This window comes from Acidobacteriota bacterium (assembly GCA_040756905.1).
In the GTDB taxonomy this organism is placed as follows: domain Bacteria; phylum Acidobacteriota; class Aminicenantia; order JBFLYD01; family JBFLYD01; genus JBFLYD01.
The window spans coordinates 1-57,671 of record JBFLYD010000048.1 but is presented as its reverse complement, the minus strand read 5'-3'; the positions used below and the strand labels follow the sequence as shown (position 1 = coordinate 57,671).

Sequence of the window (57,671 nt, the reverse complement as noted above, 5' to 3'; positions counted from 1 at the left end):
CTCTCATTCCTTATCTCTATGAAAAAAATGGTGTTACGGTCGTGGGATGGGAATTTGGCGCCTCAGATTTCCAAAGCGAGGTGGATTCCTTAGTTAATGCAGCGGAGTTCGATGAAAAAAAAGCGATTAGCTTGATGCGGCGTTATTCGTACTTTTGGAATTTTCAAGAATACCTCGACATTTATCGGGTCATCTGGGAACTGAACAAGAAGATTCCTGCGGGCAAAGAAAAGATACGTTTCCTTCAACTTGGCTCAGATTATAATGAGCGGAAATTAAGATCGCCTGACCCTCGTGTGAGAATGCAAGAGAACAAACGCTACTTCTATGACAAAAAAATGGCTGACATCATCGAACGGGAAGCCCTCCTCAAGGGGAAAAAGGCATTGTGGTATTCTGGCCTCCATCATGCTTTTAGTAAGTATCGGCAGCCAACCTTTTTCTTCCGGTTTCTGAGCGGCGAAGACCGACGCGGGGGAAATTTCTTGTATGATAAATACCCGGATCGCCTGTATTTAATTGTCTTGCATATGCCTGTGATGGGACGTTGGGCTCTGTTAGCAGAAGTAATCCCTTCAGGCCAGAAATTCTTCTTGAGGTTCTATTATCCGTTCAGCAGTGTAATAGATAAGGTGTATGAGAGACATAAACGACCATTCGCATTTGATACCCGCATTTCCCCGTTTGGAGTACTTGAGGACAATTATAGCTATTACTCCTTTGACTACTGGGGACCTATTAAACTGAAAGATTTTTGTGACGGTTACATCGTGCCTTGTTCCTTTAAAGAGGCCGAACCGGTAAGCCCGATCAAAGATTGGGTAACCACCGAAGCGGAACTAGAAGAAGTGAAGGAAAGGATGACCCCTGATCGAGCTGCACAGCTCAAGAATATCGCTGACTTCTTGAAGATCTTGGAAGAAGATATTTCCCGAACTGTTCATTCCATTCATGATGTCGACAGGAAAGGATACTAAACATTGCACAGGAAAATACTGTTCTAAAAGATATAGAGTTTATAAAGTAAAAGATAAGAGAAAGAATTTTTTTAATAAATCTATACAAAATCGTAAAATTACCAAGATATATTATAATTTTAATGCGTTAATTTGACAAGTTATAGAAAGGGATTTAATATACTCTTCTATTAAAACTTACCAAAATAAAAAAATATATTTCATTGATTCTTAGATATCTGAATTTGCAAGATTGTTTATATCTATTGCATTTATGTCCCTGAGAAAGAGCACTGGAAAAAAGGGTTCCGACAGGCAGAGGGTAGCTCTCGAAACAAACTGGCCTTTTTGGCAAATAAGTGAGTTTGAAGGTGATATGTTCTCAAGAATCACCAAGATTTTAAGAGTAAAATAGGAGTGATGATAATAAAAAGATGAATCAAGTTCTGAAATTGAAAAATGAGAATGTTTTGGATTAAAATTGAAAGATTAAAAGGAGGAAATGAATGATCACAAACAAAGTTGCTGCCTGGTTTTCTCTTTCAAGGCCACCATTCCATAGCGTGGGAATTCTCCCTTTCATCTTGGGTGGACTTCTTGCATGGTATGAAACCGGTCATTTGAACTGGCTTATTTTAGGTTTGGGAACGCTGGCTGTTGTTCTTATTATGCTTGCTACTTATTATTCAGGAGAATATTTTGATTATGAGACCGATATCCTCTCAGCAAAACTGGAAAGAAATCAATTCTCTGGAGGAACCCAGGTTCTCCAAACAGGCATCATTCCTAAAAAGCATGCTTTTTTCGCCTCTATCCTTTCTCTTCTTTTAGCCGCTGGAGTTGGTCTTCTATTACAGTTTTACTGCAGGACTGGAATTTATACCATACCTTTGGGAGCCCTGGGAATGTTTGCCGGGTTCTTTTATTCCATTTCACCAATCCAGTGGGCTTACCGAGGGGTTGGTGAAATCTGGATTGGCTTCTCCTATGGCTGGCTTGTTGTAGCTGCATCTTATTACATTCAGACCGGGAAATTATCACCCTTAGTTCATTGGACATCCCTTCCAATTGCTTTTACCATTTTCAATGTGATTTTGATAAATGAATTTCCAGATTATCCAGCAGACCAGAGGGTTGGAAAGAGAAACCTTGTAGTTCGTTTTGGCAGGGAGAGGATGAGCAAGCTTTATACTTCGATAAGTATAACGGACTGGATCTCCTATCTTCTTTCGATTAGGGCTGGAATCCCTATTAAGGCATTATTTTTCTTTTCTCCAATATTTCTTTTGTCCCTCCTAACGACTCTCCAGGTTCTCAGAGGCGCCTACAATGACCCAAAGAAACTGGAAGGGATATGTGCTAAGACCTTAATTGTTAACCTGGGAACTACAATAAGCCTTATTTTAGCCATCTCTTTGTAGAAATGAATAGAGCGTCTCAAAAAAAGGTTTTGCCCTTTTTCTGGCCCCCTTCTTTAGTTTTAAGGCAATTGGGGAGCCTTTTTTATTATGGAACACTTATTAAATGGCGGAAACTACCTCATTGGCTTTTAAAAAGCGGGATAAAGACATTACCTGTAGCTTCAGGTGCTTATGGAATGGGATGCATAGGCTTTCCTGCACATCCAGTCTGGGAGATAACTTTAGCCTGTAATTTAAAATGCATTCACTGTCATGCTTCATCGGGAAAACCTCTTCCTGATGAGTTGACTACAGAGGAAGGATTACAATTGTTGGAAGAAATAGTTTCTATCAGAGAATTCCGAATGTTAGTTCTTACAGGAGGTGAACCTCTGATTAGAAGGGATATCTTCGAAATTCTTGAATATGGAAAGAATTTAGGATTGAAATTTGTTATTGCCACTAATGGGACTCTAATCACTGAAGAAATTGCCTTTATGTTAAAAGAAAAGGGTGCCACAGGACTTGCTATCAGTATCGATGCATCCAATTCAAAGGTTCATAATTTTATCAGAAATAGTTTAGATGCATTTGATTTAGCAATAAATGGTATTAAAAATGCCAAAAAAGCCAGGCTTGCTATACAAATTAATTTTACAGTAATGGAATATAACGCCAATCAATTGGAAGACACAGTAGAATTTGTTAACGATTTAGGAGCGGACATAATACTCATCTATCAATTGGTCCCTGTGGGAAGAGGAAAAAGTGTTGGTGAAGCCCGTTTGAGAATGAAAGAGAATGAGAGTCTTGTAAATCTAATCAAAGAAAAACAGATTACAAGCACCACAATTATTGAACCGGTGGCAGCTCCTCAGTATTGGCCTTATATTTTGAAAAAGAATGGGAAAAACAACTTAGGGTTGAACCTTGCTCAGATATTTTTCCATGGTTGCACCGCAGGTAGAGGTCTGGTTTATGTTAAAGCAAATGGTGAGGTTTGGCCCTGTCCATTTGTAGAGGTTTCAGCCGGAAATGTCAGAAAGAATTCATTTTCAGAGATTTGGCAGAATTCTGAAGTTTTTCAAAATCTGAGATATAGGAAAGAGGCTCTCAAAGGCAAGTGTAGTATTTGTCAGTTTATTGATATATGCGGAGGATGTCGTGGTCGGGCATGGGCCTTGAAGGGTGACTATTTATCTGAGGATTCTTCCTGTTTCATCCATGGAAACGGTGAGAAAATATAAATTTAAGAATGTCATGAGGGAATATTTTCTATCGCAATTTCACATAAATAAAATACATTCAAATGTTATTATCCTCTGCATATTACTCCTTTCCTTCTGTGCACTCAAAGAAAAGATAGAAGTCATTCCCAAAGATACAGAGCAGGAGAAGAAAACTCAGTATGAAAGAGAAGGCTCTTGATTTAGCATTGAGAGCTTCGAGTCATCCCTCTTTTAAAGAAAAGGCAGAACAGTTAATAGTAAAAATAATGAAATCAAAACTATTATTTTGATGAATAATGAAATTCATGTTGTCACTGGAGCATATGGCTATTCAGGGAAATACATAGCCAAACGATTGTTAGATGAGGGTTATGAAGTAAGGACTTTGACAAATTCTTACAATCGGTCGAATCCTTTTGGAGATAGAGTAAAAGCATTTCCTTTCAATTTTGGAAATTTTGAAAAGCTCGTTGAATCATTACGAGAGGCATCTGTTTTATACAACACATATTGGGTTAGGTTTAATTTTTCAGATAATAAAGTTAGTTTTAAACATTCCATTGCTGTTGAGAATACTATAAGGTTATTTGCTGCTGCAAAGAAAGCTGGCATTAGGCGTGTAGTTCATGTCAGTATTACAAACCCCTCAGAGACATCCCATCTTGAATATTTTAGAGAAAAGGCAAGATTAGAAAAAGCTCTAATTGAATCTGGTCTTTTGTATGCTATACTTAGACCAGCTGTATTGTTTGGGAAAGAAGATATTCTGATAAATAATATTGCATGGATTCTCAGGAGATTTCCTGTATTTGGCGTGTTTGGCGATGGAAAATATCGGTTACAGCCAATATATGTGGATGATCTGGCAAAACTGGCTGTGGAGGAGGGAAAGAGAAGAGAAAATAAAATTATCAATGCTATTGGACCTGAGACCTTTACATATCGTGAATTAGTTAAAGAGATAGGTAGAATTATCGGTAAAGAAAGGCCTATCATTTCTATCCCCAACACGATTGGTTATCTTTTTGGATGGGTTATTGGAAAAATAGTCGGAGACGTAATTATAACACATGAGGAAATAGAAGGGTTGAAGGCTGATTTACTGTATACAAATTCTCCACCAGTTGGAGAAACTAAGTTGACTGAGTGGGCAAGAGAGAATTCGTCAATTTTAGGAATAAAGTATCAGAGTGAGCTGGCTCGGAGAAGAAACAGAATAGAGCCATATGAGAGATTGTAGGGATAATAATGTCCCGTCTTTGCATAACTTTACATTTGCTCTGGGATGAAAGTAGGAAAGTGAAATTACCACCCATGGAGAATAACTCAATCAAGCATCATAAGCCGGCAATCAACCCTTCCGACGCCTATTTCTGATTGCTATATCGAGCTGGTTGTCTATGCTCGGCTTTGGCTTTTTGGGAAAAGCCTTATTCGTCTATTTGCGAAAGTGATGGTATTCATCTTACTGTTCTATTCTGCTTTGACAATGGATCTCTCCCAGGGAATTTGACTAAATGCCAATTTTTTGATATTGTTTCAACTTTACCTTACAAGATGTTTTAAATAGGAGGAGAGTTAGATGGGAATTGAAGTTCTGTTCTGGTTAGCCCCTGTAGGTTCTGCGTTAGCTTTAACTTTTGCGTATCTTTTCTTCAGAGCGATGAAACGAGCTCCTGAAGGAGACGAAAGAATGAAAAGTATTGCTTCCTATGTAAAAAGGGGAGCAGTAGCTTACATAAAACAACAGTACAAAGTAGTAGGTATGTTTTTTATTTTTGCTTTTTTATTTTTATTTCTACTTGCTTTTGTATTTAATGTCCAGAGTAAATGGACTCCTTTTTCATTTTTAACAGGAGGGTTCTTCAGCGGATTGTCTGGATTTTTAGGTTTGATGACTGCAACAAGTGCATCAAACAGGACTACTGAAGCTGCCAAGTCTTCTCTGAACAGAGCATTAAAAATTGCCTTCCGTTCAGGAGCTGTTATGGGATTGGTTGTGGTTGGATTGGGTCTTTTGGATATTTCTTTATGGTTTATTATTTTAAGGAAATTCATGGGCGAAATGCGTCTCACAGAAATTACCACTATAATGCTTACATTCGGAATGGGTGCGTCTTCCCAGGCGCTTTTTGCAAGGGTAGGAGGAGGAATATTCACAAAAGCAGCTGATGTGGGAGCTGATTTAGTTGGCAAAGTTGAGGCAGGAATTCCTGAGGATGACCCAAGAAATCCTGCAGTGATTGCTGATAATGTTGGAGATAATGTTGGAGATGTAGCTGGAATGGGAGCTGATTTGTATGAGTCATACTGTGGGTCAATTCTTGCTACTGCAGCTCTTGGAGCAGCTGCTTTCAACGGAACTCCTTTTCAGAAAAACGCAGTAATTCTTCCAATGATAACAGCAGGAATTGGAATTGTACTTTCAATACTTGGAATTTTTGCAGTCAGAACAAAAGAGGAAGCCTCTCAAAAGGAGCTTTTAAAAGCTCTGGCAAGAGGGATTAACTTAAGTTCAGTACTGATATTTATATTGACATTTGTGATGGTGAAATTTTTACTTCCAGATTATGTAGGAATCTGGGGAGCAATTGCATCTGGACTAATAGCTGGCATAATCATTGGTAAATCAACGGAATATTACACATCTCATCAATACAAACCAACAAAAGGTATTGCCTATCAGGCTCAGACAGGACCTGCAACAGTTATAATTGCAGGGATGTCTGTTGGCATGATGTCAACCGGAATTCCTGTTTTTTTCACAGGAATTGGAGTGTTATTGAGTTTTGCATTCAGTGGAGGTTTTAAGGATGTAGGTATAGGATTGTATGGGGTAGGAATAGCTGCGGTTGGGATGCTATCCACTTTAGGTATTACACTTGCCACTGATGCATATGGTCCAATTGCAGACAATGCAGGTGGAAATGCCCAGATGAGTAACCTCAACCCAGAGGTTAGGAAAAAAACTGATGCGTTAGATGCCCTTGGAAATACAACAGCAGCAACAGGAAAAGGCTTTGCTATAGGCTCAGCAGCCCTTACCGCTTTAGCCCTTTTGGCTGCCTATGTTGAAGAGGTTAAAGTAGGAATAATCCGTGCTGTTAGGGGAGCTCAACAGATAATAGTTGGGCCCATTAACGATACTCTTGAAAATGTAAGACATGCAGATATTAATTATTTCATCGAAAAGTACAATGTATCTCTTTTGAACCCGAAAGTTTTAGTTGGGTTGTTTATCGGAGCAATGATGACATTTTTCTTCTGTGCATTAACGATGAGAGCAGTTGGAAGAGCTGCAAATAAAATAGTGGAAGAGGTAAGAAGACAATTCAGAGAAATTGTAGGATTGATGGAAGGAAAGGCTACGGCAGATTATGAATCATGTGTAACAATTTCAACAAGAGGAGCTCAAAGAGAAATGATTTTGCCTTCCCTTATGGCCATTTTTGTTCCTATTTTAATGGGTTTGTTCCTTGGCGTCCCCGGAGTTATGGGACTGCTTGCAGGTGCTCTCACAACTGGTTTTGTTGTTGCAATAATGATGGCTAATGCTGGAGGAGCATGGGATAATGCAAAAAAATACATTGAAGAAGGAAATTTAGGTGGAAAAGGCTCTTATGCTCATAAAGCAGGAGTAATTGGAGATACTGTTGGAGACCCATTCAAGGATACATCAGGGCCTTCTTTGAATATATTGATAAAGTTAATGAGCATGGTGAGCGTTGTTGTAGCAGGTCTTACAGTAAAATATGAGCCAATTATCGGAAAATTTTTAGGGTTGAAATAAGTTTTTTAATTTAATTGAGTAATAGCAGCTATTGAATATATTATAATATCGTCAGTTATTTCATTACCAAATTTTATAAAAGGGGGATGGAATGGATGATTTTATTGCAAGTATATATTATTTTAAAGACCCCGGGCCTCAAAATACAGAAAGGACACTGGAGCTATCAAAGAGAAGGGCAGCAGAGCTAAAATTAAAAAATATTCTTGTTGCATCAACAACTGGAAAAACAGGAGTTTTAGCTTCTAAAATTTTTAAAGGATATAATCTTATAGTTGTTTCCCATTCAACAGGCTTTGCAAAACCTGATTACCAGGAAATGACTGAAGAGAATAGAAAGAAAATTTTAAAAGAAGGAGCAAAAATCTTAACTTGCCAGCATGCATTCGGTGGAGTGGGAAGAGCAGTTAGAAAAAAATTTGGAACATATGAAACAGAGGAAATAATTGCAAATGCATTAAGAATTTTAGGAGAGGGTTTTAAAGTAGCATGTGAGATAACATTGATGACAGCTGATGCAGGACTGATAAGAACAGATGAAAAGGCAATAGCTATTGGAGGAACTGACAGGGGAGCTGATACAGCTATTGTAGTTCTTCCTTCAAATTCTCAAACTTTTTTTGATATGAAAGTATTTGAAATAATATGTAAGCCTTTAGCGCCCAGATTTTGACAGAACTTTTAACTCAATTGCTTCTACCTTTCGATAAACCTTATTGAATGTTAAAACTTTATCATCCACGGTTAATAAACGTTTTATGGAAATATTAAATAGTCTTTCATTCTCCTTTAAGTAGGGAAGAATAAGCTCCCAATCCTTTTCAGTCGTCTCGGTAAATTTTCCTCCGTTTAGCTGTCCTTCATCAACTTTAAATAGAGGATCTCTAATGTAAATGGCTCCCCCTGATGCAAGGGAGAATAGATTTCCTCCAGGGTAAGGAGTTTCCAATTCATTTATTTCTCCTTTTTCATTGAATTTTAGCCCATTTAGAATAACAAACCCTCCTCCTTCAAAGGGATTGCCAGCCATAAATGATTCTGCCAGATAATCAAGGCATGTTCCATTTATGACAACTCTTGGGCTGCCTACAGCATTTATTAAGGGTCTTCCTGCAGCATTTCCAAGAACATATACTTCACCACCCTTAGCTCCATACATAAAAGTCTGGCCAACATCTCCATAAATTACGACTTTTCCACTTTTTAAGATCTGTGCAACCTGATCCTGGGCATTTTCATGCACAAAAATTTCCGCCCCATCAAGACCTGAAGCTAAATAATCACCTGAACTGCCAAAAACATCAATTCGAACATCATTTGATCTTGGACCCAATCCGCAACCACAAAATCTCTGACCCCTCCAGTTAAAAGTTATCAAATTTTTCCAGCCCATCTGATGAGCTCTTACAATAAATCTGGAGATTGATTGGGTTCCCTCAGATGGGAAATTCTCACAATTAATAACAAGAATTTCTTGCTTGTTTTTTGACGGTGTCAACGAATCTTTTCTATTCCAATCTACATAGTGATAAAAACCTGCAATTTTCTCTTCGAAGGGTAATGATAAGAATATCTCGTTTAGATATTTTTCAGTTTGGGATAAGACATATACTCTTTCTCTTATTGGTATTCTCCATCTGTAGTCAATGGTTTGAGTTAACTCCATTATTTTTTCCGAGACATCTCTATCTTCTTTAGATCTTTCACTTATTAATTCAATTGATGGACAATCGTTTTCTTTCCTTGTTGAGATTATCTTTCCAAATTTATCTGTTACAATTAAGTTATTTTCTTTTACAGTAAAGATAAATGCTCCGCCATCCGTATAACTTCCGCCTCTTGCATTCCAGTATAGATCAGCGTATGGCAAAAACCTTCCATCTTCGGAATGCAAGCTTCGTAATGTTGCATCTATTGCTTGCTTTTCGCTTGCTATAAGACCGATATTTACGCCATTCTCCTGAAGGGCGAAGACCTGGGGTCTGAGCATTGATGTATCTGTAATCCCGAGGAGTTGAAAACTCTTTTGGTTGATATTTGCTCTACCGATTATAAAAAACCAGGGACCATCAGGAGAGCTATGTATATGGGATGCTTGAATTGTTCGATATATCTCTCTTTTCTCTTCTGGCAGCATATAAAAATCCCTTTCAGTAGTGGGTGCCATAGCCTCAATTAAGTATTCGAGAGGGTATTCATAAATTCTGTTTAGTAGGTCAAAAAGTAGCACTGAGACTTCTGTATCAGTCAGGAAAAGAGGATAGATGTTTCTCTGACTGAGGTATTCAGTTATTGAATAGTAATTTGCAAAATCTCCATTATGAACGAGAGCTTCATCCATTCCAATAAATGGATGGGCACCTCCTGGATGCCAGACTTTTCCTTTGGTAGGATATCGCTGATGACCAATCCATATATGAGCTTTAAGATTCTCTAATTTATAGTATTTTATGACTTGTTCTGCATATCCCACAATTTTCAGAATAATCATATTTCGACCATGGGACAAAACAAAGGCCCTTTTTTCTCCAAGGGAAGCATAAAATTTTTTATTTAACTTGTAAGTGTTTTGATAGATAAATTCATCTTCAACCTTTCTCCTATCCAGGCCAGTTAAATTATTTTCAATAATAAATAGATTGAGTATCTCTTCTTTAACTCGACAGAAATACCTCCATACCCCAGGAGGTTCAATTTCCAAGCCATCGATTTTTCGATAATCATCCAAAGTTGGAAGCTGATAATAGGTATGAACATTAAGAAAGGAAAATATGAATTCATCTTCAACCTGTTTTCTGGAACTTGAGTCAAGATAGGCTATCTGAATTAAGTAATCTTCTTCAAGGATTTCTTGATTAACACCGAGTTGATTTGCATCAAGTCCAAAAGCTGCAACACCTCCGCCTTTACTGTTTCCTCTGTTGTGCATCTGAATTAGAGCCTGCATTATGTGTTTTCCTGAAATTTTTTCATTGCATGCTAACCCAACAACACCGCAACCTCCCTCTCCTTCTGATTTTTTAATTCTGTTATAGGGAGGAGAAAGGTCTTTTCGGGATTCAATTAATTTAATCGAGTCGTTATTTTTCATCTGCATACCTCAAGAAATCAGTTCGACCTCTCAATTCATTTATGTCTTTTAACCCAAGCTGGTAGAGAATCAGTTTCAATTGTTTTTGCCATACTGCATAAAGATTTATTATGCGTTGAGCTCCCCAGGAGGGGCTGATTTGTTTATCAAGCTCAGGGTCAGTTGTTGCAATACCACGGGGACATCCTCTTCCGCTTTCACAATTACCACACCTCACACATCCAAGGACAACAAGTTCTGCTGTTCCTATTATTGCTCCATCTGCACCGAGGGCAATAGCTTTTGCTATGTCATAGGCATTTCTAATTCCTCCGCTTGCCATAAGTACTATTTCATCTCGGACACCCTCTCCAAGGAGAAATTTATGAACCTTTGTAATGGCATACTCTATGGGCATAGCAATATTTTTTTTGGCAATTTCAGGAGCAGCACCAGTTCCTCCGTAACCTCCATCCAGATGAATAATATTAGCTCCTGCATAATAACTTCCAACTGCTACCATATCCACATCTGAAGGCGTTGAAACCTTAACCGAAATTAAAGCTTCAGGATTTATCTGTTTTACCCAGTCAATGTGCTTTTTGTGGTCTTCGACTGAATAGACACTATGGAAAGGAAAGGGAGAGAATAGAGAAGTCCAGGGAACAGCCTCTCTCATTTTTGCGACTGCAGGGGTGTTTTTGTCGCCGAGGAGATGTCCTCCCAGACCTGGTTTTGCACCCTGAGCATATTTGAATTCGAGGATTCGTGCTCTTTTTATAGTTTCTTCTCTCACCCCAAACAATCCAGTTGCTATCTGGGTAATGACATGGTCCATGTAAGGTATGAGTTCATCAGGATATCCTCCTTCTCCAGTCGATGTAAAAGTTTCCCAGGCTTTTGCTGCCATTGCTCGGGCTAACATTGTTGGAAGACTTATTGAACCGAATGACATGCCTGCGCCATACCAGGGAATTGGAATGCTTATGCTATTGCCTTCTGAACGCCGATTTAAACTGATTGATGTATTTATTTTATCAACCTCTTCCCAGATTATTGAGCTGTGGTTATTATTAATAAAATCAAATTTGTCAAAGCCTCCTTCAGATGCACCAAATTTATATTCAAAATTCCCGTTGGGTATTTCTCCTGTTTCTGCTTGCTGCCATGTAGTAATTATTAAATCAGGGGTCCATCGAAAATCTCCGAGAGTTTTCCATTGAGGGTCTAATTCAATGTTTATCGCCTCCACAGGACATTTTTTAATGCAATAAAATGGTTTTTTCTTACAATCTGGACCGACGCAATTAAAAGACCTTGGAGTTGAAATAAAATTTAAACCATCCACTCTTTCAAACACACCATAAGGACATATCTCAACACATAGTCCACAATGAAAACACTCATCACTCAAAGAAACTCGAAATTTACTAATTTCATTGCGGAAAGTTGATGGACAGTACCTTATCTCAATATTATTCATTTATATGAGCCTTTTCGTTAAATATAAACTCAAAAGATTCTCTTTCAATTTCTTCATAAAACATAGCCCTTCCGACCTCACCCCGTAGTCTTCTCACATCTCTTATTCCCATTGCGCTCAATATTTCGAGAAGCTGATCCCTCCAGGCACATATCATGTTTATGATACGCTGTCTGGCCATTTCTGAATCAAACTTTTTTATTTCTATCGGACATTTTTCTATATTACAATCTTTACACACTCGACATCCGATTGAAACCAGTAAAGAAAGGTCAAGAACCACTGCGTCTGCTCCACAGATTATTAATTTTGGAACATGTTCAGCAGCTGCAATCCCACCCTTTCCTATTATTGTAATTTCATCACGCACACGATTCTTAATGAATTCAAGGTGTAATTTTCTTATTACTTCTGAAATAAATATGTTACCCTCAAAGCTTTTTCCATGATTATCTGCATAAAAACTCAATACATCTGCCCTTGCATTCAGGAATTGTTTAACAATTTCATCAGAGATAAAAGGATTGGTAATTCCAAGAGAAATTAAAGAACCTTGATTTTTGTTTTTCAATTTACTTAGAGCCAATTCAAGTTCTGTAATAGAAAATTCTGAAGGCAAAACTATTTCTATAAAGTTAACCTCTTTCCAGAGGTCTGAATCAATAGTAAATATCTTTTCAAGGGAGCATCGCAAAGCTATTGATTTAAGATAAGGTTTTAGTTCGTCAGAGTAATTCTCGATGTCTAAATACGCAAAAGTTTCAATCTCTTCAGCAGCTTTTATAATTGAAAAAATGATATTTTTCGAATTAAGTCCCAATGGATTTGTATCAAATATCATCGGAACCTGTATTTCATAGAAATTTGGCAAGTTTAATTTTTCAAAATAAGTGAGCCAGGCTAATTTTCTTCCGATATCAACTGCTGTAGCGATGTATTCTCTTCCATGAATTCCATCCCTTGTAGGTCGAACTATTTCTGACATATCTGTCCATATAGAATCAAAGCCCGAGCCTTTGAATGGACCTCGATAACCTGCACCGTATACAGGAATCTTTCCCTCTTCTGCTTCATTCCAGATTGTAAAGATTTTCTGCGGAGTCCAGTAAGAATTTCCTAAATTTTCATATTCACTATTGTTAATCATTTTAAGAGCCTGCTGAGGACAGTTTTGAATGCAGGAAAAGCAGTTCTTACAGAGATAGCTAATTGGCTCAGACATCTTGCGAGGATCATTCAAGTCACGTTTATGGACATTGTAAATGCAGAAATTAATGCATCGACCACAATTTAGACATTTCGCATCTCGTATTATCTGGAACTTACCAATCTGGTTTGAGGGTAATTTTACTGGAGAGGTTTCTATGTGATATTTTTTATACATTATGCATTTCCTTTCGGTTATTTTCCGGAATACTCAGCAGATCGAGGAGTCGAATATACTCCTGACTGGATTCAATTTGTTTTACAAATTCATCTATTTTCTCTTCAGGGCGTCCGAATTTATTTTCTACAATGGACTCGAGCTTATCCCATAAAGGGGACAATTTTAACTTACTCTGGCATACATTTTCGCATAGTTTACAGTGTAAACACAGGAATACATTCTCAGCAATTTGTTTTGGAACGAAATTCCCATTGAGTAACTGTTTTAACAGGAAAAGTTTTCCTTTTGCTGTTACTATTTCGTTTCTATCTTTTAAATATGCAGGGCATATTATAGTACAGGCTCCACAGTTCGCGCAGGCATCTGTTTCAGAGAATGAATTTTTAGCCTTCCTGGAGTTATGATTATGATTTTTAGAAAGATATTTAGTAAAAGTATTAGGAATTGAAAATGGATAACTCAATAAATATGCTGACTTTAAAAGATATGTAATTTTCTTGTCGACTGAAAAGGATTTGCCGTAGTTTATTAAATTCATGGGATCAACTTCCTTTTTGAAACTTCTGTATTTCCTTATTTCTTCTTCAGAAAATTTTTTATTCAGTAAAGGCAGGTTCCATGTCCCGATTCCATAAGGTTTTCCTCCGGAGCTTAATGCAATTCGGTTTAGAGAATATGTTAAAAGAAGATGAAGAAAATGGGTTAATTTCTTTGATTCAGAAGGGAAAATTGTAAATAAAACAGCTTCTCTGTTGTTTATTAGCGTTGCCTCTGTTGATAATTGAACGCCATAATTTTCAGAAAACTCTCTGGTATTTTTCATATATTGATTGAGATTCTTGATTGGGAGAATGTTTTCACAGCCAAGGATAGATGGGTAGAAATGTTTTATAGAAAATGGAAAAAATCTTTCGTTCCATAAAAATGATGTTAGATAATCTTCAGCTAAAATTCCTTCTTTATTCTTTACCAGATTCAGGAACGCTTCATCTTGTGAGTTACCTTCAAACACAACACAAGAACGCCTTCCAATTGAGGGAATGAAACTTTTCCGTTCAGAAATAAATTTTTATGCTCTAATCTATATCTATCAAAATAGGATACATGGGATGGGACGATTTTTGTCGATTTAAAAACATCAGATAAAAACTCTACAGCCTGTGAGATAGTTTCGAAAAGAACAAGATATGGTTTAGCTAAGTTAGTTTCTCGAATTTTAAGCTTCACCCTGGTTATTATTCCCATTTGACCTTCAGTTCCAATGAAATACTTAAATTTTGGATCCTTACTGCCGATTACCATTGAATTATCAGGTGTTATAACTTCGATTGATTCAACAAGGTTTGATATATGGCCATACTTAAAGCTATTAATTCCATAACCTCCTGTCGATAACCAGCCACCAACTGTTGAAAACAAACTTGTTGGGTAAGTGTAAAGGTCAAGAGAGAATTTCTTCAAGAAAAGCTTTAACTCCCACCATCTCAAACCTGCTTCAAAATAAATTGTTTTATTTTTTTCATCTAAATCTAAGATTTTATTTAAATGCGTAAGGTCAGCCATTATAGATTTTCTAAGGGGGATAATGCCTCCCATTCCTGAAGTTGCTGCTCCGCGAGGAATTATCGAGAGTTTATTTTTTCTGGAATATGAAAATATCCATTTTATATCGTCAATATTTTCAGGTTGATACACAAATTTTATTTTTGGAAATTTATCTTTTATAAAATCAGGAAGTTCAACTGATTCTTTTTTGTATAATTTGACTTCAAGGTTAGAATCAAATATCATTTTTTTGAAATTTGAGTTTAAAAAACAATATTTTCATAAGTAAATATTTTAAAATATATTACTTTCAATTGTCAATAATTTTTTTTAAATTATTTACAATTATATTAAATATAGATAAAAATTCTTACAAATAAAAGGAGGAGAAATGGCTGATGAGTTGGAGAGAAAAATTGTTAGAGCTCTTAACCAGAATGCAAGGAAAAGTTTTAGAGAAATAGCAAAAGAATTGGGAACATCTGCTCCAGTAGTTATAAACAAGATAAAAAAACTTGAAAAATTGGGTGCAATAAAAGGGTATATTCCAGTAATAGATCCTGAATACTTTGGGTATAATTTAATTGCTGTTATCGCTATAAGAATTTCCCATGGGAAACTAATCGAGACTCAAGAAAAAATAGCAGAAGACCCCCATGTATGTGCAGTTTTTGATGTTACAGGTGAATGGGATTCAATAGTCGTAGCCCATTTTGAAGGTAGAGGAGATTTAAATAAATTTATAAAGAATGTCCTTTCTCAGAGATACGTTGATAGAACAGTTACTCATATTGTCCTTAATGTAGTAAAAGACGAACGAAGACTTATAATTTGATATGGAAAGGCTCATTCACTGATACATCTAAGGATAAAGAAGGAAAAATAGAAATCGAATTGAATTTTAATTTAAAATTTATTAACATAAAAACAACAAATAAACTGGAAGTGAGTTATGAAGAGGGAAAAAGATTTCTCAAACTCAGAAGAAAAATCAGCAGAATACACATTTGATGATATATTGGGATAAGTAGAAGAACTCTTTACAGGAAGATAAAAGTATACAATATTAATCTCTCTAATACTATTGAATAAAAATTAGTCTCTTAAAATGTGTAACATTTTGTCACTTTTATAGCTATATAAACCTAATAAAATCAATATTTCAGAGATTATAAAAAATATGTATCATTTTGTCATAATTTTACATCTGAAAAGAACTGTAAATAAAAGATTTAAGCCATACTTAAAAATTTGTGTCAGAATGTTATAATTTCGAATTTTTAATAAATTCTAAGTTATTGATAAATATAATAAATGAATTTGGTATATGATTTGCTTATTTTTGAATGATGAATAAAAAAGAGAAAGGAGATAAAAATGAAAGTGAAGAAGCTTATTTTTTCTTTCTTACTACTGATATTTGCATTCTCTCTGGTGATAGGTATTCTTCTTGCCATTTCTACGCAAGTCTCAGCAGTAAAATGTCCTGGCGGTATCTGTCATTTAGTATATGACCCGGTTGATAACTTTTTCTATTGCTTAGGTAGCCCCAGCAATTGTTGCTGTGATTGAGGTTGGAAAAGAGAAAAAAGTATAGTATAATTTTTAAGAAAAAAAGAGATTAATCATATGAAGAAGAGAATCATACTATTTCAAATAGTCTTTTGCATTTTAAGTGGGACTGCGTTTAGTTATTCCTCTTTTAAAGATGTTTTTCAATTAAAAGAAATGATAACTTTATCTCCATCTATTTTTTTAGGGTCAATTCACGATTGTGCAGTGGATAGAGAAAAAAATATTTGGATAGCTGATTCGAGAAAATTTGACATTAAAAAAATCGACAAATATGGCAATTTTCTGTTTTCTTTAGGTCGAAAAGGACAAGGCCCAGGTGAATTCTTGTTCCCAAGTGGCATATGTATAAAAGGAGATGAAATCTACGTCGTCGACCCAAGAAGGAGGGATTTGCAAGTCTTCCAAAAAGATGGAAAATACAGATATTCTTTTAAAATCCAGGACGGACGCTTCATAAAACTCTCCTCCAAAGGATATATTGTCATCTCAGCTCCGTTGATAGAAGGGGAAAGGAAGAGTTCTTGTATTCATTTATATGATAATAAAGGAAAAAAACTCAAATCTTTTCTCCCCATTTCTGATTTTGCTTTAAAAAATCATCTTATTTCAGATGGAGTTTTCTTTGATATTGATTCGCATGATAATATCTATACAATCCAAGAAATGGATTACACTATTTATAAATTTACCCATGAAGGCAATTTTTTGAAATTTTTTTCAAAAAGAAATTTCTATTATACCCCTCCTCCTGATAAACCATTTAAAGAGTTTTATTCTCGAGCAGCGCTGACAAAGTGGATTGAAAGCTGGGTACATATCGTAGATATTAAGATTGTAAATAAATTTTTGATAGTAAATCTATATAAACCCAATCCAGAACAATATATTTTAGATATTTATGATCTTGAAGGTAATTTTATTGTAGGTGGTTTAAATCCTGATGGTCGATTGGTCTGTAGCGATGATGATAAATTATATTTTTTAAAGGAAGAAGAAAAAGGCTCTGAGACAATTTATAAACTATTGAAATTTTCTATTAAAGTGGATAGGTTAAAATCTTTTAAATAATGACTGACAGAATATTGACGATTTTCCCTAAAAATCTAGAGAGAGAAAAACATAGAATTTGATGCAAGATGGAAATAAAACTAACTAAAAATTTACTCATAATTGTTTCAATTTTTTTAATTGCATCAAACCTCATAATATGGAGCATTATATTAACAAGAGGATTATTGATTAAAGGCGATTTATTTTTCTATTCATTCCTTAAGAAGAGAACCTATGAAATTAATTTACCACAATTTAGATTGAGAAACTCTGATGGAAAAGAGTCTCTCTCTAACAAAGATTTGAATGCAAAATTAAATATACTTATTTTCTTTACATTAGAGGATTGTCCCATCTGTCTTTATGAAGCTGAGTTTTGGGGTAAAGCTTCCCAGAAATTTACAGAAAAAGAAGTTAAATTAATCGGAATTACCGCTGAGAAAGAAAAAGAGAAGATTTTAAGGTTTTATAAAGAGTATGGCTTATCATTTACCATACTTTACGACGAGAATGGGCATTTAAAGGATAGAATTCTCTCAATAAAATCAATGTTGAAAATTGGCCTTTACACACCTTTTAAAATATTTATAAACACCCAGAAAATAATTCATGTTGAGGGTCCCTCAAAAGATCTTTATCAACAAAGAGGATTCCCTGATAGAATCTTAGAGTTATTAACCAGAATCACAGAGATACACCCCTGAAGCAAGGCAATGGAGGTCTTAAAAGATATCTCTGGTCAGGGAATCGCAGGTAACTTAAAGGTATAATTCAAATCCAAGAATCTCTTGCACTAAATTTTTTATTACAAAGTTCTTGAGAATTTGAGAATTTAACCTTTTTTCCTGTAAGAAAATATTGCACTTTTTAGAGAAGAAAAATCTCAAATCCAATATTTTCAGACACTTCCCACTTTGATATGAAGATTGATATAAAATTGAGGCTGTTCAATAAAGGAAGGCTTTTTTGAGGTTGTTTTAAGAAATGAGAACATTAAAGCATAGTAAAGAGCAAGGACAGAGAAGGAAAATTTTTAGCAAGTCTTTTTTCGGAAGTTTCGGTAAGAAAAATCTGGGACAGCTCGCAGATCTTTACTTTTCAATGGTTTGCGAGTTATTGAAAAGCCTTTTAATAGTATTAGAGAGGGGAAATTCTAGAATTCAGATTCTCACTTTCTTTGGAGAATGCATAAAGATATATCCTGCACCAGCAATTCTATCAATAAGTAGCAGAATATGGTTTACAAAGAGTGGAACTTATTACTATAATACAGAAGGATATTTATCAGATAGTCTTATACTCCATCGTACATTAGAAGGCAAAGAATTGGTAAGATATGGAAAAATCTTTGGTGAGAAGTTCAGCGTTTACAATTTTGAAACTAAGCTTATAAAGAAAGGAGAAATCCCAGATAGGTATAAAAATCAAGTTTTTCCAGTTGCTGATTTAGATGGGTCAGTGTATTGCATTCACTCTGCTCTACCCATTGTGAAGAAGTTCTCCTCAAATGGTGACCTTATCTTGGAGAAAAACCTTGATCTACCTGAATTTAAACAAATCTTCTCAAACTGGATAAAAGCTAACAGAGATGCTCCACCTTATATGTCCTTTAGTTTATCATATTGGAAAGATATTGAAATCTCAGAGAATGGAGATTTATTTTTATTGGTTAATTTATCAGAAAGGATGATAATTTACCGTATGGATAAAAATGGAAATATCTCAGCACGCTATATTGGTGTTCAGGATAGTATTACAATGATAGATGTTAAGGGAAGAAATTTATGGGCATTTGGTGGGAATAGCCATAAATTTTACCATTTTATTTTATAAAATAAAACTGCGTGAATTAACTTATATATTTTGCAGGCCTTTTGGATTTACCTGAGTTCGATTAGAATTTCTTCCTGGTTCATATTAAAAAGTGAAATCTGGAATAGAAGAAAAAAATTTTTCTTGACATTCTACATATTGTAGTATATATTTAAAAATTACGATGAAAATATTATTTAAATCATCAAAGCAGGGAATGGAGAAAATACTTGGAAAGCTTGAGAAATCCATTCTTGAAACCCTCTGGGAAAGAGATGGAATTTGCGGGAGGGAAATCTATCAGAAAATATCAAAAAACAAAGAGATTGCTTACACAACAGTATTAACTGTTCTGGACAGGATGGTTAAAAAGGGAATTGTGGACAGAAAAAAGGTCGATAATATTTATCTTTATTATCCATCGATGAAAAAAGAAGAATTTGAGCGTTTTGTTACTTCGAACATTATAAAGGGCATTTTTGATATTGCTCCAAGTCAGGCAATTTCAACATTTGCGGATATATTATCGGAGATGAATGAATCTGAAATTAATAAATTTTTTAAATTAATTGAAGAAAAAAGAAAGGCTGAAAATCAATGAGCGGAGATATAAGAAAATTTAACAAAATAAACAATTTTTTAATTTTTTCATTTACATTTCTTTTTTCAATCGTACTCTTGATAATCTACTTAAATTTTTCATATCCCCATCAGAACATTTTAAATTTATTTTATGAAAAGTGTATAAGAAGATGTTTTGAAATAATATCAACTAACTTAAAGTTATTTCTTACCCTGAAATATATTCTGATTTTCTTCCTGCTAACTCTTTTTGTTTATTCGTTAATAAAAACTCTTTATAAATTTTTTAAAGCCTATGCCTATTCTAAATCTTTAGAAAAAACAGATTTCCCTTCAAAGATTAAAAGGATAATTAAAGATTTGTCGATAAAAGAGAATAGAATTATTTCTTTTAAAAACGATTTTAACATTGCATTTACCTCTGGTTTAATTTTTCCAAAAATATATGTTTCAACAGGCCTTATTGAATCTTTAAATGAAGAGGAAATTAAAGCCGTCCTTTTACATGAAAAAAGTCATCTGAAAAGAAAAGATCCTTTAAAAAGCATAATTTTGTATTTTTTCTCAAGCTTATTTTCTTTCCTTCCAGTGTCAAAGAATATATTTTCAATTTTCAAAAGATGCTCTGAGTTTATGGCAGATGATTATGCTCTGAATTTTTCTGGCCCTTCATTGAATCTTGCATCTTCTCTTTTAAAGATAAAAAAGAATAACATCGATTCTGTAAGAAATTTTATAAATTTCTATAAAGATGAGTTTATAAATGAAAGACTTGAAAGATTGTTGAACATAGAAAATAAAAATTATAGAAAAAAATTTCCTGTCAAAAAATTGATTTTAAGCATTTTCATTTATTTTTTTCTCATCCTTTCAATCTTTCCCTATGAAAAAACATTTCATAGAGAAGTTAACCATCAGGCTGACCTTTCATATAAATGCTTCTGCTGTGAAATGAAAAATTCAAACACAGTTCAGTATTTTTGTCACAGATAATTCAGGAGGAATAAATGAAAAAAATTTTAGTTTTAGCCTTTATAATTACAGGAATATTGTCCATTAATGTCTACAACCAGGAAAAAACCTTAAGTTTAGATGAATTAATTAGCTTGGCTCTTGAGAGAAACCCTAAGATTAAATCGATTAAAAATTTAGTGGAAGCGAAGAAATTTAGAGTAACTCCTGAAAAAACTCTTCCTGACCCTGTTATTGGTTTTAATGTAAAAAACATTGGCATTGATAGATTTTCAGTTGGAGAAGAGATGATGAGTGGAATTGGATTTTCATTTTTCCAGATAGTTCCATTTCCAGGAAAACTTCAATTGAAAGGCGAAATTGCAACAAAGAGAGCCCTTCAAACTGAAGAAAGTCTGAAAGCTGAAACACTTTCTCTTATTAAAGAAATAAAAGAATTATATTCAAGGCTATTTTACTACAATAAAGCTATTGAGATATTGACAAAGAAAAAAGAGATTTTAGAAAAAGGTCTTAAACTTGCAGAGGTAAAATATGCAGTGGGTAAAGGTATTCAGTCAGATGTATTCAAAGCTCAGGTTGAAATCTCTAAAATTGAAGAAATGATAATTCCAATAAGAGAAATGATTAGAATTGTTAGAGCAAATATCAATTCAGTTCTTGATTTCCCTCCCGAAAGACCTGTGGGTATACCTGAGGAAATTCAATTTTATGAGCTTAAAATTGAATTAAACAAGCTATATGAAGAAGCTATGAAAAAATCCCCTGTTTTAAGGGAAGCCGAGTTAATAATTGATGAAAATTTTAATGAGGTTGAGCTGGCAAAAAAAGAATTTTATCCAAATTTTATGGTACAGGGAGGCAAGGATTTTAAAGGGCCTTTTAAAGACATGTATGAAATAATGGTTGGAATAGAGGTTCCTCTTTATTATAAGAAAAAACAGGCAAACCTTTTAAGTGAATCTCTTTCAAAGCTCAGCAGTTCAAAAAATAGTTATACTTCCATGAAAAATGAAATATATTTTATGTTAAACGATAATTTTATCATGGCAAAAACATCTGAGAATTTGATTGAACTTTACAAGGATAGGATCATTCCTCAGGCTACTTTAACTCTTGAATCCTCCCTTGCCAATTATCAGGTAGATAGAGTTGATTTTTTAACCCTTCTTTCTGACATAAATAATTTATTTACATATGAAATGGATTATTTCAAGGAGTTAAGCAATCTATGGATTTCCACTGCAAAAATTGAAGAATTAACCTCATTAGAAATCATTAAATAATAAGGAGCTGATTATGGGAAAAACGTATAAAATAGCGAAATTAAGCATAATCTTTTCTCTTCTGTTTTTGTTCATTGTATTTTCAACTTCCTGTAAAAAAACCGAACAGACTGAAAAAATTAAATCAAAAGAAACTTCTATGGAACATGCTGAGCATAAACATTCAGGAGATAAAAAACAGGCTGAAAAGAAAACCCTTTACCACTGTCCGATGCATCCCAACTACATATCTGATAAACCGGGCGAATGTCCTATCTGTGGGATGACTCTGGTTCCCATAGAGGAAGAAGAGCATGAGAAGATGGAGATGCCTGAAGGAACTGTAAGGATAAGTCCTGAAAAACAGCAATTGATAGGAGTTACATTTGGAAAAGCAGAATACAGAAATTTAGAAAAAATTATTAGAACAGTAGCAAGATTTACCTATGATGAGACAAAACTAACCTATATAAATACAAAATTTCCAGGATGGATAGAAAAATTATATGTGGACTATACAGGTAAGCTTGTTAAAAAAGGACAGCCCCTTTTTTCAATCTACAGCCCAGAACTTGTATCTGCCCAGGAAGAATATCTATTAGCCTTAAAGGCTAAAGGATATTTTGAGGGTAAGGTTTACAATGAAGTAACGAGCAGCACAGATACTCTCCTTGATTCAGCCAGAAGAAGGTTAATTTATTGGGATATAACTGAAGAGCAAATTAAAGAGCTTGAAAAATCCAGAAGACCTCTAAAAACCATGGAATTTTATGCTCCTTTCACTGGGTTTGTCGTAGAGAAAAATATTCTTCAGGGAAAATATGTAATGCCTGGAGAGAATTTATACAGGATCGCTGACATCTCGAACATCTGGGTTTTAGCAGATATCTATGAGTATGAGTTACCTTTTGTTTCAATAGGACAGAACGCAACAGTTGAGCTTCCTTATTTTCCTGGGGAGCAATTTATAGGAAAAATAACTTATATCTACCCGTACTTAGAAACCGAGACAAGAACTGTGAAGGTAAGAATTGAATTTCCAAACAAAGATTTTAAACTAAAGCCAGATATGTATGGAAATATTAATTTAAAGCTAAATTTAGGAGAAAAGCTTACAATCCCCGAGAGTGCAGTGCTCGATTCAGGAAAAAGAAAATTAATTTTTATCGACCGGGGAGAGGGATATTTTGAGCCAAGGGAAGTAAAATTAGGCTCGAAAATTGATGATTATTATGAAGTTATTGAAGGAGTTAAAGAGGGAGAAAAAGTTGTTACCTCAGCAAATTTCCTTATCGATTCTGAAAGCAAATTAAAATCAGCGATAAAAAAGCCCCATGAACATTGAATAGAGAGGATTTTAAATGATAGAAAAAATTATTGAATGGTCAGCAAAAAATAGATTTTTCATATTCATTGGAGTTGTCTTTGCTGTATTTTATTCTATCTGGTGTATCAAAAGCATCCCTCTCGATGCTATTCCTGACCTTTCTGATACCCAGGTAATAGTCTTTTCAAGGTGGGACAGACCTCCTGATATAATTGAAGACCAGGTAACTTATCCAATAGTTACTTCCCTCCTCGGTGCACCAAAAGTAATAGATATCCGGGCATTTTCAGATTATGGTTTTTCTTATGTGTACATAATTTTTGAAGATGGAACAGATGTCTATTGGGCAAGAACGAGAGTTCTTGAATATTTAAGCAAAGTAATTCCAGTCCTTCCACCAGATGTCAGAGTTGAGTTAGGACCTGATGCCACTGGAATTGGATGGGTATTTCAGTATGCTCTTGTTGATAAATCAGGGAAACATTCTATCGAAGATTTAAGAGCCTTTCAGGACTGGCATCTTAGATATTCACTTCAATCTGTTAGGGGAGTTGCAGAAGTTGCATCCGTTGGAGGATTTGTAAGGCAGTATCAGGTTGTTGTTAACCCTGAATCTCTTTTATCTTACAACATTCCTCTTCATGAAGTTATCATGGCAATAAGAAAAGCGAACAATGACATTGGTGCAAGGTTGATTGAAATTTCTGGCACTGAATATATGGTTACAGGAAGGGGTTATGTAAAATCAATAAAAGATTTAGAAGAGACAGTTTTAAAGAATGATGCCAATGGAGTTCCTGTAAGAATAAAGAGTGTGGCAAATGTTGTTTTAGGGCCAGATATAAGAAGAGGTGTGGCTGAACTGGATGGCAAGGGAGAAGTTGTGGGTGGAATTGTTGTTATGAGGTATGGAGAAAATGCCCTGGATGTTATTAAAAGAGTTAAACAGAAATTGAAAGAAATTAAACTTCCAGAGGGTGTTGAGGTAATTACAACTTATGATAGGTCTGATTTGATTCAACGCTCTATTAACACTCTAAAAACAAAACTTTTTGAGGAAATTTTAGTTGTATGTTTAGTAATACTTACTTTTCTCTGGCATATAAGGTCTGCATTAATTCCGATTGTTACTCTTATATTTGCAGCATTGCTTTCGTTTATTCCCATGTATTACATGAAACTTACGTCAAACATCATGTCTCTTGGAGGAATTGCAATTGCAATTGGAGCAATGGTCGATGCATCGATTATTCTTGTAGAGAATGCCCATAAAAGGCTTGAACATTATGATGAATCATCTGGAATCTCTAAGTTTGAAACATTAATATCTGCTGCAAAGGAAGTTGGAAGGCCAATATTCTTCAGTCTTCTTGTGATTGCAATTTCGTTTATGCCGATATTTACCCTCGAAGCCTTTGAAGGAAGGCTTTTTAAACCTCTTGCATTTACAAAAAATTTTGCAATGGCTTTTGCTGCTATTGTTGCTATAACAGTTGCTCCTGCGCTGATGGGCCTTTTTATAAGAGGAAAGATTCGCTCAGAAGAGAAGCACCCTGTTAGTAAATTTTTATTTAGAATTTATGAACCTTCAATTAATTTTATTTTAAAAAGACCACTCAAAATTATTATTCTTGCTATTTTGATTGTTTTAACCACAATCCCTGTATATTTTAAACTCGGTTCAGAATTTATGCCTCCTTTAAATGAAGGTTCAATTTTATACATGCCAACAACACTTCCGGGAATTTCTGTCACAGAAGCAACACGGCTTCTTCAAATTCAGGATAAACTGTTGAGGTCGTTTCCAGAGGTAGAAAGAGTTTTTGGAAAAGCAGGAAGGGCTGTAACTTCTACTGACCCTGCACCATTTTCAATGATGGAAACTACAGTAATTTTAAAACCCCAGAATGAATGGAGAAAAAAAGAAAGATGGTATTCAAAGATTATTCCTGAGTTTCTTCAAGGCCCATTCAGAGTATTCTGGCCAGACAGGATTTCATGGGAGGAATTGATATACGGAGAAAAGGGAATCGATAAAGCACTAAGATTGCCAGGAGTCGTTAACGCATGGACGATGCCGATTAAAGCAAGAATTGATATGCTGACAACAGGAGTGAGAACCCCAGTTGGAATAAAGATTTATGGCGATGACCTGAAAAAGATTGAACAGATTGGAATTGAAATTGAAAAGCTCGTTTCAGGACTGGAAGGAACACAGAGTGTGATTTCAGAAAGGACATCAGGTGGTTATTTTGTAGATTTCAAGTTGAACCGAGAAGAAATTGCAAGATATGGTTTATCGATTGAGGATGTGGAAATGGTAGTAATGGCTGCTGTAGGAGGAGAGAATATCACCCAGACAATCGAAGGGAGGGAGAGATACCCGGTTAATCTGAGATATCCGAGAGAGTTAAGGGACGACATAGAAAAATTGAGGAAAATATATGTTCCAACTTCTTCAGGAGCTCAGGTTCCTATTACCCAACTTGCAAACATAGAGGTCAGACTCGGACCGTCTATGATAAGGGATGAAAATGCAAGACTTGCAGGATATGTTTATATAGATATGGCAGGGAGGGATATTGGTGGTTATGTTAATGAGGTAAAGCAGATATTAAGGGATAATCTAAAATTACCAGAAGGATATACTCTTGTTTTTTCCGGCCAATATGAATACATGATGAGAGTAAAACAAAGGCTTATGTTAGTTGTGCCTTTAACCATTTTTATCATAATTTTGCTTCTTTATTTGAACACTGGTTCATTTACAAAAACCTTTATAGTTATGTTGGCAGTTCCTTTCTCTTTAGTTGGAGCAGTGTGGTTAATGTATTTACTCGGTTACAATATAAGCATTGGAATCTGGGCTGGGATAATTGCTCTTCTTGGAGTTGATGCGGAAACAGGAGTTATAATGCTTCTTTATCTTGACCTTTCTTATAATGATATGAAAAAGAAGGGTTTAATGAAGACGATGGAGAATTTAAAAGAAGCAATAGTTCATGGAGCTGTGAAAAGAGTAAGGCCAAAGATGATGACAGCTATGGCACTCTTTATGGGATTACTTCCCATTATGTGGTCTCAGACTCATGAAACAGGAGCTGATGTTATGAAAAGAATAGCTGCTCCAATGGTTGGTGGAATATTCACCTCATTTGTCATGGAATTATTAGTGTATCCTGCAATATTTTTACTATGGAAATGGCATTCAGAGGTAAAACATATGGAAAAATGAGAAAACAAGTAAAGTTTTACAATAAGTTAGAGATTTGGGCAGCAAGAGTGACCATAAAAATTACATCTATAGCAGATGTAATAATTTCTGTTCCACAGTCACCCCTCACCCACCCCTCTCCCCTCATAGGGGAGAGGAAAAAGGTGAGGGGTCATACTGAGAATGTAATAAAACTTTTTGTGTTTGTATTAGTCGCCACAAAATTTTATTTTTTATAATATAAACTAATGTAAAAAGGAGGATTTTAAAATGAAACATTTAAGTAAGAATTTCTGGTTATTCTTCATTGCAGTTTTTGTTGCACTGGCAATCATTTCAATGCCAGTTTATTTGAGGGCAAAAGAAGAGGTCAAAGATCCAGTATGTGGAATGAAGCTTGCAAAAGAAGAAGCAAAGTTCAAGTCAGAATATAAAGGTGAAACTTATTATTTCTGTTCCCAAGATTGCAAAGATAAGTTCGATAAAAATCCAGAGAAATATATTAAAAAAGAAGAATCCAAGAAAGGGATGGAATGCCCTGGGATGAAGATGATGCATATGGAAAAGCATGAACATGAAAAGAAAGAAGGATGCTGCAAAGAAATGATGAAAGATGTAAAGGTAGAAACCACAAATCTGCCAGATGGAGTGCAAATAAAAATCACATCTGACAATCCAGAGGTTGTGAAGAAAATTCAGGAGATGCATAAAGAGGGAAAAGGAATGGGATGCCCAATGATGATGAAGCATGAGAAAGGGAAGGAAGTAAAGAAAGAAGAGCACAAACACTAAAAAAATTTGGGGTCAGGTCTTGAATTGTGAATTTTTTTAAAAATCAGAAGGTGATATCTTTCATCCTCTCCTTTATGGGGAGAGGGTAGGGTGAGGGGGAGAAACGAAAAGAAAAAGAATTGAGATATGTAGAAAACTTCGGAAAGATCAGACAGATGCTGAAAAGAAACTTTGGGCAGTACTTCGAAATCGTCAATTAGACGGGGTGAAGTTCAGAAGACAATTTTCTATTGGCAAATATATATTAGATTTCTATTCTCCGGAATATAAGCTTGGTATTGAAGCTGATGGTGGGCAACATTATGAAGATGAGAGTAGACAACAAGATGAATTAAGAACAAAAGAATTATCCAAGATAGGAGTGCAAATATTAAGATTTAGTAATGAAGCTATATTGAATAATATTGAAGGGGTTTATGAAGTTATTCAAAAGACTATAAAAAAGAAAAGCAATCTTCCCCCTCGCCTCGATCCTCTCCCCAATAGGGAGAGGATGATAATATTTGATAAAGACCCGGAAAAATATGTTGAACGGAAGGCTCGCCGCAATCCCGTCCCTTCAGGGGCGGGTCAAGGCGAGCAATATTAATGACAAAATACCTTGCCGTCGAAGAATCCCTGCTATTTCCTGTCCTGAACTTGATTCAGGAATGGCAGGGTTCTTCAAAAGAAAAAATAAAATAAAGAAATAAAAGGATAAAATAAAATGCCAATTGACCCAATCTGTGGGATGACTGTTAACGAAGAAACTGAATTAAAGACTGAAAGAGAAGGGAGGACATATTATTTCTGCAGTAAATTTTGTTTAGAGAAATTTCTTGAAGAAGAACAGGAAAAAAAAGTTAAAATAAGAGAGAAAGAAAAACACAAGGTTGAAATTGAGAAAGGGATGGAATTAAAATACGATAAAATTGAAAAAACATCTATTTCTATAAGTGGGATGCATTGTGCTTCCTGTGCAATAACAATAGAAAATTCACTAAAAAAAGTAAAAGGTGTTCTGGATGCCAGGGTCAATTTTGCTTCTGAAAAAGCTTTTATTGAATTCAATCCAGAGACTACGGAATTATCCCAATTAGAAAATGCAATAGAAATTACAGGATATAAAGTAATAAAAGAAGAGAAAAAGAAAGAGATTCTGAATTTAAAAATCATAGGAATGGATAACCTCCATTGTTTAGGAACTGTTAAAGGTGTCTTAGATAATCTGGATGGAATCATATCGAAAGAGTTATTCATCAACGAGAAGGCAAAAATCATATACGACCCCAACAAAATAAGCATTACAAAAATAAAAAATGCCATAAAATCCGCAGGATATACTCCGGTTGAGGAAGAAACTTTAAGTATTGACAGAGAGAAGGAAATTCGAGAGAAGGAAATAACGAGTTTAAAAATTAAATTTATTGTATCTCTTATTTTATCAATCCCCTTAGCTTATTTTGCAATGGGACCTCACATAGGTCTTCCAATTCCTTCTTTTGTGCTAAAAAACATTGCCTTGATTCAATTTATTCTAACTACACCTATTTTTATAGCAGGTTATGAATTTTTTACAAAAGGAACGATGGCTGTTATCAAATCAAAATCAGCCACAATGGACACTCTTGTTGCCCTTGGGGTTGGAGCAGCTTACCTGTACAGTCTGTATGTTTCTATTTTGATGGGGGCAGGATCTAAAAAATATGGAATGGAAAATCTTTATTATGAAATAGCAGGAATTCTTATCACATTCATCTTACTGGGAAAATGGCTTGAATCGATTGCAAAAGGAAGAAATTCAGAAGCAATAAAAAAATTGATGGGATTAAAGCCCAGGACTGCTGTTGTTGTAAGAAATAACGAAGAAATAGAAGTTCCAGTGGAAGAGGTTAAAATCGGGGACGTTGTGATTGTAAAGCCTGGGGAAAAGATTCCTGTGGATGGGGAGGTAATTGAAGGTTACTCAAGCGTGGATGAATCGATGATAACAGGAGAAAGTATTCCAGTGGAGAAATCTTCAGGAAGTAAAGTTATCGGAGGAACAATAAATAAGACAGGTTCATTTAAATTTAAAGCATTGAAAATCGGGAAGGATACAGTTTTATCCCAGATAATAAAACTGGTTGAAGAGGCTCAGGGAAGCAAGGCTCCAATACAGAGACTCGCTGATAAAATTTCAGCTTATTTTGTTCCTGCAGTTGTTCTAATTGCTGTTTTTTCATTTTTCATATGGATTCTTGTTGGAAAAAGTTTTGTGTTCTCCCTTACGATTGCAATAGCGGTTTTGATAATTGCATGTCCATGTGCCCTTGGATTGGCAACTCCTACAGCGGTTATGGTTGGAACAGGTATTGGTGCAAAGAATGGAATTTTGATTAAAAGTGCTGAGAGCCTTCAGAAAGTTTACAAGATCACCACAATTATATTTGATAAAACTGGCACATTAACTAAAGGAAAACCAGAGCTCACAGATGCAATTCCGGTTAACGGTATGGATAAAAAAGAGATTTTGAAATTAGCCTCTATCCCAGAGAAAAAATCTGAGCATCCTCTTGCTGAGGCAATCGTGAATGAAGCCAAAAAGGAAGGAATAAAAATTCCAGAACCCTCAAATTTTCAAGCAATACCTGGGATGGGGGTAATAGCAGAATATGACAATAAAAAAATTGTCCTCGGAAACCGAAAATTATTCGACAAATTCAACATAAAAATTGATTTCATCGAAGATAGCATCCGCAATCTTGAACATCAGGGAAAAACTGTTATGATACTTGGAGTTGATGATAAGTCTGTAGGCTTGATAGGAGTAGCTGATACGTTAAAAAATTATTCTACAGAGACTATTAAAGAATTAAAGAAAAAAGGAAAAGAAGTTTGGATGATTACAGGGGATAACCGAAGAACAGGCAAAGCCATTGGGAAAAAATTGGGAATCGAACTTGTTCTCTCAGAGGTGCTTCCCCAGGATAAAGCCTCAGAGATAAAGAAGTTACAGGCAGAAGGGAAAAAAGTTGCAATGGTTGGGGATGGAATTAATGATGCACCAGCTTTAACTCAGGCTGATCTTGGTATTGCTATTGGCTCAGGGACTGACATTGCAATCGAAGCAGGAGATATTGTAATGATAAAGGATGATTTAAGAGATGTTTTAACAGCGATGGATTTGAGCTCTTACACGATGAAAAAAATCAAGCAAAATTTATTTTGGGCTTTCTTTTATAATCTTCTTGGAATTCCCATAGCTGCAGGAATTCTTTATCCATTTTTTGGAATTTTACTAAATCCTATAATAGCGGGAGCTGCAATGGCTTTTAGCTCTGTTTTTGTTGTTACAAATTCTCTTTCTATGAGAAGATATGAACCCAAATTTTCTTTGTAATGGGATAAAAATAAAATCTTTACCTGAACTGGTAAAGATCTTTTTAAATTTGAGACCTGGCAATCAAGCTGATTTTACAGTATTTAGAGAGGGGGGGGTTATATCCCCATTAAAATAAATATAGTTCAGGTGGTTCATTAAAATGGCTATTTTTTATAAGAAGCTGTTAATTAAAGTAAGCTTTAATTAAAAAAATTATACAAATGTCCGATCGTTCCGTCATTCCCGTGAAAATGGGAATCCAGCTCCTTTCCTCTGGATTCCTGCTTCTGCAGGAATGACAAAAACACTATCAGCATAGGACATTATATTACAGTCTTCAATAGTTGTTAATGACAATTTTAAGTCATTATTTTATTTTCTGAAAATTAATAAAGATTTTATTCTTATTCGAAGGTCTTATAAATCTTGTTTATATCCTCTGCTAATTTACCAACTTTATTATTAAGAATGATAAGATAAAGAAAAAGTACAAGCCAGACAATAGTGTAGCCTGCAAATAAATAAATCAAATATTTCATAAAGTATTCCTCCATATTTTAGTGTTTTGTTTTAGTATTTCTATCTGATTTCTTAGATTTTCTATCTTAAATCTGAGAGTCAATAAGATCCAGTAAAAAATTAAAAAAGTCAAAAGAGAGAAAATAAGAGTTTTGATCATTGATGGATCAATTTGGGCATCTACACCCTTGAATATCACGGGGTGAATAGAGCGCCACCAGTGAATCGACATGAAAACAAAAGGAACATCGATAAAAGCTATAATTCCATAGACAGCACAAAATCTGGCTCTATCATGACCTGGTTTTAACTGGGAACGGAGAAGGAGATAGGCCATATAGAGAAACCAGAGAACGAGAGCTGTGGTAAGCCTGGGATCCCACGTCCACCATGCACCCCAGATTGGTCGAGCCCAGATAGAACCAGTAAGAAGCATTAAACTTGTAAAAATAACCCCAATTTCTGTTGAACAATAAGCTAAGGTATCCCAGAGATAATTTCTTTTCCAGAGGTAGAGAATACTGGAGATAAAAACTATCAAAAAGGATAGAAAAGCAATAAAGGCACATGAAAGATGAAAATAGAAAATCCTCTGTATATCTCCCATCACTTTTTCAGGAGGGGCATAAAGGAATATTAAATAGAGATTAATAATCATAAAGATAAATGCGAGTAAATAGAGAAGTTTCTCAGTGTTTTTCATTCTTCCACCACATAGTCAAAAGTCAGAAAAGAAACCACAATAAAAATGATATCAAAAGCTAATAGAATTTTTATCCATTTATCAATATTAGATAGACTTCCACCTTCCAATAAAACACCCGTGGCTTTAACTGAAGAAATTATGACAGGAATCGCTACTGGCAAGAGAATAACAGGAAGTAGCATCTCTCTGGTTCTGGTATTTATAGTCATTGCCGAGAGTATTGTTCCTATTGCAATAAAGCCGATTGTACCTAAAAAGATAGTCAAACTTAAAGGAAGGATATAAGAAAAGAGGTTGATATTGAAGAAAATTGAAAATATTGGAAGAATTAGAAGTTCCATAAACAGGACAAAGATATTATTGGAAATCATTTTACCAAAATATATTACGCTATTATCAATGGGACATAGTAAGAGGCCTTCAAGACAGCCCTTATCTTTTTCAACAAGAAAAGAACGGTTAAGACCTAAAATACCGCTAAATATGAAAACAATCCAGAGAATACCCGAAGCGAAATCTCCAGATTTTTCTGTATCAAACTGAAAAGCGATACTAAATGTAACAACAACTAAAAGGGAAAATATAATCATTGAAGAAAATATTTCTTTTGAACGGATTTCAGAAATAATATCTTTATGAATAATCCAATAGACCTTTTTCATATCAGATATCATTCTTGCGGTCTTATATGTTTAAAATAAATTTTTTCGAAATCTTCTAAATTGATTTTACTTATTTGTTCATCATAAACTATGCTTCCTTTTGAGAGGACTATAACATGAGTGCAATTTTTTAATCCATGGGTAAAATCATGAGTTGTCATGACAATAGTTTTACCTTCATTATGAAAATCATTTAGAAATCTTCTAAATGTATTGACAGCCTCTTGGTCAAGACCAGTGTAAGGTTCATCGAGAAGGAGAATTTTGGGTTCATGAATAATTGCTCTTGCTAAAGAGAGTCGTTGTTCCATTCCCCGAGATAGCACACGAACAAGGTCTCTTCTCCTTAGAGTAAGTCCAAATTTGGAAATGATTTCGTTAACTTTTTTCTCCAGATTCTCCAGCTCATACATCTTTCCATAGAATCTCAAGTTCTCTTCAATTGTTAAATTTTCGTAAAGAAACGGCTTATGAGAAACAAAACCAATATTTCGCAAGACCTTAATAAAGTTCTTGTTAGAGCCGAGCTCTGTGAATTGAATTTTTCCTTTAGATGGCTGGGTTAAACCTGAGATAATCCGTATTAAAGTAGTCTTTCCTGCTCCATTTGGTCCAAAGATTGTTACAAATTCGCCATCTATTATTGAAAGGTTGATTTCATTAAGGGCTTGATGGGTTCCAAAAAATTTAGATACGCTTTGGATTTCAATCACTTCTCGGTTGCCTATTTTTTCTATTTCTGTTTGGAAAATATATCAATCAATTTTTGTTTCATTTCTGAGCGAGCTTTTAAATAAATTTCCTCAGAAATATTGCCTGCTTCATATTGATCATCTAAATTAGCTATCCCTGAAAGAAGTTGCTTTCTTTTATTCTTTAGCTCTTGTTCAGGGGATAATGACTTTTTTCTTTTTATGAATGGATAAATAAATCCCGAGACGATTAGAATAAATAAAACTCCAAGGGCAAAGAACTTTAAAGAACTCTGGTTGTAGGGTAGATTATCCATGCTGATCTTTATTTCAGCATTTGGCTCAATTTCTCTTCCTGATAATCGGAAATATCTCTTTCCTTGTATTTCTAACGAGTCTTCTTTGTGCAAATCTTTGCTTTCTACTTTTATCCCAGTATCCAGAATCAAAAAATTGAGATTCTCAACAGGATAGTTTATCTTTGGAGAGAAAATATATCGGGATGAATTATAAGATATCTTGTAAGAGAAAGCGATTTCTCTTTGCCCTGGGTATAGAGGCATTGTGTCATAAAACCCATCCTCAAGATTTTCCACGCAACATGACATTAGCCCACTCTGGAAATTTAGAACTTCAAATCCTTTTGGTAGAGTGAAGCGTAAAGTCATATTTTTACCTTTCATCCCAACCTTTTCTCCGACATATGTCTTATTCTCAGGATTCTGGAATATAAATACTTCTGTGATTGATAATTTTCCTTTTTCAATATCAAAAATGTAATGGCCAGCTTTTACTTTTATATTTTTCACATTTACCGTTGAGTCATAAACAGGAATTTCAAGAGTTTTTAAGGTTTCTCCTTTCTCGAAAATTATAATATCACTGTAATATTCTGCTCCTTGAAAATTTAGATTGAGGGAATAACTATGCTGAGAGTCAGTGGATAAATTCTTAAAATGAAATTTTCCATTCTTATCTGTTCTTGTTATTTGTTTTTCAGATGGCGTTTGTTTACTGTATTGCTGTAAGATTATCTCAATGAAGGGAACAACTTCTTTACCTTTAGTTTTATTAATAATTTTTCCTTCAATTATTCCTGAAGAGTTGTTCTCTGCTTGAACATTAGTTAAAGTCATTAAAAAAATAGCTAAATAGCTAAAAAAAATTAATGATTTTATTTTCATATATTCCTCTTTTTCTTCTGCCTTAAAGCCAGGACTTCCTTTTCGATTTGATTTTCAATATCTTGTTTTCCTAATCGATCGATATCTTTAAGGAAAGAAAGAGCCTTGAGGCGATAATATTTTTCTAATTCTTCATAGTCCTCTCTTGAAAGTTTGCCCATTTTATAATCAAATTCCAGGTCTTTAATTGTTTCATAGAGTGATACTTTTTGTGAAAGGAGTTCTTTTAATCGTTCATCAATTTTATGGTAAATTTCATGCTTATATTTCTTTATAATTATAGGATAACTGATAAAAAGAAAAACGACTAAATTGATTGCTAAAATTATTATTGTCATGACTTATCGGTCAAATTCTCTAAGCTCCTTCTTTAGTTTTTCTCCGTACAGACTTTCGACTTCTTCCTCTTTAATTTCCTTTTTTTGAATTCTGGCTCTTTCCCTCCATCTGAGAACCCAGATGACAATCGTTAAATAGATGATGATTCCACCAAGAGCTATGATTAAAAAAGGCGTGATCCAGGCGGTGAGATTAAATCCTCTTTTTGTGGGAGTAGAAAGAATTCTCTCTCCATATATTCCAACGAAATATTTGATGACTTCATTTTTTGACTTCCCTTGGGTAATCATCTGGCTAATTATATCTTTCATTTCTTTAGCTGATGCCATTTCGCAAACATTCAACATCTTATTACAGCCGCAGGGACAAATGAGTTCCTTAGCTATTTCATTTACTGTGATTGAATAGAGAGGGGCAAAGAAAGAAGTAATTATAAGCAAGTATATAGTATATAATTTTAAGTTCATGTAATTATAGCCTGACGATATTTTTCTTGGAGGTATCTTTTTTCTCTTTTATCCGGTAGGATTATAATAATTGTTCCTATTGTAAGCACAATTCCTCCAATCCAAATCCAAGCAATTAGTGGTTCGATGAAAAACTTGAAACTCGCTGTCCCATCTTCTGTAAATCCAGCTAATATTACATAAAGATCTTCTTTCAAGTTTGAGAGGATATCTACTTCAGTATGAGCCTGTTCTTCATTTTTATATAAATATTTTTCTGGCGTTAGAAAGCCAAATTTTTTATTATTTTTCCAAATCGAAAGAGTTGTTGATAATATATATTTATTAGCTGTAGGATAACTGGAAAAATCTTCATACTTTAACGTATATTCCTTGATGCGAATGGAGTCCCCCTTTTTTAAAGAGGCTTCTTTCTCTACTTTAAAAGCTGACCCTGTAACTCCTATAAAAATGAGAACCATAGCTAAATGAACAATGTAGCCGCCATATCTTCTCTTGTTTCGTTCAATGAGATTGAAGAAAGCTTTAAGATAATTTTCTTTTTTCATATCGTGACGCACCCTTACCCCTCGGTAGAATTCTAAAATTATTGTAGTCACTACGAAAATGGATAGAGTGAATGATACTGATGCATATAAATGGTGAATACCTAAGAGTATAATAATTGATATACCTGTAAGTGCAATTATAGTAGGGTAAAGAAAAAATTTTTTTAGATTTTTAAGGGTCGTCCTTCTCCAGGCAATAAGAGGACAGAGACCAGTGATAAAAAGAAGTACAAGGAATATAGGAATAGTAACACGATTGAAAAATGGGGGTCCAACTGTAATTTTAACTTTTCGAACAGCCTCGGAGATGAGGGGAAATATCGTTCCCCAGAGGATAGCAAAAGCCGCTCCAATAAGAATTAAATTATTAAACAAAAAGCTACTTTCTCTGGAAAGAATAGATTCTAATTCATTTTTACTCTTTAATATTTTTTGGCGATTGAAGAGAAGACCAAAGGCAAAAATGAGAATTGTTACGATGAGTCCTAAGAAAATTGAGCCTAAAATAGGTGATTGAGCAAATGTGTGAACAGAAGATAGGACACCACTACGAACGATGAAAGTGCCAAAGATGGTTAGAACAAAAGTAATAATGATAAGAATCATATTCCAGATTTTAAGCATATCTCTCTTTTCCTGGATCATTACCGAATGGAGAAAAGCAGTACCTGTTAGCCATGGCATAAATGATGCATTCTCAACCGGGTCCCACGCCCAGTAACCTCCCCAGCCCAATTCCACATAAGCCCACTGGGCTCCTAAAAGATTTCCAATGCCTAAAAAGTACCAAGAAAAAATTGTCCATCTGCGAGTAGTTCTGATCCAGATATCATCGAGCTTTCCAGTGATAAGAGCAGCTATAGCGAAAGCAAAGGGAATGGCAAAACCAACATATCCAATGTAGAGAGCGGGTGGATGAAAAAGCATGCCAGGGTTCTGAAGTAAAGGGTTTAGCCCCTGGCCATCAGGGGGAGTAAAAGAAAGTTTCTCAAAGGGATTGGAAATAAACACAATAATGGACAGAAAAAAAAATTCTAAAAACATTAATATTGAGATAACATAAGGCATTAATTGCCTGTTCTGTTTCTTGTTTTGAATCATAACTATAGCTGTAAAAATACTCAATAACCAAACCCAAAGAAGGAGAGAGCCTTTCTGACCAGCCCAAAAAGCTGGGATTCTGTAAAAGAGTGGTAAAGTTCTACTTGAATAACTGGCCACATATTCCAGTTTAAAATCATAATTGATAAATGCATAGATGAGAGAAATGGAGCTAAGAGTGAGAAGGATAAAGGAAGCTAATGCTGCATTTTCAGCACTGACAATTATTTCCTCTTTTTCCCTCTTTTTTCCAACAAAAGAGAAAATACTTGCATAGGCAGATACAATGAGTGCAGTAATTAAAGAGAGATATCCGATTTGAGTCATAATTTTGCTTTATATTTTGAAGGACATTTAGTTAAAAGAGTGTTTGCATGAAAGATTCCCTCCTCTGTATAAACTCCTTCTATCACTACCTCGCTACCTGCTTTGAATATATCAGGAATTATTCCTTTATAAATTACTTTTAGATTTTCCTTGCCATCTGTAATCTTGAAACTTAATTCCAATGATCTTGAATTCCAGGATATTGAACCAGGAATTACTTCTCCTCCCACTCGAAAATTTTGGTTATAAATTGTATTACTTCTAACTTTTAACTCAGACACAGTAAGATAATAAATACCTGTCTCTCGAATACCAGTATAAATAAGATAACTAAGAGCAACTAACACTATAATTCCTCCAATAATAAATTTAAGTTTCCTTCTCTTCATATTTTATATTCCTTTATTTTTATTTAAGTTCAGGTAATATTTTTAAGCATTGGATTTACTTTTCTATAAGAGATCTTATATTATACTACATAATGTAGAATGTCAAGGTAGTGATTTTTTTAGGGTTAGGGCATGAAGATCCTGGGCAGGGTTTGCCCTTTAGTTTTTCCTTCTTTTCAATTCATCTCGAAAAGCTTCTAAGCGAGGGAGCTCTTCTTTATCTCTCTGCCTTTTTGCGGCTCTTTTACTGGCAATAATATCATCAATTGAAGCACATGGGAATCTACCATCGATAATCTCACTTCTTTTTTGTGCCTCATCAAATGACTCTATTCCATTCGGGGCAAAAACTATATCAAGAGGAAAGGGGCCGAATCTAATTTGGATGAAATCTTTCCCTTCTCTTATAGCCTCTTCAAGCTTATCATCTACATCAAATTCCAGTTCTTTTAATGCTCTTATAAGGTTCGAACAATTCTCCTCTGAGTTTTTAGGAAATATGACTATATCTTGAGTCGTTCCAGGATAGCCATAAAGAGTGGCTGCCCCTTTTCCGATAAAAAGATATTTAACATTATGCTTATTGAAAATCTCGACTAATTCTATAATTTTATCAATCATCAGTATAGTAGCCCAGCCACTTTGGTAAATTTTCATTTGCCCATTTTCGATATTCTTCCATTGTATTGAATATTCTATATGGGACATCATCAATTAAAGGTAGTTTCATATAAATGAAACCTAATCTAATCCGCTCTTCAACGCTACGAGAAAGACCGTCTTGAAGGTTTAATTTTAGCTGTTCTTCTTCACTTAATCTCCCGATATGATAGACCAATTTTTTCATTTTTTTGTTCAACTTCTTATTTTAACATATCGAAATGAGCAATGCATAGCGATGAATTGCCTCCTTTAAAATCTAACCATAAAAAGAATATAGCAGAGCTTTAAAATTTGGGTAAATTGGGATTTTGTCTGATCCAATTTATGTATGCTTTAATTGCCTCTAATTCTTCCTTAGAAATTATGTTTTCATAGGATGGCATTTTTATTACCTGTCTTTTCAGAAAATAGGCACTCGCAGGATTCTTTTGAAGTCTTTCAGTGCTGCCTTTTAATATCCATTCTTCCAATTCTTTATCATTCCCAACTAATTCGGAGAAGTCTTTACTGTCCCATGCAGGGATATAACCTTTGAAAGATTCAGGATTAGGAAGAGATCCTCTACCTTCTGGACCATGACATCCAAAACATCCGTGGTTATAGGCTAATTCTCTTCCTTTTTCTGCCAATGGATCTTCAGGTTTTTTAGCCCATGCCGTTGCTTTAAAAAAAGAGACAAGGTCATTTAATTCTTTGGATGAAATCACTCCTTTGTAGGAAGGCATTTTTATAAGACTTTTTTTCCTTCTGTTATTAAATGTTTCGCTTTTCTTTAATCTTTCAGGAGCTCCATTTAAAATCCATTCTTTTATCTCTTTTTCATTCTCTACATACATCATATATGTTCCTCCATCCCAGGATGGCACTGAGCCTTCTGGATTTCCTGGATTTTTTATTCCTCTTATTCCTTCTGGACCATGGCAGCTGAAACATCCAAATCTACTGGCAATTTCTTTGCCCCTTTCGACTGATGAGACTCCCTTAGCTCTCCAATGGGTAATAAATACATAAAAAAGAAAAGCTCCGCTCACGAGGAAAAGAGCGGAGCTTAAAATAATTATAGTTATTTTTTCTCTATTCTTCATTGAGATTTTGAAACTTTCTCAATAGAAGATAAAACAATCGAAGGGATTCCGGCTTTTTTAATAAGTTTTCCTTTTGCTTCTACGAACTCAGCAGCCATACCCTTTGCTTTTTCATAGGGATCCTCATTTTTGTGATCTGGAAATAGAAGGTAGACCTCTCCTTTCTCAGTGAGAACTCCCATGGGAAAACCTTTCTGAGTGCAAGCCAGTGCGCATTTTTTATGAGGAGCGCCCTTTGCTTCGTGATCAAAGTAACAGGAGACATCAATTAATTCTCCTTTTACTGTTATCTCCTGGCTTCTTTCCTGGGAAACGACAGCTAAACAAATTAGAAAAATACTTGATACAAAAAATGTTAACACTTTTTTCATGTTCCCTCCTTTTAATTTATTCATATAAAAAAAATTTATTTTATTTTTCTGTCTTATTTTTGTCAAACATGAAGTCACAATCATATTAAAAGAATCTCCTGATAAAAAATGATTAAATACTTAAATAAAATTGAGTTTTATTCCTCCTACAATTACTCTTCGAAACATTGGACGTCCATCAAAGGTCTCATAAATTTTATCGAAAATGTTACTGCCTTTCATGAAAATTTCTATATATTTAGCCTTAAAAGAAAAAGCGATATCCATATTTAACCAGTCGTCTAACACAGTTGGTTTTCCTCCTGTAGCTTGAATTCCTTTTGCTTTTCCTCCATAGTTTAGAATTATCCTTGCATTAAAGTATTCAGTATTTAGAATTTTCTTTCTGAAATTTAATCCAAAATTGGCTAAATTTTTTGGTCCGCTGAAGTTTGCCGGTTTGTCTTTCCTTTCCGCTGAATTGTAGGTGTAGTTAATAAATCCATCTATCTCCTTAAATGGAGAGAAAATAATTTCAGCTTCCAATCCATCGGATTTCAATTTTTCAGGGTTATTCCTCCAGTAAATTCCAGGCGGTCTTCTTTTAATGTCAAAGAAAAGTTCTGTTTCCCGATCCAATTGAATTGAGAAAGAAGAGAGTCTCATTGAAAGTTTTTCATCAATTAGTTTCTGACGCATTCCAATCTCAAAACCTTTTAATCTTTCACTTTCCAATCCTGATTGAGGGTCTTCTTCGTTAAATTCTGAAATAGAGGGCCAGCGAGTTGAATTTCCCCATATAAAATAAAGATTATTTCCTCTAAAAGGACTTAAAGATATCGAAAAATATGGATTCCATTGAGAATTTGCCTTTGTATGATAGTCATACCGGAGACCCACTGCAATTGAAAAAAATTTTCCCCAAGAGAATATATCCTCTATGTATAAGCCGTAGATATTTGTATAGTCAAACTTTAGTGGTGTTCCGAGGTTTTCTCTTGCATAGGAAGATAAAAAAATTCCTCCTAAAGAAATACGCTGTTTCAATGGAAAATCAAAGGAAAAATCAATTTTTGCTCCTTCTCTGAATCTGTATTGATCTCTTACATCAGGATGCATCATTAAATTCAAAAAATCTTTTTCTCTTGCCATGAAAAATGCCATTTTTAAATCTGATTCTTTCCAGGGTTCAAAAGAAAAATTTAGATTAAGTTCCAATAGATCTCTTTCTCTTTTCTCTTTTTCTTTCCTGAAAATTATATCCGAGAAAAATTTTTTACTTTTTAAATATTGAAAATATAAAGCTAAGGAAGAGTTACCCGGGAGCTTCCAGAAAATTTTTCCAGCAGGCTCCAGTTTCCAGTAGCTACGATCTCCGTAAAATTCTTTTTCTTTCGGTGGAGTACGTCTTACGCCTGTAAGATTATCTGTCTTTAAATAATCAATTCCACCTTGATAATTAATATCTTTAAAATTTCCGCCAATATTTCCAGAGAGAAACAAACTTTTTAATTCTCCATAGCCAGCAGATATTTCAGAATCAAAAATATTTTTTGTGTAAATTTCTATTACTGAAGTATAACCTCCAAATCTCGCAGGAACAGGAGGAAGATATACAATTATTCTGTCGATAAAGGATAGGGGAGGTAAGTGCTCAATTTCATTGGCATCAGAATAGGAATTGTTGAGGGGCATACCATCGATTAAAATCAGGACATTGCGCGAACTATCCCTTGAAAGACCCCGCAATAAAATCCAATCCTCAGCTCCAATATCAGAAGAAGTCTTAAAAGTGATACCAGTTCTTGTTCTTAGAAGAGAGAGAATGTCATAAAGATCATATCCTGTCAGATTTTTTTCAAGATCCTCTGAAGTTATTACTATAGAATTTGGTGGAAGATGTTCTTCTGAAGATAATTCTGATACCGGAAGAGAAAGAATTAAAAACAGGATGAAAAGATTTAATGATTTCATTAATTTCTCCTTATATTGATTTCATTCTCAAAATTATTTTAATTGAGAATGAGTCTCAATTTTAAATTAAAATTATTTTTCCTGTCAAGTAAAAATTTTATTAAACCCGAATTATGCAAACCTATGTCAAAGCCCTTGTAGGGCAGGGCTTTAGCCCTGCATCTTTAGTGAATCAAAGCAAGGCTAAAGCATTGCCCTACGGTAATCTGCAAAGAACCTTGCGTAATTCGGGTTAAAGGCTTACTGGTGAATTACGAGTTATAATATACTTATTTTTGGGTGTAAAAATCACAGATAGTTTTTAGTATTTCTCCGATTGCACTTGAAGCTGCTTCATCTCCGTGAATATCATTAAAAAATATGGAAACAGCGCAATGGGAGTTCTCTCCAAAATATAGAATACCCGCAAATGTTCTTACTCTTGGTAATGAACCACCTTTCCAAATAAATTTAACGTTACTCGGAATAAAACGAGGAGTATAAGAAGCTCTTGAAGTTTTAGAAAGTATTTCGACAAATTTCTCACAAATTTCAGGAGTAAGAATTGTTTTCTCATATATTTTTTTTAAAAGAAGAGCAATATCGTATGGAGTGCTTGTATTGTGTTTTAAATTTAAATCTGCTCTTTCAATCCTGGTGTAAATCAGTTTATTTTCATCTTTGAGAAGTATTGGGTTTTTCTCTATCCAGATATCATCTGTCAATTTTTTCATAATACCACCTCGAAGAGATATCTCCCACAAATCAAAATTCTTGTCCATATCCGATTCAAAAATGACTGAATCTCCGTCTGAAGAGAAGCCTGGATTCCAGTTATTACCTTCATAAGCTGTCAATTTTTTTATTTTTTTTCTATTTAAATCTAAAATCCAAATATTATTTTTACTTTGAAATACTATTTTTTCTCCATCAGGTGACCAGATAGGCAGATTCCCACCTATGTTGAAATCTGTTAATAGATATTCTTTTTTTTCTTTTAAATCTGCGTATCTCAAATTAACAAGGTTCCTGTATCTCCATGAATATGCTATTTTTTTTCCATCAGGAGACCATGCAGGTTCAGTTTCATCTGCCATGGAGATCGTTAGTTGATGAAGAGAGTTATCTTTTTCATCCCAGATCCAGATGTCATAATTTCCATTTATATTGCTGGAGAACGCTAATTTTTTCCCATCTGGTGACCAGCAGGGTTCCTTTTGCCTGAAATTGTCATTTGTTATCTGTGTCATAGTGTTCGTTTTTAAGTCTTTTATCCATATATCATAGGATTGAACAAATGCTATCCTGCTTTTATCCGGAGATAGAGTTAGATTTTCTGCTTGATAGGGAATATCAGTAACCATTATTTCTTCTGTTGTTTGATTATTTAAAGATTTTATTACGATAGCTTCGCGAATTGGATGGGCAAAATATTTTGCGGTTGAAAGATCAATGTTTGTATTCTGTAATCCGATGGATTTTAGAAAGGGATTTATCCAATCCATTCCTAATTTCTGGAAAATCATCTCAGTGGCAGTTCCATCACTTACTGAAATCATTATTTCAGTCAAATATTTGATGGTTGGATCAATGCCTGAAGGAAGTTCCTGTATTATGCCACTGGCGCCTTCAACTTTAACGTCATCTGTAAGAGATATTCTGTCATTCCAGGATATTTTTTCATCCATTATTGCTTTTCCAACAGCTACCATATTAGGCACTTTTCGAACACTGGCAAGGGTGAATAATTCGTTTTCTCTGATTAAAATTTTATCATTAGATTCAATATGGATGAGAGCGAAGCCAGGTCGAGCATTTACAGAATTCAATATTTTGTTTATGTTCTTTTCTAAGGTTTTTAACTCTTTTCCATAAAGGCTTGATGAGAAAGATATGATAACGAATAAAGTTGTAAAAAGTAATTTCATGTTTTTTCTAAAAATATCCTTTTCCATATGTTTTAATCCTCGAAGATTTTAACATTATACTACATATTGTAGTAAAAATAAATTTTGGTAAACATTTAAAGCAAGGATCACTCTTAAACTATAATGAGGGATAACTTCTGGGCGAAAGAGGTGGTTGACCTCTTTATTATAATAAATTTACAATTTGAATATTAATAAATAAAATAATCTATTCTTCTATGAAATTTTTTATAAATTTAATTTTATTTTTTTTCTTGAGTCTTTCAGGTTTTTCAGCAGAGATTAAAGGAAAAATTGTTAATTTAGAAGGCAATCCAGTTTCAGGAGCCCAGGTTTTTATTTTAGAGAACGAAAATAGTTGCATATCTGGCCAAAATGGTCTGTTCATTTTAGTTGTTCCAGATGTCAAAAAGATTAAATTAAAAATACTTCATCCTGATTACTTTGAAAAAGAATTGACAGTTAAGCAAGAAAGTTTTTCAAAAGAAATTTTAATAACCTTAATTCCTTATATACGCCAGACTGAAGAAGTTATTGTTACTGCCTTGAGATATCCAGAATCATCTTCCTCATTGCCAGCAGCTGAAACAGTTTTACCTTCAGAGATTCTTGAAGAGAAATCATCAGCAAACATTGAACAGGCACTTATGAGCATACCTGGAGTGTCAAGCATCGGAAGCGGGGGATTCTCAAAAGTTCCGAGCATTCGAGGTTTAGCTCGACGAAGAATCCTTCTTCTAATAGATAATGCCCGAGTAATCAGTGACCGTAGAACAGGTCCGAGTGCTTCATTTGTAAATCCCGAGGATATTGAAAGAATTGAAGTCCTGCGAAGTCCTTCATCAGTATTTTATGGTTCTGATGCGATTGGAGGCGTGGTTCAGATATTGACAAAGAAGCCGCAAAAATTAGAGCGAATTAATGGAAAAATTAATATCAAGTATGGCTTTAACAATCAGGAGAAAAAAGCAGGAATTTCTTTAAGCCGTCAGTTCAATAAAACTGGATTTTACCTTTCTTTTCAAGGGATTGATGCAGAGAATTATTTTTCACCAATTGGAGAGATACCGATGTCTCATTTTACCAGTTTAAGTTCTTTGTTTAAAATTTATCATGGGGGAGAAAAAAGAAATGTTGGTTTAAACTTTCTTTTGGGAAGAGGGTTTAACATAGGAAAGCCTAATGTTGATAGCAGAATAAATCCTACCTGGTATCCTCAAGAATCTCAAAATCTATTTAACTTGAGCTGGAAGGAGGAAAAAATAGCAGGAGGAAAGATTTCTTTTCAGCTATATTTTAACCCAAATTTTTTAGAAACAAAAAAAGAAAAAATATCCAGTTATAAAGAACAAGAATCTTTTGCAAGAACAGAGAGTGTTGATTATGGCTCCCAGATTTTTTATTTAAAAAATTTAAAAAGTGATATCAGGCTCACCTTTGGCCTTGACCTTTCGGGAAGAACAGGTGTATCAGCTCGAAACATCGAAACCAGATATGATTCCCATGGATATGCTCTGAAAAAAATAGAAGAAAATTCCATCAAGGATGGTAAGAGAAGAGATTTTGGCTTGTTTTTATCATTAGACTACACAGGAATCAAGAATCTTGATCTGACAGGGGGTTTAAGAAGAGACTTTTTTAGATTGAGGGCAAAGAGTTCTGAATTTATAAAAACTAATTTTGTCAAAGATAAAACCTGGACAGGGTTTATAGGCGCTTCCTATAAACTTTTTGAGGATTTTATTGTTTTTGCAAATTTATCAAGAGCTTATAGACTTCCTGATTTATCCGAGAGATTTTACACTGGGATAACAGGGAGAGGATTTATTATTGGTAATCCTGACCTGAAACCTGAAGTCAGCTTGAATTTTGATGCCGGTTTAAAAATAATTAAAAAATATTTATTCTCTGGATTTTATGTATTCAATTATAAAATCGATGATTTAGTTGAAAGATATAGAAGCAAGGAGAAGATATATACATATGGGAACATAGAGAGCGGACAGATAAGGGGTTTTGAATTTGAATTTGAATATTATCCATTCTCAGGATGGAAAATATTCACCAATTTTTTTACATATTACGGAAAGAGCAGAATTACAAAAGCATATCTTAATGACATTCCTCCTGAGAGGTTGTTTTTAGGTACTCGTCTCTGGAAAAGAAAATTCTGGTTTGAAATTAATAGTTTTATCCAGAGAAAAAAAGATAACCCTGGCCCTGCTGAGATAACTATTCCTGGTTTTTTAATGTTTAATCTTCAAACAGGATACCATGTAAATTCATCCTTTCAGATTTATTTCTATGGAATGAATATTTTCAATAAAAATTATCTGGCAAGACCTGATCCTGAGTCTCGAGAGGAGCCAGGGAGAAGTATTAGTTTTAGTTTAAATTATATTTTTTAATACTACAATAACTTATCTGAGTAAGAAAGAAATGAGATCAAAAGATAATAGAGAGGCCATCCATCTTCTGAGCGAAGGGGATGGATGGCCTCTCTATTTTTAATTAAAATAATATGTTGAGTTTTTATAAACCTGATGCTATATTTTATCGTAAAAAACTTAGAAAGGAGAAATTTTAATGAAAAAAACTATTTTTCTTTTATTTTTCCTCGGCATTTTTCTATTAAATTTAAATTTTTTGAATTCTTATGGAAACAGCAAAAACTCCCCAGCTCCGGATGAAAAACAGAAGAAAGGAGAGAGAATTTTAAAGAAAGATGTTGTACCAAAACCCACTGACCCTGTTGCCCGGTTAAAATCTTTTGAGCATCATGCGAACATGAAAAATGAATCGATTTTTAAAAACCTGAAGTGGCGTTCCGTAGGACCTCAGTTTATGGGCGGAAGAGTGACAGATATTGCTGTACCTCCTGGAAATCATTTTACTATTTATGTTGCTGTTGCTTCTGGAAATGTATGGAAAACAGTGAATAATGGAACTACCTGGGAATCTATCTTTGAAAATGAGTCCACCTTCACAATCGGTGACATTGCTGTATCAGATTCTGACCCGAACATAATCTGGGTTGGAACTGGTGAAAGTAACAGCAGCAGAAGTTCTTATGCCGGAACAGGGATTTTTAAATCCATTGATGGTGGAAAAACATGGCAAAACATGGGATTGAATGATACCCATCACATTGGAAGGATAATTATCGACTCACAAAATCCCGATGTAGTATATGTGGCAGCCATAGGTCATCTTTATACAGATAACGAAGAAAGAGGACTGTTCAAAACAACTGATGGTGGAAAAACTTGGAATAAGATTCTTTATATAAGTGATAAAGTTGGAGTTATCGATGTAGTGATGGATCCAGTCGATAATAAAACATTATATGCTGCTGCATGGGAGAGGAGCAGAAAAGCATGGAATTTTATCGAAAGCGGGGAAGGGAGCGGGGTCTACAAATCAACTGATGCAGGGCTTACGTGGAAAAAATTAACCAATGGTTTTCCTGTAGGAAAACATGTAGGTCGCATTGGTCTTGATGTATCTTTTTCCAACCCAAATGTTGTGTATGCTATCCTTGACAACCAAGCTCTCCGTCCCGAAGAAAAGAAAAAGGAACAGACTTCAGGGATAACAATAGACCAGCTGAATAAAATGTCAAAAGAAGAATTTCTGAGGCTCGACCCCAAAGTTCTTACCACATTTTTAAGAGAAAATAACGTTCCTCGTGAATATACAGCAGAAATTGTTTTAGAAATGGTAAAAAAAGGAGAACTCACTCCCCAATCCCTTGCTCAATATCTTCTCGATGCTAACAGAAGATTATTTGAAACAAATGTAATTGGAGCAGAAGTTTACCGTTCTGATGATAAAGGAGAGACATGGAGAAAGGTTAATGAAAAATACATCGACGGCTTTTACAACACTTATGGATACTATTTTGGTAACATAAGAGTTTCGCCTGATAATGAAAATAATATATATATTTTAGGTGTGCCTCTTCTTACTTCAGATGATGGAGGAAAGAGATATAAAAATATTGGTGGAAGAGGAGTTCATGGTGACCATCATGCTTTATGGATTGACCCTAAAAACCCTGACAGGTTGCTTCTTGGAAATGATGGAGGCTTAAACTTTTCCTATGATAGAGGTAAAACCTGGCAGAAAATAAATAACCTTCCAATAGGTCAATTCTACACAATAGCAGTTGATATGGATACTCCATATAGCATTTATGGAGGTTTGCAGGATAATGGAGTTGTCTATGGCCCAAACACTCATATTCCTAAATATGGAGTAGATGACCCATGGAAAACAATTTATGGAGGAGATGGAGCTTATGTGCAAATTGACCCCACTGATTCCACCACAATATATGCTGAATATCAATTTGGTAACATTTCACGAATAAGTAAAAAAGACAGGTCTATGAAAAACATAATGCCAAAAGCAAAAATTGGAGAGCCTCCTTTACGATACAACTGGCAGACTCCGTTTCTAATTTCTTATCATAATCCCTTTATTCTTTATTACGGAGCTAATAAACTTTTTAAATCTCTTAATAGGGGAGACAGCTGGATTTGTATAAGCCCTGATTTAACAACTAACCCAGGACCAGAAAGACAGGGTGATGTTCCATACGGAACTATAACAACAATTTCTGAATCACCAATAAAGCCAGGGTTGATTTATGTTGGAACAGATGATGGAAATGTTTATATTACTCAGAACGACGGTGTTACCTGGACTAAAATTAACAAAGGGCTTCCTGATAAATGGGTTAGCAGAGTAGTGGCATCTCGATATGAAGAAGGAACAGTTTATGTTTCATTAACAGGATATCGTGACGATGATTTTGAAAAATATCTATTCATGTCCACTGATTTTGGAAAAACATGGAAATCCATTGCTTCGAACCTTCCTTCTGAGTCGATTAATGTAATAAGAGAAGACCCGAGGAACAAAAATATTCTTTATGCGGGAACTGATTTGGGCATTTATATATCAATCGATAGGGGAAAGACCTGGAATTCGCTCCGCAATAATTTACCAACAACTCCTGTTCATGACCTGATTGTTCATCCGAGGGATAATGAATTGGTTATTGGTACCCATGGAAGAAGCGTTTTTGTATTGAATGTGGAGAATATTCAGAAATTTGACGAGAAAATTCAGGAAAAAGAAGCTCATCTTTTTGATATAAAGCCAGTAAGCTTACCTCAAAGCAGGTGGGAAAAAGGGGAAGAAGCAGTTATATGCTATTATCTAAGAAAAACTCAACAGATTAAAATTTCCATAATTGATGAGACTGGAAATGTAATTAAAGAATTAAAAGGAACAAATGACGCAGGTTTAAACATAGTCACCTGGGATCTAACATTTGAAGAAAGAAAAGAAACAAGAGAAGAATTTCCCATGGCTCGGAATTACGTAAAACCGGGTAATTACAAAGTTGAAATTTTAGCAGGTGATGTAAAATTAGAAGGGAAAATTCAAGTTAAAGCTCCTTCTTCAGCTTCACTCTTTATGTTTGATTAAATTTTACAATCTAAATATTTATTAAACTAATACAAACGCATTTAATTCTGATGCATTCCTATCCCCTCACCCCTCCCTCTCCCCTCAGGGGAGAGGATTGAAGCCTGCCCCGTACTTGATACGGGGGTGAGGGGGAAAACGAGTAAGATGTAACAAATATTAGTGCGTTAGTATTACATCCCTATATATTGAGTATAAATTTTTTTAGCAACTGATTCGTTATCAGTTCCTTTGATGATGGCCCTTCCATCTGGAAACAAAGTTATTTCATATTCATTTATTTTGAATATTAATATATGTTCACTTACAAACACTTTTCCAAGATTTTCCAGCCTTTTTGATATGTTTACCAAATTTACCATTTTGTCTGTTGATGGGATAATCTGAACAGCATTCCTTCCGCAGAGGGAAGAAATCGATGCTGATTTTTTCTGCTCCAAAATATCAAATTTTTTTTGAACACATACAGAACAGTCTTCTTTTTTCATTCTGGAAGTATCGATTTTTTCAAATTCATCTGTCCATATATCGATAAAAGTTAAATTTTTGTTTAGTGCGTCTAAATTCCCAAGAAGGAATTTAATCGCTTCAACACTTTCAAGGGAAGCTATTGTTGAAGCTGTTGGCCCGAGTATCCCTACTGTTTCACAGGTGAAAGATTGACCTGGAGAGACAGGGTCAAGAATACATCTCAGGCAAGGGGTTTTATGAGGAATGATGTTCATTATGAAACCATATGAGCTGACGCATGTCCCATATATCCAGGGAATGTTATTTTTTACACATGCTTCATTTATCAAGAACCGAGTCTCGAAATTATCAAGCCCATCGATGACTAAATCCACTCCTTTGATAAGATTTTCTGCGTTTGTAAAATTAAAATCCGTAACCACTGGCTCGATTTCAACTTCTGAATTTATTTTCTTAATTTTTTCTGCTGCAGCGATTGCTTTAGGAAGGTTATTTTTAACATCGTCTTCATCAAATAAAACCTGTCTTTGTAAGTTTTCAATCTCCACAAAATCTCTATCGATAATTTTTATCTTTCCGACTCCTGCCCTTGCCAGATGATCTGCCACATTGGAGCCAAGCCCTCCGCAACCTATTATTGCGATGAAACTGTTCTTCAGTTTTTTTTGCCCCTCAATTCCAATCTTTTCATGAATAGTCTGTCTTGAATACCTCAATAAATCTTTTTTTTCCATTATTCTACCCCATGCGATTTTAATTTTTATTCTAACCCTTAGAATTGATTTTACATTTATTCACAGTTAAATGACAACTGAGTAAGCAGGTAAACTTATGGGGGAAGATAATTTAATTTAACTTTTAATTACTCCAAAACTTTAATTTAATCCTAAATTGAGCGATTTTATTAAGGAAGTCTTCTGGATTTACGCTTTCGCGGGAATGACAGTTTCAACTGATGAGTGTTTAATTCATTCCTGCCCCCATTTTCATGAAGGTAAACTCCAGCAGGAATCCAGTGCCTTTAAAAGCAATTATCGATAAGAATCGCTCAAATTAGGTTAATCTCTTTTTTTATGAAGGAAGACCTTTATTAATGTAATAAGTAACTGCATCGATAAATAAATCAAGTTCCTCAAGGCGCGTATAAAGGCTCGGAGTAACCCTGATTCCAGGAACTTCTTCATGAGTAATTGGTGTAACAACTATATGATGTTTATTGAAAAGAACTTCTGATAGTTTAACAGGATCGATTCCTTCCACATAAAAATTTGCCAGACCACATGAGTGAGCTGGGTCAAGAGAAACACGGAATTTTACCTGAGGAATCTCCATCAATCTCTTTGCCCAGTAATCTTTCAGGAAGCGAAATCGAGCTTCTTTTCTTTTTGAGCCTATTCCATTATGAAATGCAATAGCTTCATCGATTCCAAGTTCTATAGCAACCTGATGAGTTCCAATAGCCTCGAATTTTCTAATGTCATCACTGAGGGGGTCTTGAGGAGGGAAAAGTGGCCATATTTTTTTAATCTTGTCCTTTTTAACATAAAGAAACCCAGTTCCCTTTGGAGCCATAAGCCATTTATGAAGACTTGTTCCGTAGTAGTCACACTCTAAATCTGAAACTTTATGATCTATGTGAGCAAATGTATGAGCTGCATCAACGACTACCTCTATTCCCTTATTATGAGCAATTTTACATATTTCTTTAACAGGAAGAATTTGTCCTGTTATGTTGACCATATGGCATATAAGTATAAGCTTTGTTTTTGAAGAAATACCCTTTTCTATAGCTTCTACTATTTCCATTAAGTCAGAAGGGGGAGAAGGGTAAGTGACTCGCTTTATGACAATACCCTCTCTTTTTTCTCTTTGATTTAATGCATTCTGCATAGAGGGATAATCCTGAGTCGTTGTAAGAATTTCATCCCCGGGTTTCAGAGGGAACCCAAGGAGAATAATGTCCAATGCTTCTGTTGAATTACGGGTAATCGCAATTTCTTCAGGAGAGCAATCGAACATTTGAGCAAGTTTTGTGCGCGTTACTTCCTTTAAGGGCTGTATAACCTGCCACATTGTGTATGTGGGTGATTTCTCCCCAAAATCCATGTATTCTTTAACTGCTTCCTGGACAATTCTTGGCGAAGGATGGACGCCGCCGTTGTTAAGGTTTATAATGCTCCTATCTATTGTGAATGCCTGTTGAATTTCAAACCAGAAATCTTCATCCTGAGCGACCTGTTCAGGAGTTTTTTCTTTTAATTTTAATGTTGCAGCATTCACTTTTTTTATAACATCAGGTGAGAACATTGCTGTGGCTGTTATTAATCCACCAAGCCCTGCAAAATGTTTTAGAAAATTTCTTCTGGAGTGAATCATTATTATTCCTCCTCAATATTAATTTATTTCCTATCTTTTAAACTTTCTTTCATATTTATTTGAATATAGGATAATAATATCAAAAAAAGATAAAGGTTTAAACAATATATAAAGTCTTATTGAAAGGTTGTATTATTCTCTTAAAAAGTATAATATCTTAAATTTAAAATTTATGGAAAAGTGCTTATTCATGTTTTTAAAGAATTTATGAGAAAAATTTATTTATGTAAATAAATCACCCGAGATAACAACTTGAAAATATTTTATGGAAGATTTTTTCGCTGGATAGGTAAGAAAAGAGGCGAATTCAGCTTTGTTTTTGCACTGATTGCTGTAATAATCAATCTCTTTGAAAAAACAAAATCAGTAAGTTTATTAAAAATTGATTTTTCAGGTGTTTTCATATATCTATGGTTGTTAATTTTAGCAGGCATCTGGATTCGGATCTGGGCTGCTGGAAATATTAAGAAATATAAAGAGGTCACAACAAGTGGACCTTACAGGATTATCAGACATCCACTTTATTTGGGAACTCTCCTGATTTATTTCTCTTATTTCCTTGCAATTGGAAATGATAAAATCGGAATTTTCATATTTATTATTATGTATTTAACAATTTATTATCCAAGAATGTTACATGAAGAGGAAAATTTGAAAAAACATTTTCCTGAGTCATATTATTCTTATGCTTATGCAACGCCAAGAATTATCCCGAATATTTTTTTGATTCCATCAGCATTAAAAACATCGAGATTTTCTATCAAAGAAGCAAGAAAAAATATAGGATTTAGAAGTTTATGGGCGATAATTATAATTCCTTTAATTGTTGAATTTATCAGCTATGTAGAAAATTATTTTTAAGTTTAGAGTATTCCTGATGGTAACCTTATAAATTATTCCAGTTGAACATATTTCTCGAGTTCCTCGCTTTCCTCAATCAGACCAGATTCTCTCATTGTCGTTTTTTTAGGAATTCCCTTTTTATCCCAGCCTCTTAATTTGTAATATAGATCGAGCAATTGATTGTATTTATCATATTCTAAGATTTTTCCAGCGATTTGCCCTTCTTTGTCTGCATTTGCAGGATCGAACCAGATTTTGGGAGGATAATCTCTTTTCCTGTCCCAGTCTGGAAACTCTCTGACCCAGAATGCTCTTATGAGGTTATATATTCTATCGCTTACCTTCCAGAAATCGTTAAGAGTCCAATCAAGTCCTGTAGCCTTTTTGAAGTATTCAGGGTAATGATTAAGTTCCCATCCTAATTCAACCCATGGAAATCTACAGGAAACTATAACTTCAAAAAGCCCTCCACGGATTCTCTGTAAATCTATCACCTTTTTTGCCTTTTCAATTCCATAAGACTCCCTCTGGGTTTCAGTTATCTCATAAAGAATAATCCAGGCTTCCTTATGATGAGCACCGATAGCAGATGTTCCATAGGCAAGAGCCATTCCAGGAACAAACTTACAATTATAAGCGGAAATTTCCAGGCCTTTAACATGCATAGCATATGCATCTGAGTCTTTTCCTATCTTTTCAGCCATCTTCATTGTTCCAAGGGCAAGGAGTTCTCCTTCATCTTTTTTCAAGGCTATCTTTTTTAAAAGTTCTTTTGCCTTTTCTGGATCTCCAAATTTGAAGTCATTTTTTTCTACGCCTTGATCAATGGCATCTGCATAAAAAGCTAAAACTCCTCCTGCTGATATTGTGTCCAGTCCAAAGTCATCGCATAGATAGTTTAAAGAACCTACCTGAGCGAGGTCAAAAATTTCAAGATTGCTTCCCAGCATTCCAATATTTTCATAATCCATTTCTGCTTTATTCTTATCTGTATCCAGTATTGTAATTCCGCATCGCATAGTGCAATTCGGGCATCCATAAGTTGCAATTCGGGCAGCATTGAGCCTTTCTCCATCCAATCTCCAAGCATCTTTATGGGATGTCCTCCTCATATTTCTTACTGGTAATGCAGCTACTTCATTAACCCAGGCTAAAATCCCTGTGGTTCCCTGTTCAGACCATCCAGATTTCTTATCCATCTCTCCTACTTTTCTCAAATCATCCAACCCAAGTTTTCTCATTCCCCCGGGGTCTGAAACAGGCATTTCTTTTGTCCCCTTCACCACAATTGCCTTTAGATTCTTTGAGCCCATTACAGCTCCCATGCCAGGTCTTCCTCCTGCTCTTCCTTCCATGCTTCGAATTATGGAATACAAGACCTTGTTTTCCCCAGCCTGCCCTATTGTAAGGATTCCTGCTCTTTTACCATATTTTTTATTGAGCCATTCTATGGTTTCGTAGGAGCCCTTGCCCCAGATCTCATTAGCGGGGAGGAATTCTACCTTCTCATCTTCAATATAAATATATGTTGGAGAATTTGCCTTCCCCTCTACAATAATGGCTTCATACCCAGCCTTCCTTAACTGTTCTGTCACCCAGGAGCCCAGATTCCCATCGCCATAACCTCCAGTGAGAGGAGATTTCGCTGCAACAACTGTTTTACCAGTGTTTGGTGCAGGTACTCCTGCAATGGGTCCTAATGCTACTATGAATTTATTCTCCGGTCCTAATGGGTCGATTCCTGGTTTTAACTCATCCCATAGAATTTTTATGGCAAAGCCCCTTCCTCCTACCCATTTCTTTGCAAATTCTTCATCAAATGATTCTTGTTTAACTTTCTTTGAAGATAGATCAATTCTTAATATGTAACCAGTCCATCCTTTCATTATAAGACCTCCTTTTAAGGCTAACTAAGTGTCAATGGATAACACACGAAATAAACAAAGTCAATAACATAAAGGCTGTATACTCAAATTAGGGATGATAATGAAGGAATTGACTTGATATTTTTCCTTCGATATAGTTTATTTTTTAAATTTGAATAAAAATTGCTCTTCATTTGTATTAATATTTGTTGAAGAAGGAGGGTTCTGCCATGAAAAAAATATTCTTTAAATTTAATTTAATTTTTGTTGCTATTTTATTTCTTATTTTCATCCCTACATCTCTCAATGCTCAGAAAAGTTCACAAAAGGTAATTTTAAAAGGCTTTAGTGAATTTGTGAATGTTACCATGAAGGAATGGAAAGTTCCGGGACTTGCAATAGCAATCATAAAAGACGGAGAGATAATATTATCTGAAGGATTCGGGCTTCGGGATGTAAAAAAGGGACTAAAGGTAACTCCTCAAACTCTTTTTGCCATAGGGTCCTGTACTAAAGCGTTTACTGCAGTCTCTTTAGGAATCCTTGTAGATGAAGGAAAACTTGACTGGGATAAACCTGTAAGGAATTATCTTCCTACTTTCAAGCTATTCGATCCTATTGTAACTGAGAGGATGACACCCTGTGATTTAATTACGCACAGGTCTGGCTTGCCAGGGCATGATTTAGTATGGTATGGTTCTTCATTGACTCGGAAAGAACTTTTCGATCGCCTCCAGTATCTGGAGCTAAGTAAGGATTTTCGTTTGGTATGGCAGTATCAAAACCTCATGTATCTGGCAGCAGGTTTATTAGTCGAGCAAATCTCTGGCATAACCTGGGAAGAATTTGTTCAAAAAAGAATTCTTGAGCCATTGGGAATGAAAAACAGCAATTTCTCTGTAAATGAATCTCAAAAAGCCTCTGACTTTGCTCTTCCTTACAGGGAAGAAAAAAATGAAGTCAAAGAAATTCCATTCAGAAACATAGATGCCATGGGTCCTGCTGGCTCCATGAATTCCAATGTAACTGAAATGGCTAACTGGATTTTGCTCAATCTAAACAAAGGGAAGTTTGGTAAAAACCAGATTATCTCAGAGGCAAATCTCGCTCAGATTCATTTTCCTCAAATGGTTATACAGCAACCTATTAAATATGATGAGTTATTTTATGCAAGTTATGGAATGGGCTGGCTGATCACTGCTTACAGAGGACACTTGATGATTTCCCATGGAGGAGGCATCGATGGTTTTACTGCCCTTGTTACTTTTATGCCCAGGGATAAAATCGGGGTGGTTATTCTTACCAACATGAGTGGCACGCCGATTCCCGAGATTATCGCTTGCAATGTCTATGACCGTTTCCTTGGGCTTGACCAGATTCCTTGGAACAAGCGCATAAAGGATGAAGTGGCAAAAGCAAAAGAGGAAGCTGAAAAAGCAAAAAAAGATAAAGATAAAGACAGAAAACCAGATACAAAGCCATCTCATCCCCTTGAAGAATATGCTGGAGATTTTGAACATCCTGGATATGGAGTTGTCTCTATCAGGAAGGAAGGGGATGATTTAAAAGCAACTTTTAATTCAATGTCTTTTTCTGTAAAGCACTACCACTATGATATTTTCGAACTGACGGATGATTCAACTGGATCAACTAAACTGGCATCTTTCTCCACTGACATAAAAGGAAATATAAGTAGTGTATCAATTCAGATGGAGCCAGCTGTAAAAGAAATTATTTTTACAAGAATGCCTGAAAAGAAAATGCAAGAAAGAAAAGAGGGAGATAAACTATGAATTTTATTATATTCAATGCATCATTTCGAAAAAAAGGAAATTCAGATATATTAGCCTCTTTATCCTTAAAAGAGGCATTAAATAATGAAGCAGTTACAGCTGAGATAATCAATCTAAGAGATCTTCGACTGGAACAATGTAATGGTTGTATGAGATGTGTATTCAAAGATGAAATCTGTCCTTTAAAAGATGATTTCTATCCTCTGATGGATAAAATTGTTAAAGCTGATGCTTTGCTTCTTATATCATCAACTTATGTGATGAGCATTCCTGGTTATTTTAAAATGCTTATCGACAGATTCCTTTTGATTCGTCCTTATTATGAGAAACTATATCTAAGACCCTCCGCAAGCATAGGAGTATCCAGCCCTATAGATTGGAACTCTTTTCAGCTTCCTTCAATGAATTTATTTTTACTTGGTCTTGGATTCAAGATAGAAGAAAGTTTCATTGTTTATGGAGCAGGACCTGGAGAGGTTTTATTGGATGATAACCAAATATCCAGGGTCCGACAAACTGTAAGAAAAATATGCGAGCTTGCTTTAAATCCAGTTCGTAAGAGTTACTCTGATCAGATTTCCAAACACTGCCCTGTTTGTTTTTCAACTATATTCGAAAGAATAGAAGAAAGAAAATTTCGCTGCCCGATATGCTTATCTGAAGCGGAAGAAATAGAAGGGGGGTTCCTTTTTAGTGGAAAAAGTATGAATAATCACAGATGGACAGAAAAGAACATAGAAGAGCATTTTGAGAACTGGATTCTCAGAACAAAAGATTTATTTCGAAAGAATTTGCCAGAAATCTTTAAGAGGAAAAAAAAATTCCTCAGTTCTTGAAAAATATATTTTCGTTTTAAAATAAAGACAATTTATTTTGTATTTTTTAAAAATTTATAGTTAATGAGGGATTTTGATTGATAAAAAAACCAATATATTGGATTTTAAATTAAAAAATCCAAATTTTTGGAGAAATGGCAATTTTAATTAGTTTAAATATTGATAAAAATAATCTATTATCAATATTTTAAATTAAAATTTAAATATGGCACATAAATTGCTTTATAGATAATATGAAAATGAAGATAAAAAATTTTTTGAGCTGGTGTTTGAGCTGTTATTT

48 protein-coding genes and 1 pseudogene (1 of these 49 running past the window's edge) are annotated in these 57,671 nt (G+C 34.7%); 25 read left to right on the top strand and 24 right to left on the bottom strand.

All coding sequences use genetic code 11. The annotated features are described in order from the left end of the window. The 6 genes from AB1410_08460 to AB1410_08435 form a co-directional block, all read left to right on the top strand. Positions 1-977 carry the 3' portion of a ChaN family lipoprotein gene (locus tag AB1410_08460; GenBank protein MEW6456725.1) on the top strand. The gene continues 271 nt to the left of window position 1, outside the view, so only the last 977 of its 1,248 coding nucleotides appear in the window; its start codon lies beyond the left edge, outside the window; it ends in the stop codon at positions 975-977. Between the two features lie 485 nt (positions 978-1,462). Beyond that, positions 1,463-2,377, top strand: coding sequence for a prenyltransferase (locus AB1410_08455; protein ID MEW6456724.1), 915 nt, complete (start codon positions 1,463-1,465; stop codon positions 2,375-2,377). A 68-nt stretch (positions 2,378-2,445) separates the two neighbouring features. Next, positions 2,446-3,603, top strand: coding sequence for a radical SAM protein (locus AB1410_08450; GenBank protein ID MEW6456723.1), 1,158 nt, complete (start codon positions 2,446-2,448; stop codon positions 3,601-3,603). Between the two features lie 271 nt (positions 3,604-3,874). Then, the gene (locus AB1410_08445) at positions 3,875-4,825 is read left to right on the top strand and encodes an NAD-dependent epimerase/dehydratase family protein (GenBank protein ID MEW6456722.1); all 951 of its coding nucleotides are present in this window, start codon (positions 3,875-3,877) and stop codon (positions 4,823-4,825) included. Positions 4,826-5,167: 342 nt separating this feature from the next. Next, on the top strand, positions 5,168-7,375 hold the full coding sequence (locus AB1410_08440; protein MEW6456721.1) for a sodium-translocating pyrophosphatase: 2,208 nt from the start codon (positions 5,168-5,170) through the stop codon (positions 7,373-7,375). A 91-nt stretch (positions 7,376-7,466) separates the two neighbouring features. Beyond that, positions 7,467-8,048, top strand: a complete 582-nt coding sequence (locus AB1410_08435; protein ID MEW6456720.1) for a pyruvate kinase alpha/beta domain-containing protein — start codon at positions 7,467-7,469, stop codon at positions 8,046-8,048. Here AB1410_08435 and AB1410_08430 read toward each other — a convergent pair. From AB1410_08430 to AB1410_08405, 6 genes and pseudogenes are all read right to left on the bottom strand, one after another. Then, a complete protein-coding gene (locus AB1410_08430) occupies positions 8,031-10,466 on the bottom strand; it encodes a hypothetical protein (protein MEW6456719.1) in 2,436 nt (811 codons plus the stop codon). The two genes, AB1410_08435 and AB1410_08430, sit on opposite strands and share 18 nt — an antisense overlap. Next, positions 10,456-11,928 (bottom strand): glutamate synthase-related protein, encoded by a 1,473-nt coding sequence (locus tag AB1410_08425; GenBank protein ID MEW6456718.1) that lies wholly within the window; start codon positions 11,926-11,928, stop codon positions 10,456-10,458. The genes AB1410_08430 and AB1410_08425 overlap by 11 nt, the downstream gene beginning before the upstream one ends. Further along, positions 11,921-13,075 (bottom strand): glutamate synthase-related protein, encoded by a 1,155-nt coding sequence (locus tag AB1410_08420; protein ID MEW6456717.1) that lies wholly within the window; start codon positions 13,073-13,075, stop codon positions 11,921-11,923. Before AB1410_08420 ends, AB1410_08425 begins: the two co-directional genes overlap by 8 nt. Before the next feature lie 27 nt (positions 13,076-13,102). Beyond that, positions 13,103-13,312 (bottom strand): annotated as a pseudogene (locus tag AB1410_08415) (4Fe-4S dicluster domain-containing protein). Then, positions 13,305-14,327 carry a (Fe-S)-binding protein gene (locus AB1410_08410; GenBank protein ID MEW6456716.1) on the bottom strand — a complete coding sequence of 341 codons (1,023 nt, stop codon included), beginning with the start codon at positions 14,325-14,327 and terminating at the stop codon, positions 13,305-13,307. The pseudogene AB1410_08415 and the gene AB1410_08410 overlap by 8 nt, the downstream one beginning before the upstream one ends. After that, a complete protein-coding gene (locus AB1410_08405) occupies positions 14,291-15,106 on the bottom strand; it encodes an FAD-binding oxidoreductase (protein ID MEW6456715.1) in 816 nt (271 codons plus the stop codon). The genes AB1410_08410 and AB1410_08405 overlap by 37 nt, the downstream gene beginning before the upstream one ends. 145 nt (positions 15,107-15,251) lie before the next feature. On the opposite strand from AB1410_08405, the gene AB1410_08400 reads away from it, so the two are divergent. The 14 genes from AB1410_08400 (at position 15,252) to AB1410_08335 (ending at position 30,810) form a co-directional block, all read left to right on the top strand. Continuing rightward, complete coding sequence (locus tag AB1410_08400; protein ID MEW6456714.1) at positions 15,252-15,695, top strand: Lrp/AsnC family transcriptional regulator; 444 nt, start codon at positions 15,252-15,254, stop codon at positions 15,693-15,695. Next, positions 15,692-15,871 carry a hypothetical protein gene (locus tag AB1410_08395; GenBank protein ID MEW6456713.1) on the top strand — a complete coding sequence of 60 codons (180 nt, stop codon included), beginning with the start codon at positions 15,692-15,694 and terminating at the stop codon, positions 15,869-15,871. Before AB1410_08400 ends, AB1410_08395 begins: the two co-directional genes overlap by 4 nt. 366 nt (positions 15,872-16,237) lie before the next feature. Further along, complete coding sequence (locus AB1410_08390; protein ID MEW6456712.1) at positions 16,238-16,432, top strand: hypothetical protein; 195 nt, start codon at positions 16,238-16,240, stop codon at positions 16,430-16,432. 57 nt (positions 16,433-16,489) lie between these two features. Then, entirely contained in the window at positions 16,490-17,503 is a 1,014-nt protein-coding gene (locus AB1410_08385; GenBank protein MEW6456711.1) for a 6-bladed beta-propeller, read from the top strand. A gap of 68 nt (positions 17,504-17,571) precedes the next feature. Further along, complete coding sequence (locus AB1410_08380; GenBank protein MEW6456710.1) at positions 17,572-18,189, top strand: TlpA disulfide reductase family protein; 618 nt, start codon at positions 17,572-17,574, stop codon at positions 18,187-18,189. A 280-nt stretch (positions 18,190-18,469) separates the two neighbouring features. Next, positions 18,470-19,318 (top strand): hypothetical protein, encoded by an 849-nt coding sequence (locus AB1410_08375; protein MEW6456709.1) that lies wholly within the window; start codon positions 18,470-18,472, stop codon positions 19,316-19,318. A gap of 196 nt (positions 19,319-19,514) precedes the next feature. Further along, positions 19,515-19,898, top strand: a complete 384-nt coding sequence (locus tag AB1410_08370; protein ID MEW6456708.1) for a BlaI/MecI/CopY family transcriptional regulator — start codon at positions 19,515-19,517, stop codon at positions 19,896-19,898. Then, positions 19,895-20,872, top strand: a complete 978-nt coding sequence (locus AB1410_08365; protein MEW6456707.1) for a M56 family metallopeptidase — start codon at positions 19,895-19,897, stop codon at positions 20,870-20,872. Before AB1410_08370 ends, AB1410_08365 begins: the two co-directional genes overlap by 4 nt. 14 nt (positions 20,873-20,886) lie before the next feature. Next, the gene (locus AB1410_08360; protein ID MEW6456706.1) at positions 20,887-22,137 is read left to right on the top strand and encodes a TolC family protein; all 1,251 of its coding nucleotides are present in this window, start codon (positions 20,887-20,889) and stop codon (positions 22,135-22,137) included. A 13-nt stretch (positions 22,138-22,150) separates the two neighbouring features. Next, positions 22,151-23,461: an efflux RND transporter periplasmic adaptor subunit gene (locus AB1410_08355; protein MEW6456705.1), complete on the top strand. Its 1,311-nt coding sequence runs from the start codon at positions 22,151-22,153 to the stop codon at positions 23,459-23,461. Positions 23,462-23,477: 16 nt separating this feature from the next. Then, positions 23,478-26,678, top strand: a complete 3,201-nt coding sequence (locus tag AB1410_08350; protein MEW6456704.1) for a CusA/CzcA family heavy metal efflux RND transporter — start codon at positions 23,478-23,480, stop codon at positions 26,676-26,678. Positions 26,679-26,927: 249 nt separating this feature from the next. Beyond that, positions 26,928-27,449: a YHS domain-containing protein gene (locus AB1410_08345; GenBank protein MEW6456703.1), complete on the top strand. Its 522-nt coding sequence runs from the start codon at positions 26,928-26,930 to the stop codon at positions 27,447-27,449. Positions 27,450-27,567: 118 nt separating this feature from the next. Further along, positions 27,568-28,038 carry an endonuclease domain-containing protein gene (locus AB1410_08340; GenBank protein ID MEW6456702.1) on the top strand — a complete coding sequence of 157 codons (471 nt, stop codon included), beginning with the start codon at positions 27,568-27,570 and terminating at the stop codon, positions 28,036-28,038. 117 nt (positions 28,039-28,155) lie between these two features. After that, positions 28,156-30,810, top strand: coding sequence for a heavy metal translocating P-type ATPase (locus tag AB1410_08335; GenBank protein ID MEW6456701.1), 2,655 nt, complete (start codon positions 28,156-28,158; stop codon positions 30,808-30,810). A 386-nt stretch (positions 30,811-31,196) separates the two neighbouring features. On the opposite strand, the gene AB1410_08330 is transcribed toward AB1410_08335, so the two are convergent. The 15 genes from AB1410_08330 to AB1410_08260 form a co-directional block, all read right to left on the bottom strand. Then, positions 31,197-31,331, bottom strand: coding sequence for a CcmD family protein (locus AB1410_08330; protein ID MEW6456700.1), 135 nt, complete (start codon positions 31,329-31,331; stop codon positions 31,197-31,199). Further along, complete coding sequence (gene ccsA / locus AB1410_08325; GenBank protein MEW6456699.1) at positions 31,328-32,014, bottom strand: cytochrome c biogenesis protein CcsA; 687 nt, start codon at positions 32,012-32,014, stop codon at positions 31,328-31,330. Before ccsA ends, AB1410_08330 begins: the two co-directional genes overlap by 4 nt. Continuing rightward, entirely contained in the window at positions 32,011-32,679 is a 669-nt protein-coding gene (locus tag AB1410_08320) for a heme exporter protein CcmB (GenBank protein ID MEW6456698.1), read from the bottom strand. Before AB1410_08320 ends, ccsA begins: the two co-directional genes overlap by 4 nt. Before the next feature lie 8 nt (positions 32,680-32,687). Beyond that, on the bottom strand, positions 32,688-33,392 hold the full coding sequence (ccmA, locus tag AB1410_08315; protein MEW6456697.1) for a heme ABC exporter ATP-binding protein CcmA: 705 nt from the start codon (positions 33,390-33,392) through the stop codon (positions 32,688-32,690). A gap of 20 nt (positions 33,393-33,412) precedes the next feature. Next, the gene (locus tag AB1410_08310) at positions 33,413-34,555 is read right to left on the bottom strand and encodes a hypothetical protein (GenBank protein ID MEW6456696.1); all 1,143 of its coding nucleotides are present in this window, start codon (positions 34,553-34,555) and stop codon (positions 33,413-33,415) included. Then, positions 34,552-34,893, bottom strand: coding sequence for a hypothetical protein (locus tag AB1410_08305; protein MEW6456695.1), 342 nt, complete (start codon positions 34,891-34,893; stop codon positions 34,552-34,554). The genes AB1410_08310 and AB1410_08305 overlap by 4 nt, the downstream gene beginning before the upstream one ends. Positions 34,894-34,896: 3 nt before the next feature. Then, a complete protein-coding gene (locus AB1410_08300) occupies positions 34,897-35,361 on the bottom strand; it encodes a cytochrome c-type biogenesis protein CcmH (protein ID MEW6456694.1) in 465 nt (154 codons plus the stop codon). Further along, the gene (locus AB1410_08295; GenBank protein ID MEW6456693.1) at positions 35,358-37,337 is read right to left on the bottom strand and encodes a heme lyase CcmF/NrfE family subunit; all 1,980 of its coding nucleotides are present in this window, start codon (positions 37,335-37,337) and stop codon (positions 35,358-35,360) included. Before AB1410_08295 ends, AB1410_08300 begins: the two co-directional genes overlap by 4 nt. Continuing rightward, on the bottom strand, positions 37,334-37,726 hold the full coding sequence (locus AB1410_08290; protein ID MEW6456692.1) for a cytochrome c maturation protein CcmE: 393 nt from the start codon (positions 37,724-37,726) through the stop codon (positions 37,334-37,336). Before AB1410_08290 ends, AB1410_08295 begins: the two co-directional genes overlap by 4 nt. A gap of 159 nt (positions 37,727-37,885) precedes the next feature. Continuing rightward, positions 37,886-38,383, bottom strand: a complete 498-nt coding sequence (locus AB1410_08285) for a hypothetical protein (protein ID MEW6456691.1) — start codon at positions 38,381-38,383, stop codon at positions 37,886-37,888. Then, positions 38,340-38,573 (bottom strand): hypothetical protein, encoded by a 234-nt coding sequence (locus AB1410_08280; GenBank protein MEW6456690.1) that lies wholly within the window; start codon positions 38,571-38,573, stop codon positions 38,340-38,342. The genes AB1410_08285 and AB1410_08280 overlap by 44 nt, the downstream gene beginning before the upstream one ends. A 100-nt stretch (positions 38,574-38,673) precedes the next feature. Further along, positions 38,674-39,474: a c-type cytochrome gene (locus AB1410_08275; GenBank protein MEW6456689.1), complete on the bottom strand. Its 801-nt coding sequence runs from the start codon at positions 39,472-39,474 to the stop codon at positions 38,674-38,676. After that, entirely contained in the window at positions 39,471-39,845 is a 375-nt protein-coding gene (locus tag AB1410_08270; GenBank protein MEW6456688.1) for a hypothetical protein, read from the bottom strand. The genes AB1410_08275 and AB1410_08270 overlap by 4 nt, the downstream gene beginning before the upstream one ends. 120 nt (positions 39,846-39,965) lie before the next feature. Beyond that, positions 39,966-41,798, bottom strand: coding sequence for a TonB-dependent receptor (locus tag AB1410_08265; protein ID MEW6456687.1), 1,833 nt, complete (start codon positions 41,796-41,798; stop codon positions 39,966-39,968). A 269-nt stretch (positions 41,799-42,067) separates the two neighbouring features. Further along, positions 42,068-43,732 (bottom strand): serine hydrolase, encoded by a 1,665-nt coding sequence (locus AB1410_08260; GenBank protein MEW6456686.1) that lies wholly within the window; start codon positions 43,730-43,732, stop codon positions 42,068-42,070. Between the two features lie 191 nt (positions 43,733-43,923). On the opposite strand from AB1410_08260, the gene AB1410_08255 reads away from it, so the two are divergent. Then, positions 43,924-46,113 carry a TonB-dependent receptor gene (locus AB1410_08255; protein MEW6456685.1) on the top strand — a complete coding sequence of 730 codons (2,190 nt, stop codon included), beginning with the start codon at positions 43,924-43,926 and terminating at the stop codon, positions 46,111-46,113. Positions 46,114-46,291: 178 nt separating this feature from the next. Further along, the gene (locus tag AB1410_08250; protein ID MEW6456684.1) at positions 46,292-49,204 is read left to right on the top strand and encodes a glycosyl hydrolase; all 2,913 of its coding nucleotides are present in this window, start codon (positions 46,292-46,294) and stop codon (positions 49,202-49,204) included. A gap of 173 nt (positions 49,205-49,377) precedes the next feature. Here the strand turns inward: AB1410_08250 and AB1410_08245 are convergent, their stop codons facing one another. Then, entirely contained in the window at positions 49,378-50,409 is a 1,032-nt protein-coding gene (locus tag AB1410_08245) for a ThiF family adenylyltransferase (GenBank protein ID MEW6456683.1), read from the bottom strand. Positions 50,410-50,746: 337 nt separating this feature from the next. Continuing rightward, a complete protein-coding gene (locus tag AB1410_08240) occupies positions 50,747-52,051 on the bottom strand; it encodes an aminotransferase class V-fold PLP-dependent enzyme (protein MEW6456682.1) in 1,305 nt (434 codons plus the stop codon). A 252-nt stretch (positions 52,052-52,303) separates the two neighbouring features. On the opposite strand from AB1410_08240, the gene AB1410_08235 reads away from it, so the two are divergent. Further along, positions 52,304-52,912: an isoprenylcysteine carboxylmethyltransferase family protein gene (locus tag AB1410_08235; protein MEW6456681.1), complete on the top strand. Its 609-nt coding sequence runs from the start codon at positions 52,304-52,306 to the stop codon at positions 52,910-52,912. A gap of 32 nt (positions 52,913-52,944) precedes the next feature. Here AB1410_08235 and AB1410_08230 read toward each other — a convergent pair whose 3' ends face one another. After that, complete coding sequence (locus AB1410_08230) at positions 52,945-54,780, bottom strand: aldehyde ferredoxin oxidoreductase family protein (protein ID MEW6456680.1); 1,836 nt, start codon at positions 54,778-54,780, stop codon at positions 52,945-52,947. 209 nt (positions 54,781-54,989) lie between these two features. Between AB1410_08230 and AB1410_08225 the strand changes: the two genes are divergently transcribed. Beyond that, positions 54,990-56,552, top strand: a complete 1,563-nt coding sequence (locus AB1410_08225; GenBank protein MEW6456679.1) for a serine hydrolase — start codon at positions 54,990-54,992, stop codon at positions 56,550-56,552. After that, positions 56,549-57,388, top strand: a complete 840-nt coding sequence (locus tag AB1410_08220) for a flavodoxin family protein (protein ID MEW6456678.1) — start codon at positions 56,549-56,551, stop codon at positions 57,386-57,388. The genes AB1410_08225 and AB1410_08220 overlap by 4 nt, the downstream gene beginning before the upstream one ends. Positions 57,389-57,671: the final 283 nt, after the last annotated feature.

Excerpts from the sequence above, each read along its gene's own strand:
- AB1410_08265 (MEW6456687.1), bottom strand. The coding sequence starts at position 41,798 with ATGAAATCATTAAATCTTTTCATCCTGTTTTTAATTCTTTCTCTTCCG.
- AB1410_08435 (MEW6456720.1), top strand. The coding sequence starts at position 7,467 with ATGGATGATTTTATTGCAAGTATATATTATTTTAAAGACCCCGGGCCT.
- AB1410_08350 (MEW6456704.1), top strand. The coding sequence starts at position 23,478 with ATGATAGAAAAAATTATTGAATGGTCAGCAAAAAATAGATTTTTCATA.
- AB1410_08425 (MEW6456718.1), bottom strand. The coding sequence starts at position 11,928 with ATGAATAATATTGAGATAAGGTACTGTCCATCAACTTTCCGCAATGAA.
- AB1410_08375 (MEW6456709.1), top strand. The coding sequence starts at position 18,470 with ATGAGAACATTAAAGCATAGTAAAGAGCAAGGACAGAGAAGGAAAATT.
- AB1410_08370 (MEW6456708.1), top strand. The coding sequence starts at position 19,515 with ATGGAGAAAATACTTGGAAAGCTTGAGAAATCCATTCTTGAAACCCTC.
- AB1410_08285 (MEW6456691.1), bottom strand. The coding sequence starts at position 38,383 with ATGAAAATTTACCAAAGTGGCTGGGCTACTATACTGATGATTGATAAA.
- AB1410_08250 (MEW6456684.1), top strand. The coding sequence starts at position 46,292 with ATGAAAAAAACTATTTTTCTTTTATTTTTCCTCGGCATTTTTCTATTA.
- AB1410_08220 (MEW6456678.1), top strand. The coding sequence starts at position 56,549 with ATGAATTTTATTATATTCAATGCATCATTTCGAAAAAAAGGAAATTCA.
- AB1410_08245 (MEW6456683.1), bottom strand. The coding sequence starts at position 50,409 with ATGGAAAAAAAAGATTTATTGAGGTATTCAAGACAGACTATTCATGAA.
- AB1410_08445 (MEW6456722.1), top strand. The coding sequence starts at position 3,875 with ATGAATAATGAAATTCATGTTGTCACTGGAGCATATGGCTATTCAGGG.
- AB1410_08310 (MEW6456696.1), bottom strand. The coding sequence starts at position 34,555 with ATGAAAATAAAATCATTAATTTTTTTTAGCTATTTAGCTATTTTTTTA.
- AB1410_08360 (MEW6456706.1), top strand. The coding sequence starts at position 20,887 with ATGAAAAAAATTTTAGTTTTAGCCTTTATAATTACAGGAATATTGTCC.
- AB1410_08405 (MEW6456715.1), bottom strand. The coding sequence starts at position 15,106 with ATGATATTTGATTCTAACCTTGAAGTCAAATTATACAAAAAAGAATCA.
- AB1410_08255 (MEW6456685.1), top strand. The coding sequence starts at position 43,924 with ATGAAATTTTTTATAAATTTAATTTTATTTTTTTTCTTGAGTCTTTCA.
- AB1410_08290 (MEW6456692.1), bottom strand. The coding sequence starts at position 37,726 with ATGAAGAGAAGGAAACTTAAATTTATTATTGGAGGAATTATAGTGTTA.
- AB1410_08455 (MEW6456724.1), top strand. The coding sequence starts at position 1,463 with ATGATCACAAACAAAGTTGCTGCCTGGTTTTCTCTTTCAAGGCCACCA.
- AB1410_08300 (MEW6456694.1), bottom strand. The coding sequence starts at position 35,361 with ATGAACTTAAAATTATATACTATATACTTGCTTATAATTACTTCTTTC.
- AB1410_08260 (MEW6456686.1), bottom strand. The coding sequence starts at position 43,732 with ATGGAAAAGGATATTTTTAGAAAAAACATGAAATTACTTTTTACAACT.
- AB1410_08305 (MEW6456695.1), bottom strand. The coding sequence starts at position 34,893 with ATGACAATAATAATTTTAGCAATCAATTTAGTCGTTTTTCTTTTTATC.
- AB1410_08345 (MEW6456703.1), top strand. The coding sequence starts at position 26,928 with ATGAAACATTTAAGTAAGAATTTCTGGTTATTCTTCATTGCAGTTTTT.
- AB1410_08230 (MEW6456680.1), bottom strand. The coding sequence starts at position 54,780 with ATGAAAGGATGGACTGGTTACATATTAAGAATTGATCTATCTTCAAAG.
- AB1410_08355 (MEW6456705.1), top strand. The coding sequence starts at position 22,151 with ATGGGAAAAACGTATAAAATAGCGAAATTAAGCATAATCTTTTCTCTT.
- AB1410_08365 (MEW6456707.1), top strand. The coding sequence starts at position 19,895 with ATGAGCGGAGATATAAGAAAATTTAACAAAATAAACAATTTTTTAATT.
- AB1410_08295 (MEW6456693.1), bottom strand. The coding sequence starts at position 37,337 with ATGACTCAAATCGGATATCTCTCTTTAATTACTGCACTCATTGTATCT.
- AB1410_08430 (MEW6456719.1), bottom strand. The coding sequence starts at position 10,466 with ATGAAAAATAACGACTCGATTAAATTAATTGAATCCCGAAAAGACCTT.
- AB1410_08335 (MEW6456701.1), top strand. The coding sequence starts at position 28,156 with ATGCCAATTGACCCAATCTGTGGGATGACTGTTAACGAAGAAACTGAA.
- AB1410_08320 (MEW6456698.1), bottom strand. The coding sequence starts at position 32,679 with ATGAAAAAGGTCTATTGGATTATTCATAAAGATATTATTTCTGAAATC.
- AB1410_08385 (MEW6456711.1), top strand. The coding sequence starts at position 16,490 with ATGAAGAAGAGAATCATACTATTTCAAATAGTCTTTTGCATTTTAAGT.
- AB1410_08225 (MEW6456679.1), top strand. The coding sequence starts at position 54,990 with ATGAAAAAAATATTCTTTAAATTTAATTTAATTTTTGTTGCTATTTTA.
- AB1410_08240 (MEW6456682.1), bottom strand. The coding sequence starts at position 52,051 with ATGATTCACTCCAGAAGAAATTTTCTAAAACATTTTGCAGGGCTTGGT.
- AB1410_08380 (MEW6456710.1), top strand. The coding sequence starts at position 17,572 with ATGGAAATAAAACTAACTAAAAATTTACTCATAATTGTTTCAATTTTT.
- AB1410_08440 (MEW6456721.1), top strand. The coding sequence starts at position 5,168 with ATGGGAATTGAAGTTCTGTTCTGGTTAGCCCCTGTAGGTTCTGCGTTA.
- AB1410_08400 (MEW6456714.1), top strand. The coding sequence starts at position 15,252 with ATGGCTGATGAGTTGGAGAGAAAAATTGTTAGAGCTCTTAACCAGAAT.
- AB1410_08280 (MEW6456690.1), bottom strand. The coding sequence starts at position 38,573 with ATGAAAAAATTGGTCTATCATATCGGGAGATTAAGTGAAGAAGAACAG.
- AB1410_08390 (MEW6456712.1), top strand. The coding sequence starts at position 16,238 with ATGAAAGTGAAGAAGCTTATTTTTTCTTTCTTACTACTGATATTTGCA.
- AB1410_08330 (MEW6456700.1), bottom strand. The coding sequence starts at position 31,331 with ATGAAATATTTGATTTATTTATTTGCAGGCTACACTATTGTCTGGCTT.
- AB1410_08275 (MEW6456689.1), bottom strand. The coding sequence starts at position 39,474 with ATGAAGAATAGAGAAAAAATAACTATAATTATTTTAAGCTCCGCTCTT.
- ccsA (MEW6456699.1), bottom strand. The coding sequence starts at position 32,014 with ATGAAAAACACTGAGAAACTTCTCTATTTACTCGCATTTATCTTTATG.
- AB1410_08270 (MEW6456688.1), bottom strand. The coding sequence starts at position 39,845 with ATGAAAAAAGTGTTAACATTTTTTGTATCAAGTATTTTTCTAATTTGT.
- AB1410_08420 (MEW6456717.1), bottom strand. The coding sequence starts at position 13,075 with ATGATTAACAATAGTGAATATGAAAATTTAGGAAATTCTTACTGGACT.